General features: G+C 62.1%; 50 protein-coding genes and 1 pseudogene. 22 read left to right on the top strand and 29 right to left on the bottom strand.

Annotated elements, in window-relative coordinates:
• Nucleotides 1-34 precede the first annotated feature (34 nt).
• From ACU688_RS22025 to leuS, 5 genes are all read right to left on the bottom strand, one after another.
• Nucleotides 35-1,360 (bottom strand): lytic murein transglycosylase, encoded by a 1,326-nt coding sequence (locus ACU688_RS22025; protein WP_448186392.1) that lies wholly within the window; start codon nucleotides 1,358-1,360, stop codon nucleotides 35-37.
• A 61-nt stretch (nucleotides 1,361-1,421) separates the two neighbouring features.
• A complete protein-coding gene (arfA, locus tag ACU688_RS22020; RefSeq protein WP_003176285.1) occupies nucleotides 1,422-1,586 on the bottom strand; it encodes an alternative ribosome rescue factor ArfA in 165 nt (54 codons plus the stop codon).
• Between the two features lie 215 nt (nucleotides 1,587-1,801).
• Nucleotides 1,802-2,839, bottom strand: coding sequence for a DNA polymerase III subunit delta (holA, locus tag ACU688_RS22015; protein ID WP_448186391.1), 1,038 nt, complete (start codon nucleotides 2,837-2,839; stop codon nucleotides 1,802-1,804).
• Nucleotides 2,840-2,878: 39 nt separating this feature from the next.
• On the bottom strand, nucleotides 2,879-3,484 hold the full coding sequence (locus ACU688_RS22010) for an LPS-assembly lipoprotein LptE (RefSeq protein WP_448186390.1): 606 nt from the start codon (nucleotides 3,482-3,484) through the stop codon (nucleotides 2,879-2,881).
• Nucleotides 3,485-3,573: 89 nt separating this feature from the next.
• Nucleotides 3,574-6,180: a leucine--tRNA ligase gene (gene leuS / locus ACU688_RS22005; protein ID WP_448186389.1), complete on the bottom strand. Its 2,607-nt coding sequence runs from the start codon at nucleotides 6,178-6,180 to the stop codon at nucleotides 3,574-3,576.
• A 262-nt stretch (nucleotides 6,181-6,442) separates the two neighbouring features.
• Here leuS and ACU688_RS22000 point away from each other — a divergent pair, with 262 nt between their 5' ends.
• Together ACU688_RS22000 and ACU688_RS21995 are read left to right on the top strand one after the other, a co-directional pair.
• Entirely contained in the window at nucleotides 6,443-6,760 is a 318-nt protein-coding gene (locus ACU688_RS22000) for a hypothetical protein (RefSeq protein WP_448186388.1), read from the top strand.
• Between the two features lie 97 nt (nucleotides 6,761-6,857).
• Nucleotides 6,858-7,619, top strand: coding sequence for a YdcF family protein (locus tag ACU688_RS21995; RefSeq protein WP_448186387.1), 762 nt, complete (start codon nucleotides 6,858-6,860; stop codon nucleotides 7,617-7,619).
• 143 nt (nucleotides 7,620-7,762) lie between these two features.
• Here ACU688_RS21995 and lnt read toward each other — a convergent pair whose 3' ends face one another.
• From lnt to miaB, 5 genes are all read right to left on the bottom strand, one after another.
• Nucleotides 7,763-9,286 carry an apolipoprotein N-acyltransferase gene (gene lnt / locus ACU688_RS21990; protein WP_448186447.1) on the bottom strand — a complete coding sequence of 508 codons (1,524 nt, stop codon included), beginning with the start codon at nucleotides 9,284-9,286 and terminating at the stop codon, nucleotides 7,763-7,765.
• Nucleotides 9,287-9,559: 273 nt separating this feature from the next.
• Nucleotides 9,560-10,399, bottom strand: coding sequence for a CorC family transporter (locus ACU688_RS21985; RefSeq protein ID WP_017735641.1), 840 nt, complete (start codon nucleotides 10,397-10,399; stop codon nucleotides 9,560-9,562).
• Nucleotides 10,400-10,439: 40 nt separating this feature from the next.
• Entirely contained in the window at nucleotides 10,440-10,898 is a 459-nt protein-coding gene (ybeY, locus tag ACU688_RS21980) for an rRNA maturation RNase YbeY (protein ID WP_017735642.1), read from the bottom strand.
• The gene (locus tag ACU688_RS21975) at nucleotides 10,891-11,895 is read right to left on the bottom strand and encodes a PhoH family protein (RefSeq protein WP_207043173.1); all 1,005 of its coding nucleotides are present in this window, start codon (nucleotides 11,893-11,895) and stop codon (nucleotides 10,891-10,893) included. Before ACU688_RS21975 ends, ybeY begins: the two co-directional genes overlap by 8 nt.
• A gap of 237 nt (nucleotides 11,896-12,132) precedes the next feature.
• Nucleotides 12,133-13,461, bottom strand: coding sequence for a tRNA (N6-isopentenyl adenosine(37)-C2)-methylthiotransferase MiaB (gene miaB / locus ACU688_RS21970; protein WP_448186386.1), 1,329 nt, complete (start codon nucleotides 13,459-13,461; stop codon nucleotides 12,133-12,135).
• Between the two features lie 131 nt (nucleotides 13,462-13,592).
• Between miaB and ACU688_RS21965 the strand changes: the two genes are divergently transcribed.
• Entirely contained in the window at nucleotides 13,593-13,919 is a 327-nt protein-coding gene (locus ACU688_RS21965) for a DUF1820 family protein (protein ID WP_017735645.1), read from the top strand.
• Nucleotides 13,920-14,065: 146 nt separating this feature from the next.
• Here the strand turns inward: ACU688_RS21965 and ACU688_RS21960 are convergent, their stop codons facing one another.
• From ACU688_RS21960 to ACU688_RS21945, 4 genes are all read right to left on the bottom strand, one after another.
• A complete protein-coding gene (locus tag ACU688_RS21960; RefSeq protein ID WP_017735646.1) occupies nucleotides 14,066-14,620 on the bottom strand; it encodes a tetratricopeptide repeat protein in 555 nt (184 codons plus the stop codon).
• Between the two features lie 225 nt (nucleotides 14,621-14,845).
• Complete coding sequence (gene hemL, locus ACU688_RS21955) at nucleotides 14,846-16,129, bottom strand: glutamate-1-semialdehyde 2,1-aminomutase (protein ID WP_159955966.1); 1,284 nt, start codon at nucleotides 16,127-16,129, stop codon at nucleotides 14,846-14,848.
• Between the two features lie 17 nt (nucleotides 16,130-16,146).
• Complete coding sequence (thiE, locus tag ACU688_RS21950) at nucleotides 16,147-16,770, bottom strand: thiamine phosphate synthase (protein WP_448186385.1); 624 nt, start codon at nucleotides 16,768-16,770, stop codon at nucleotides 16,147-16,149.
• Nucleotides 16,771-16,788: 18 nt separating this feature from the next.
• Nucleotides 16,789-17,586 carry a hydroxymethylpyrimidine/phosphomethylpyrimidine kinase gene (locus ACU688_RS21945; protein ID WP_448186384.1) on the bottom strand — a complete coding sequence of 266 codons (798 nt, stop codon included), beginning with the start codon at nucleotides 17,584-17,586 and terminating at the stop codon, nucleotides 16,789-16,791.
• A gap of 276 nt (nucleotides 17,587-17,862) precedes the next feature.
• Here ACU688_RS21945 and ACU688_RS21940 point away from each other — a divergent pair, with 276 nt between their 5' ends.
• The 4 genes from ACU688_RS21940 to ACU688_RS21925 all read left to right on the top strand — a co-directional run bounded on the left by ACU688_RS21940 (nucleotide 17,863) and on the right by ACU688_RS21925 (nucleotide 24,343).
• The gene (locus ACU688_RS21940; RefSeq protein WP_448186383.1) at nucleotides 17,863-20,235 is read left to right on the top strand and encodes a hybrid sensor histidine kinase/response regulator; all 2,373 of its coding nucleotides are present in this window, start codon (nucleotides 17,863-17,865) and stop codon (nucleotides 20,233-20,235) included.
• Between the two features lie 90 nt (nucleotides 20,236-20,325).
• Entirely contained in the window at nucleotides 20,326-21,978 is a 1,653-nt protein-coding gene (locus ACU688_RS21935; protein ID WP_448186382.1) for an acyl-CoA dehydrogenase family protein, read from the top strand.
• Nucleotides 21,979-22,163: 185 nt separating this feature from the next.
• Nucleotides 22,164-23,636 (top strand): AMP nucleosidase, encoded by a 1,473-nt coding sequence (gene amn / locus ACU688_RS21930; protein ID WP_448186381.1) that lies wholly within the window; start codon nucleotides 22,164-22,166, stop codon nucleotides 23,634-23,636.
• A gap of 71 nt (nucleotides 23,637-23,707) precedes the next feature.
• Entirely contained in the window at nucleotides 23,708-24,343 is a 636-nt protein-coding gene (locus ACU688_RS21925; protein ID WP_448186380.1) for a pseudouridine synthase, read from the top strand.
• On the opposite strand, the gene ACU688_RS21920 is transcribed toward ACU688_RS21925, so the two are convergent.
• Both ACU688_RS21920 and ACU688_RS21915 read right to left on the bottom strand, forming a co-directional pair.
• Nucleotides 24,338-24,547 carry a DUF2788 domain-containing protein gene (locus tag ACU688_RS21920; protein ID WP_025999909.1) on the bottom strand — a complete coding sequence of 70 codons (210 nt, stop codon included), beginning with the start codon at nucleotides 24,545-24,547 and terminating at the stop codon, nucleotides 24,338-24,340. The genes ACU688_RS21925 and ACU688_RS21920 overlap by 6 nt on opposite strands.
• A 210-nt stretch (nucleotides 24,548-24,757) precedes the next feature.
• The gene (locus ACU688_RS21915; protein WP_017735654.1) at nucleotides 24,758-25,237 is read right to left on the bottom strand and encodes an Lrp/AsnC family transcriptional regulator; all 480 of its coding nucleotides are present in this window, start codon (nucleotides 25,235-25,237) and stop codon (nucleotides 24,758-24,760) included.
• A gap of 415 nt (nucleotides 25,238-25,652) precedes the next feature.
• On the opposite strand from ACU688_RS21915, the gene ACU688_RS21910 reads away from it, so the two are divergent.
• Complete coding sequence (locus ACU688_RS21910; RefSeq protein ID WP_448186379.1) at nucleotides 25,653-26,729, top strand: DUF6515 family protein; 1,077 nt, start codon at nucleotides 25,653-25,655, stop codon at nucleotides 26,727-26,729.
• Between the two features lie 27 nt (nucleotides 26,730-26,756).
• On the opposite strand, the gene ACU688_RS21905 is transcribed toward ACU688_RS21910, so the two are convergent.
• On the bottom strand, nucleotides 26,757-27,662 hold the full coding sequence (locus ACU688_RS21905) for a cation diffusion facilitator family transporter (RefSeq protein WP_448186378.1): 906 nt from the start codon (nucleotides 27,660-27,662) through the stop codon (nucleotides 26,757-26,759).
• A 15-nt stretch (nucleotides 27,663-27,677) separates the two neighbouring features.
• A complete protein-coding gene (locus ACU688_RS21900) occupies nucleotides 27,678-28,097 on the bottom strand; it encodes a polyribonucleotide nucleotidyltransferase (protein ID WP_257783960.1) in 420 nt (139 codons plus the stop codon).
• A gap of 178 nt (nucleotides 28,098-28,275) precedes the next feature.
• Here ACU688_RS21900 and hrpB point away from each other — a divergent pair, with 178 nt between their 5' ends.
• Entirely contained in the window at nucleotides 28,276-30,786 is a 2,511-nt protein-coding gene (gene hrpB / locus ACU688_RS21895) for an ATP-dependent helicase HrpB (protein ID WP_448186377.1), read from the top strand.
• Between the two features lie 123 nt (nucleotides 30,787-30,909).
• Here hrpB and ACU688_RS21890 read toward each other — a convergent pair whose 3' ends face one another.
• Both ACU688_RS21890 and ACU688_RS21885 read right to left on the bottom strand, forming a co-directional pair.
• Nucleotides 30,910-31,998 (bottom strand): endonuclease/exonuclease/phosphatase family protein, encoded by a 1,089-nt coding sequence (locus ACU688_RS21890; RefSeq protein WP_448186376.1) that lies wholly within the window; start codon nucleotides 31,996-31,998, stop codon nucleotides 30,910-30,912.
• A gap of 40 nt (nucleotides 31,999-32,038) precedes the next feature.
• Nucleotides 32,039-32,698 carry a DUF7847 domain-containing protein gene (locus tag ACU688_RS21885; protein ID WP_124527832.1) on the bottom strand — a complete coding sequence of 220 codons (660 nt, stop codon included), beginning with the start codon at nucleotides 32,696-32,698 and terminating at the stop codon, nucleotides 32,039-32,041.
• 180 nt (nucleotides 32,699-32,878) lie between these two features.
• Here ACU688_RS21885 and ACU688_RS21880 point away from each other — a divergent pair, with 180 nt between their 5' ends.
• The 3 genes from ACU688_RS21880 to ACU688_RS21870 all read left to right on the top strand — a co-directional run bounded on the left by ACU688_RS21880 (nucleotide 32,879) and on the right by ACU688_RS21870 (nucleotide 34,858).
• Nucleotides 32,879-33,616: a DUF2076 domain-containing protein gene (locus ACU688_RS21880; protein ID WP_448186375.1), complete on the top strand. Its 738-nt coding sequence runs from the start codon at nucleotides 32,879-32,881 to the stop codon at nucleotides 33,614-33,616.
• Between the two features lie 128 nt (nucleotides 33,617-33,744).
• A complete protein-coding gene (locus ACU688_RS21875; RefSeq protein WP_448186374.1) occupies nucleotides 33,745-34,221 on the top strand; it encodes a LabA-like NYN domain-containing protein in 477 nt (158 codons plus the stop codon).
• 25 nt (nucleotides 34,222-34,246) lie between these two features.
• Nucleotides 34,247-34,858: a 3'-5' exonuclease gene (locus tag ACU688_RS21870; RefSeq protein ID WP_448186373.1), complete on the top strand. Its 612-nt coding sequence runs from the start codon at nucleotides 34,247-34,249 to the stop codon at nucleotides 34,856-34,858.
• Nucleotides 34,859-35,031: 173 nt separating this feature from the next.
• Here the strand turns inward: ACU688_RS21870 and ACU688_RS21865 are convergent, their stop codons facing one another.
• Nucleotides 35,032-35,493: an Lrp/AsnC family transcriptional regulator gene (locus ACU688_RS21865; RefSeq protein WP_448186372.1), complete on the bottom strand. Its 462-nt coding sequence runs from the start codon at nucleotides 35,491-35,493 to the stop codon at nucleotides 35,032-35,034.
• Nucleotides 35,494-35,653: 160 nt separating this feature from the next.
• On the opposite strand from ACU688_RS21865, the gene yedA reads away from it, so the two are divergent.
• Together yedA and rhlE1 are read left to right on the top strand one after the other, a co-directional pair.
• Nucleotides 35,654-36,550, top strand: a complete 897-nt coding sequence (gene yedA / locus ACU688_RS21860) for a drug/metabolite exporter YedA (protein ID WP_448186371.1) — start codon at nucleotides 35,654-35,656, stop codon at nucleotides 36,548-36,550.
• 47 nt (nucleotides 36,551-36,597) lie between these two features.
• Nucleotides 36,598-37,932 (top strand): RNA helicase RhlE1, encoded by a 1,335-nt coding sequence (gene rhlE1 / locus ACU688_RS21855; protein ID WP_448186370.1) that lies wholly within the window; start codon nucleotides 36,598-36,600, stop codon nucleotides 37,930-37,932.
• 121 nt (nucleotides 37,933-38,053) lie between these two features.
• Here rhlE1 and ACU688_RS21850 read toward each other — a convergent pair whose 3' ends face one another.
• Both ACU688_RS21850 and ACU688_RS21845 read right to left on the bottom strand, forming a co-directional pair.
• Complete coding sequence (locus ACU688_RS21850; protein ID WP_448186369.1) at nucleotides 38,054-39,280, bottom strand: TIGR03862 family flavoprotein; 1,227 nt, start codon at nucleotides 39,278-39,280, stop codon at nucleotides 38,054-38,056.
• Between the two features lie 171 nt (nucleotides 39,281-39,451).
• Complete coding sequence (locus ACU688_RS21845; protein WP_448186368.1) at nucleotides 39,452-40,372, bottom strand: histone deacetylase family protein; 921 nt, start codon at nucleotides 40,370-40,372, stop codon at nucleotides 39,452-39,454.
• 75 nt (nucleotides 40,373-40,447) lie between these two features.
• On the opposite strand from ACU688_RS21845, the gene ACU688_RS21840 reads away from it, so the two are divergent.
• Genes ACU688_RS21840 through ACU688_RS21830 form a run of 3 tightly spaced genes read left to right on the top strand, consistent with a single transcriptional unit; the run spans nucleotide 40,448 to nucleotide 42,509 of the window.
• Entirely contained in the window at nucleotides 40,448-41,017 is a 570-nt protein-coding gene (locus ACU688_RS21840) for a GNAT family N-acetyltransferase (protein WP_448186367.1), read from the top strand.
• Nucleotides 41,018-41,055: 38 nt separating this feature from the next.
• A complete protein-coding gene (gene tesB, locus ACU688_RS21835; RefSeq protein WP_017737391.1) occupies nucleotides 41,056-41,925 on the top strand; it encodes an acyl-CoA thioesterase II in 870 nt (289 codons plus the stop codon).
• Nucleotides 41,922-42,509, top strand: coding sequence for an HAD family hydrolase (locus ACU688_RS21830; RefSeq protein WP_448186366.1), 588 nt, complete (start codon nucleotides 41,922-41,924; stop codon nucleotides 42,507-42,509). The genes tesB and ACU688_RS21830 overlap by 4 nt, the downstream gene beginning before the upstream one ends.
• Nucleotides 42,510-42,655: 146 nt before the next feature.
• On the opposite strand, the gene ACU688_RS21825 is transcribed toward ACU688_RS21830, so the two are convergent.
• The 3 genes from ACU688_RS21825 to ACU688_RS21815 all read right to left on the bottom strand — a co-directional run bounded on the left by ACU688_RS21825 (nucleotide 42,656) and on the right by ACU688_RS21815 (nucleotide 45,115).
• Nucleotides 42,656-43,630, bottom strand: coding sequence for an alpha/beta hydrolase (locus tag ACU688_RS21825; protein WP_448186365.1), 975 nt, complete (start codon nucleotides 43,628-43,630; stop codon nucleotides 42,656-42,658).
• Nucleotides 43,631-44,518 carry a KPN_02809 family neutral zinc metallopeptidase gene (gene ypfJ / locus ACU688_RS21820; RefSeq protein ID WP_448186364.1) on the bottom strand — a complete coding sequence of 296 codons (888 nt, stop codon included), beginning with the start codon at nucleotides 44,516-44,518 and terminating at the stop codon, nucleotides 43,631-43,633.
• Between the two features lie 183 nt (nucleotides 44,519-44,701).
• Nucleotides 44,702-45,115 (bottom strand): membrane lipoprotein lipid attachment site-containing protein, encoded by a 414-nt coding sequence (locus ACU688_RS21815; protein ID WP_448186363.1) that lies wholly within the window; start codon nucleotides 45,113-45,115, stop codon nucleotides 44,702-44,704.
• Between the two features lie 183 nt (nucleotides 45,116-45,298).
• On the opposite strand from ACU688_RS21815, the gene ACU688_RS21810 reads away from it, so the two are divergent.
• Complete coding sequence (locus tag ACU688_RS21810) at nucleotides 45,299-46,177, top strand: DMT family transporter (RefSeq protein WP_017737396.1); 879 nt, start codon at nucleotides 45,299-45,301, stop codon at nucleotides 46,175-46,177.
• Between the two features lie 2 nt (nucleotides 46,178-46,179).
• On the opposite strand, the gene ACU688_RS21805 is transcribed toward ACU688_RS21810, so the two are convergent.
• The gene (locus ACU688_RS21805) at nucleotides 46,180-47,514 is read right to left on the bottom strand and encodes an MFS transporter (protein ID WP_448186362.1); all 1,335 of its coding nucleotides are present in this window, start codon (nucleotides 47,512-47,514) and stop codon (nucleotides 46,180-46,182) included.
• 212 nt (nucleotides 47,515-47,726) lie between these two features.
• On the opposite strand from ACU688_RS21805, the gene quiC reads away from it, so the two are divergent.
• Together quiC and ACU688_RS21795 are read left to right on the top strand one after the other, a co-directional pair.
• The gene (gene quiC / locus ACU688_RS21800) at nucleotides 47,727-49,628 is read left to right on the top strand and encodes a 3-dehydroshikimate dehydratase QuiC (protein ID WP_448186361.1); all 1,902 of its coding nucleotides are present in this window, start codon (nucleotides 47,727-47,729) and stop codon (nucleotides 49,626-49,628) included.
• Nucleotides 49,629-49,708: 80 nt separating this feature from the next.
• On the top strand, nucleotides 49,709-50,374 hold the full coding sequence (locus tag ACU688_RS21795; protein WP_017737399.1) for a TetR/AcrR family transcriptional regulator: 666 nt from the start codon (nucleotides 49,709-49,711) through the stop codon (nucleotides 50,372-50,374).
• A gap of 148 nt (nucleotides 50,375-50,522) precedes the next feature.
• Here the strand turns inward: ACU688_RS21795 and ACU688_RS21790 are convergent, their stop codons facing one another.
• Both ACU688_RS21790 and aroQ read right to left on the bottom strand, forming a co-directional pair.
• Nucleotides 50,523-51,371 (bottom strand): shikimate dehydrogenase, encoded by an 849-nt coding sequence (locus tag ACU688_RS21790; RefSeq protein WP_448186360.1) that lies wholly within the window; start codon nucleotides 51,369-51,371, stop codon nucleotides 50,523-50,525.
• Nucleotides 51,368-51,808 carry a type II 3-dehydroquinate dehydratase gene (gene aroQ / locus ACU688_RS21785; protein ID WP_448186359.1) on the bottom strand — a complete coding sequence of 147 codons (441 nt, stop codon included), beginning with the start codon at nucleotides 51,806-51,808 and terminating at the stop codon, nucleotides 51,368-51,370. The genes ACU688_RS21790 and aroQ overlap by 4 nt, the downstream gene beginning before the upstream one ends.
• A gap of 240 nt (nucleotides 51,809-52,048) precedes the next feature.
• Between aroQ and ACU688_RS21780 the strand changes: the two are divergent.
• Both ACU688_RS21780 and ACU688_RS21775 read left to right on the top strand, forming a co-directional pair.
• A pseudogene (locus tag ACU688_RS21780) lies at nucleotides 52,049-52,478 on the top strand (DUF4160 domain-containing protein).
• On the top strand, nucleotides 52,457-52,939 hold the full coding sequence (locus ACU688_RS21775) for a DUF2442 domain-containing protein (RefSeq protein ID WP_448186358.1): 483 nt from the start codon (nucleotides 52,457-52,459) through the stop codon (nucleotides 52,937-52,939). Before ACU688_RS21780 ends, ACU688_RS21775 begins: the two are co-directional and overlap by 22 nt.
• The last annotated feature ends 14 nt before the right edge of the window (nucleotides 52,940-52,953 follow it).

Here is a 52,953-nt window from a genome sequence, read left to right as displayed (position 1 = left end):
TTGCCTGCGATAGCGGCAGTAGCCATCAGCAGATCTAGCGGTTCTGCAAAGATTCCAGCAACTTCACCGTCGGATACCCATCCGCCGGCCACCCCAACGACTGCTGCGCCGCTCGAATCGCCTTGCGTGTATTGGCGCCGATAATCCCGTCCGGGTTGCCCGCGTCATACCCTTTGGCGTTCAGTACGGTCTGCAAATCAATACGCTGGGAACGACTCAGCGGCAGTTCATCCTTCGGCCAATCGCCACGAATCTCACCACCGCCACCAAACCGCTCCGACAGCAGGCCGACCGCCAGCGCGTAGGACGACGAGTTGTTGTACTTGAGGATCGCGCGGAAGTTATCCAACACCAGGAACGCCGGCCCACGGTAACCCGCCGGCAGTAGCAGGGCGGCGGACAACTGGTCGACGTTCGGCGGCATGCTCGCGCCAGGTGGCAGTTGGATGCCCAGTTTCAGCCAGTCGGCGACGGTCTTGCGCACACCGCCATCGGCCAGGGCGTAATCGAAGCCCGTCGGCAGTCGATTGACCTCAAACCCCCACGGCTGGCCTTTCTGCCAGCCGGAGCTTTGCAGGTAGTGCGCGGTGGAGGCGAGGGCGTCGGCCGGGCTGTTCCAGATGTCGCGGCGACCGTCGCCATCGAAATCCACGGCGTGGGTGTTGTAGGTGGTCGGGATGAACTGGGTCTGGCCCATGGCGCCGGCCCAGGAGCCTTTCATCTGGTCGGCCTGGATATCGCCGTGCTGGATGATTTGCAGCGCCGCCAGCAATTGCGCCTGGGCAAACGCCGGGCGACGGCCTTCATAGGCCAGGGTCGCCAGGGAGCGGATCACCGAATTGTTGCCCTGGAACTGGCCGAAGTTGCTTTCCATGCCCCACACCGAGACCAAGGCCTGGCGATCCACGCCATAACGTTCTTCGATGCGTTGCAGGATGTCGGCGTACTTGATCAGCAGCGCTTGGCCATTGCGCACACGCAGCGGCGACAGGGCGCCGTTGAGGTATTCCCACACCGGCCGGGAAAATTCCGGCTGGCTGCGGTCGGCACGGATGACGGCCATGTCTGGAGTGACGTTGGCAAAGGCATTGTCAAAAACGGCAGGGGTGATCCCGGCTTTCAAGGCTTGTTCACGAAACCCGGCCTGCCATTCGGCGAAGGTCTGGGTCGGCTGGATATCCAGATTGTCCACGGCCAGGGGCGCCACGACAGCGGGGGCCGCGACTGGAGCGGTCTGGAGTTTGGGCAGGGGTTGAGCGTCGGCGGCGGTAGGTTTCTCCGCACAGGCGACGAGCAGAATGAGGCTGGAGGCAGCGATCAATTGGCGAAGGTGCCAACGACGGGAGAGACAAGAGGGCATGCACAGGTCCAGGGATTACAAATCAGGTGCAGACCTTATCATGCCAAAGGGGCGCTTGCCTTCAGGCAGCCAGAAAGTAAGAAGCCTCCCAGCTATTAGACTGGAAGGCTTCGCGGCGGTAGCTGCCTTTGCCCTTGCCGGCGCGTTCTTGGCGGCTGCGGAACAGTGGCTGGGCGATGATGGATTTGGCCTTGTTGGGGCCATGCTTGGATGGCTTTTTGCTCATGGTGGGTACTCTCTGGGTGGGTTGGAGCGGTGCAAATCATCTGCCGAAGTTGTGCGGCTGTAAAGACTGGCACCTATCAGAAATTGTAAATGCGATCAAAAGTGTGGGAGCTGGCTTGCCTGCGATAGCGGTGAGTCAGCTTGCATCTCTGCCACTGCTATACCGCTATCGCAGGCAAGCCAGCTCCCACAGGGGAATGCAGTGCCTGGGAGGGATTATTCGGCAGGAAGTGTCAGGCGCTGGCCGGCCATCAACAGCGACAAGCGGCTCAAACTCATCCACGGCGAACCCGCCGCCTGGCCCTTGATCTGCGCATCAATACGCTGTGCTTCCAACAACAACTGCGCCCAGCGTTGCGCCGAGTGCCGTTGCAGGGCTTTGCTCATCAGGGGTTTGCGCTTGTCCCACACCGGTGGCCGGGCCTGGCTGAAGCATTTGTCCAGCGGCGTGCCCTGGCTGTATTGCAAGGCAATATTGGCCAGCACCCGCAACTCACGGGCCAGGGCCCAGAGAATCACCGGTGGCTCCACGCCTTCGCCGCGCAGGCCTTCGAGCATGCGCAAGGCGTGGGCGGGTTCGCCGTTGAGAATGGCATCCACCAGCCCGAACACGTCAAAGCGCGCACTATCAGCCACCGCGCCTTGCACGGTTTCGACGGTGATCTGCCCGTCTTCGGCCATCAGCTTGAGCTTTTCGATCTCTTGGGCGGCGGCCAGCAAGTTGCCTTCAACCCGCGCGGCGATCAGTTCCACAGCATCTTGCGTCGCCGACAGCCCCGACTGGGACAGGCGCTGACGAATCCATTGCGGCAACTGGCTGCTGTCCACCGGCCAGATCTGGATGAACTGGGTCTGCGGACCCTCCACCAACGCCTTGCCCCATTTGGTTTTCTGCGCACTGCCGTCGAGCTTGGGCAGGCTGATCAACAGCACCGTGTCTTCAGCCGGGCGTGAGCAGTATTCCATCAAGGCGGCCGCGCCCTTGTCACCGGGCTTGCCGGACGGCAGGCGCAGTTCCAGCAGGCGTTTTTCGGCGAACAGCGACATGCTCGCCCCAGCTTGCAGCAACGTGCCCCAGTCGAAACTGGCGTCGGCGCTGAACACTTGGCGTTCATCGAAGCCTTGCTGGCGTGCGGCGGTGCGGATGGCGTCGGCGGCTTCCTGGCACAGCAGCGGGTCATCACCGCTGACGATATAGACAGGCGCAAGGCCACCTTGCAGGTGTTTGGCGAGTTGGGCGGGGGCGAGTTTCATAGGCGGGGCGAACGGGGCGCTTGGGGCGCCCCGTCTGGCTTACTCGACTGGGACTTCAACAGGCGATTGTTTCGGCGTGTTGTTTTCGTACTCTTGCGCGGCTTTCAGGGCGTCGGCGTCAGCCTTGGCTTTGTTGTCGGCAGCTTGCTGCAAGGTTTCGAGTTTTTCCGGGGTCAGCATTTGCAGGCGCAGCATCATGCGCTGTACCAGTTCGCGACGGATTTCCTTGCGCACCTGGATGGTCTCGGAGTCCGAACCGACCAGGTTGTTGCCGTCGTGGCTGACGATTTTCTGGACGACGATCTTGTCACCCATCAGCGGCAAGCTATCACGGCCACGGACTTCGAAGGTCAGCTCGGTGGCCAGTTCGATGTCGGACGCGCGGCCAGCACTGGCGTAGCTCAGGTTACGCTGGGTATCTTTTTCGCTGGCCAGGAACAGCTTGTAGGTCGCGCCGGTATAAACCTTGACGCCGCTGTTTTCCAGGACTTGACGCAGCTGGGTCACGGTGTCGCCGTAGGCGTCGCGTGCGCTGAGGTCCAGTTCCTTGATCGTCAGGTCATTGGTGCCGGTGCCGCGCAGCTGGAAGCCGCAAGCGCTCAGCAGTACGGCAAGGCCCATCACCAGCAGATTGCGTTTGATCATTGTGTTGCTCCCCTTGAAACCAGGTGGGCCTTATCGAGGCCCTGAAGGTTTTGTTCGGCGCGGGGTTCGAACCCCGCGCCCGATCCGATTTAGCTGGCGACGATATTGACCAGTTTGCCAGGCACGACGATTACTTTGCGGATCGTCAGGCCTTCGGTGAAGCGCAGCACGTTCTCGTTGACGCGTGCGGCGGCTTCGACGTCTTCACGGCTGGCGCTGGCCGGCATGTCGATCTGGCCACGCAGCTTGCCGTTGACCTGAATCACCAGTTGCAGCGTGTCCTGGACCAGGGCGCTGTCGTCCTGTTTCGGCCAGGCCGCATCAATGACGGCGCCGTCGTGGCCCAGTCGGTTCCACAGGTCGTGGCTGATGTGCGGTGTGATTGGCGCCAGCAGCAGGGTGACCGTTTCCAGGCCTTCCTGAATCAGCGCGCGGTCCTGTTCGGTCGCTTGCGGGGCTTTTTCCAGCACGTTCATCAGCGTCATCACCTGGGCGATGGCGGTGTTGAACTTGTGGTTCTGGCCCACGTCCTGGCTCGCTTGGCGGATCGCCAGGTGCGTGCTGCGGCGAATGACTTTCTGCTCATCGCTCAGGCCCGCAACGTCCAGTTTGCCCGGCAGGCCCTGGCTGATATGGGCGTGCGCCAGGCGCCAGACGCGTTTGAGGAAGCGGTGCGAACCTTCGACGCCGGAGTCGGACCATTCGGCGCTCATGTCCGGCGGCGAGGCAAACATCATGAACAGGCGGCAGGTGTCGGCGCCGAACTGGTCGATCATCGACTGTGGGTCGACGCCGTTGTTCTTCGACTTGGCCATCTTCTCGGTGCCACCGATTTCCACCGGCAGGCCGTCGGAGATCAGCTTGGCGCTGATGACCTTGGCTTTGCTGTCACGCACCAGCTCGACGTCCGCCGGGTTGAACCAGGTGTAGGCACCATTGGCTTCACGACGGTAGTAGGTCTCGGCGATCACCATGCCTTGGGTCAGCAGGTTCTTGAACGGCTCATCGGAGCTCACCAGGCCTTCGTCACGCATCAGCTTGTGGAAGAAGCGCGCGTACAGCAGGTGAAGGATGGCGTGTTCGATACCGCCGATGTACTGGTCCACCGGCAACCAATGGTCGGCTGCGGATTTCTCCACCAGGCCACCCTCGTAGTGCGGCGAGGCGTAGCGGGCGTAGTACCACGAGGACTCGACGAAGGTGTCCATGGTGTCGGTTTCACGCTTGGCAGGCTGGCCGCATTTCGGGCAGCTGCACTCGTAGAACTCAGGCATGCGCGCCAACGGCGAGCCGGCGCCGTCCGGCACCACGTCTTCCGGCAGCACGACCGGCAGTTGGTCTTCCGGCACCGGCACGTCACCACAGGTTTCGCAGTGGATGATCGGGATCGGGCAGCCCCAGTAGCGCTGGCGGCTGATGCCCCAGTCACGCAGGCGGAACTGGGTGCGCGAGGCGCCCAGGTTCTTCTTGATCAGTGCCACTTCCATGGCGTCGAACGCGCCCTGGAAGTCCAGGCCGTCGAACTCGCCGGAATTGATCAGGGTGCCGTGCTCGCCGTAGGCGTCTTGCCACGGGGCCGGGTTGGTCTCGCCGGAGCTGGTGCGCACCACGGACTTGATCGGCAGGGCGTACTTGGTGGCGAACTCGAAATCACGCTCGTCGTGGGCCGGCACAGCCATTACTGCGCCATCGCCGTAGTGCATCAGCACGTAGTTGGCGACCCACACCGGCAGTTTTTCGCCGGTCAGTGGGTGCTCGACGAACAGCCCGGTCGGCAGGCCTTTTTTCTCTTGGGTAGCGACGTCGGCTTCGGCCACGCTGCCGCCTTTGCATTCGGCGATGAACGCCTGCAGCTCAGGGTTGTTCTGTGCGGCTTGAGTGGCCAGCGTATGCTCGGCGGCCACGGCGACGTAGGTCGCGCCCATCAAGGTGTCTGGACGGGTGGTGAAGACTTTCAGTGCGCCCGCTTCGCCGATCGAGTCGACGTTGTACGGGAACTGCACTTCCATGCCCTTGGACTTGCCGATCCAGTTGCGCTGCATGGTCTTGACCTGTTCAGGCCAGCCCGGCAGGTCGTCGAGGCTCGACAAGAGTTCATCCGCGTAGGCGGTGATCTTGAAGTAGTACATCGGGATTTCGCGCTTTTCGATCAGCGCGCCGGAACGCCAGCCGCGACCGTCGATCACCTGTTCGTTGGCGAGTACGGTCTGGTCGATCGGGTCCCAGTTAACGGTGCCGCTCTTTTTGTAGATCACACCTTTTTCGAACAGGCGAGTGAACAGCCATTGTTCCCAGCGGTAGTAATCCGGCTTGCAGGTGGTCACTTCGCGGGACCAATCCACCGCCAGGCCCAGGCTGCGCAGCTGGGTCTTCATGTAGGCGATGTTTTCGTAGGTCCACTTGGCGGGCGCTACGTTGTTTTTCATCGCGGCGTTTTCCGCCGGCATGCCGAAGGCGTCCCAACCCATGGGTTGCAGGACGTTCTTGCCGAGCATGCGCTGGTAGCGCGAGATGACGTCGCCGATGGTGTAGTTGCGCACGTGCCCCATGTGTAGCTTGCCGCTGGGGTAAGGGAACATCGATAGGCAGTAGTAAGTCTCCTTGCCTGGCTGTTCACTGACTTCAAAGGACTTTTGCTCGTCCCAGAAGGTTTGGGCGGCATTTTCGATTTCACGGGGCTGATATTGTTCGTGCATGGCTACTTTTGAACTGAATAGGGGTGGCCTAATCCTCTTCGGTGCAACGTTCAGGATGATCGACACCAAAAAGCGGCGCGTCCGTGCCCAAACCCTGCGGGAAGTGGAGTTACAGGAAGCGCCGTAGCATACATGACCCCACTCTATCGAGGGAAACCCTGATTGCGCAGCCAGGGCCGTCTGTCGCGGCACCAGGCAGGTGCAGCCACGGGGGCTACGCTGTTTATTGGGGAGCAAGACTTTTCTTCAATGAGGTGAGGGGATGGCTGAATCGCAGCGAACTTTAACGAAACCGCAGTTGTACGAAGGACTGATCGACCGTTTGGGTCGTGCATTGGATGCAGCAAAAACAGCAGGCCGATTGTGTGATGAACGGCCTGATGAGCTGGAGTTGCGTGGCTTGATCCAGGCAGAGCTTGAACTGATCAAGGTTTTCCTGGAGTCCAATCACCACCGCGCATCGTTTGGGCAAGCCTCCCCGCTCGCCCAAGAGTCCTTGCGCTCGGCCAAGGTGGTTTGGCTGAAAGACTTGCCTGCCGCTCGCGGCCCGGAAAAGCTATGGGCCGTACGGTGCAAGTGATGCACAGCGTTATCTGTAAACCTTCTCAAATTGTGCTGGTAAAGATTGTCGCTAAATCCCGTTGCATCTAGGCTTCGGGCATCTTTGGAGATGCCCGATGCCTTTTCGTTATTTCATCAAACAATTGTTGTTGCCCCCCGGCCTTTTCTTGCTGCTGCTGGCGCTTGCCTGGTGGTTTCGTCGCAGCCGTCCGCGCTTGGCCGATTTGTGCTTTGCCTTGGGGCTAGGTGGGATGTGGCTGATCAGCCTGCCGGTAATGGTGGAGTGGGGCGCCCACGCCCTTGAGACAGAGCCGCCATTGGCGCGGGAAGAATGGGCGACCCTGGCGCAACGCGCCGACGCCATTGTGGTGCTGGGTTCGGGGCGCGAGCGCGGCGATCCGGCGTGGGGCACCGACCAGCCCACCGGCATCGGGCTTGAGCGCGAGCGTTATGCGGCGCGCCTGGCCAAGGCGTCGGGGTTGCCGGTGTTGACCAGCGGCGGATTGCACTACGGCACGCCGCCCAGCGAGGCCGAGTTGATGGCCGTGTCGATGAAGGATGACTTCGACGTCACGGTGCGCTGGAAAGAAGAGCGCAGCCGTACCACTTGGGAAAATGCGCAGATGAGTGCCGAAATTCTGCTGCCCGAAGGCATCAAGCGCGTGGTGGTGGTCACCCAGGCCTGGCACATGCCGCGTTCGGTGTGGAGCTTTGAACAGGCGGGTTTCACTGTGGTGCCAGGGCCGGTCGGTTTTCTGGGTGTGGACAACGCACGGCCGTTGGGTGGTTGGATGCCGGAGTTCAAGTCGATCTGGCAGAGCGGGCAGTTGATCAATGAGGCGGTGGGGCAGATAGGTTACCGGCTTTTTTACCGATAACCCGCAACACAGTGGATCAACTGTGGGAGCTGGCTTGCCTGCGATGGCATCACCTCAGTACAACTGGTACACCGAGGTGCCTGCATCGCAGGCAAGCCAGCTCCCACATAAGCCAGTACACATATGGGTTCTGTGTTTGCCTGTCAGACCGTCTTGGCCATTCGCCCGGCCAGCAGCGCCCAGCCAAACAACATCAGGCACACAACGATCAACGGCCACGACCGCCATTGCAGGTACGGCGTGAGGTTATGCATCGGCACCACTTCGCCATACAAAATCCCCCGCTCAAACTGCGGGATCTGCACCGTGATCTGCCCATACGGATTGATCAGGCCGGTCACGCCGTTGTTGGTGGCGCGGATCATCCAGCGGCCGGCTTCCAGTGCGCGCATCTGTGCCATTTGCAGGTGCTGCAAGGGGCCGATGGACGTGCCGAACCAGGTGTCGTTGCTGATGGTCAGCAACAAGTCGCTGCGGGCTGAAAGGCCGGCGGCGAACTCCGGGTACACCACTTCGTAGCAAATGAACGGCGCAATCTGATAGCCCTTGGCCTGCAACATCGGCTGATCTTCCGGGCCGCGGGCGAAGTCCGACATCGGCAGGTCGAAGAAGGCAATCAGCCCGCGCAGCATGTCCTGCAACGGCACGTATTCGCCAAACGGCACCAGTTTCTGCTTGAGGTAAGTGCCTTCGCCTTCGCCGACCACGGTGATGCCGTTGAAGTAACGCTTCTGGTGATGCACTTCCTGGCGGATCGGCACGCCGGTGATCAGCGCGCTGTGCCGGTCGGCGGCGAACTTGCCCATCATCCCCAGGTAGCCTTCAACCGATTCCTTGAGTACCGGCACGGCGGTTTCCGGCCAGATCAGCAAGTCCACCGGCTTGGAGGCGAAGCTCATGTCGCGGTACAGCGCCAGCTGCGCATTGAGCTGCTCGGGGTCCCACTTCATGCTTTGTTCGACGTTGCCCTGGATCGCAGCGACGGTCAGTGGTGCGCCGGACGGCGTGGTCCAGGCGTGATGCTTGAGTGCCAGGCCGATGGCCCATGGCGCCACCAACAACACCAGGCCCGCGCCGATAAAGGCGTTGCGCTTGCTCGCCAACAGGCGTGGCAGGTTGCACAGCACGGCAGCCGTCAGCGCCAGGGCGAAGGAAATCAGCCACATCCCACCCAGCGGCGCGAGGCCGGTCAGTGGGCCGTCGAGCTGGCTGTAACCGGAATAAAGCCACGGGAAACCGGTGAGGAACCAGCCGCGAAACGCTTCCTGGCCGACCCACAACGCGGCAAAGGTCAGCGCGTCGGCCAGCGGCGCTTCATTGCGGCGCAGCCAGCGCACCCACAGCCAGGCGGGCAGGGCGAAGAACAGGGCGATGGCGGCGGTAAACGCCAGCATCAGCAAACCCGCCAGCAGCACCGAAGCGCCGCCGAAGTGGTGGATGCTGTAGTAGATCCAGCTGGTGCCGGCGCCAAACAGGCCGAAACCAAAGCACCAGCCACGGCCCAGGGCCTGGCGTGGGCTCAGTTCCCGCAGGCCGATATAGAACAATCCGACGGCGATCAGCGCAAACGGCCACAGATCGAACGGCGCCAGCGCCAGGGTGGTGATGGCGCCGGCCACCACGGCCAGCAAATTACCGGGCCAGCCGGGTGCGATCAAACGGCGCATGTAGGGGTGGGTCATCAGCTATTTCCTGTGTCGCGCCGGGCCTGCTGCGGCACAGGGCAAAGCGCGAGGAGTGTGGTTTGGTTTTTCCAAATGAACGACGAGTAACGCAGCCCTGTGCCGCAGCAGGCCCGGCCCTTCGGGTTGCCCCTGAGAGCGGGCCATGCTGCGTTGCAGGCCTTGAAAAGGGAATGCCATTCCCTGCGGCCTGCGCCTTGCCTGGCCCGCTCTCAGGGGCAACGCGACACAGGAAATAGCTGATGACCCACCCCTTCCTTAACGGGCAATAGGTGTCAGGCGGATCAAGTGGATGCGACGGCTGTCCGCATTGAGGATGCGGAAGCGGTAGGCGCCGATCTCGGTGGTTTCGTTGCGTTTTGGCAGATGGCCAAACGCGTTCATCACCAGGCCGCCCACGGTGTCGAACTCGTCGTCGGAGAATTCGCTGTCGAAGAACTCGTTGAAGTTCTCGATCGGCGTCAGCGCCTTGATCAGGAAATCACCGCTGGGCAGCGGCTTGATGTAGCTGTCTTCTTCGACGTCGTGCTCGTCTTCGATGTCGCCGACGATCTGTTCCAGCACGTCTTCAATGGTCACCAGGCCGGCCACGCCGCCGTATTCATCGATCACGATGGCCATGTGGTTGTGGTTGGCGCGGAACTCGCGCAGCAGCACATTCAGGCGCTTGGACTCGGGCACGAAGGTGGCCGGACGCAGCAGGTCCTTGATGTTGAAGTTGTCGCCGTTCTCCTTGAGGATCAGCGGCAACAGGTCCTTGGCCAGCAGGACGCCCATGACGTCGTCGTGGCTTTCACCGATCACCGGGTAGCGCGAGTGCGCCGAGTCGATCACGGCCGGGAGGAATTCCCGTGGCGTCTGGGTCGCCTTGATGCTGATCATCTGCGAGCGCGGGACCATGATGTCACGTACTTGCAGGTCAGCGACCTGGATGGCGCCCTCGACGATGGCCAGCGCTTCGCTGTCCAGCAATTTGTTCTGGTGGGCCTCGCGCAGCAGCTCCAGCAGCTCCTGGCGGTTTTTCGGCTCGTGGGCAAAAGCCTGGGTCAGTTTACCCAGCCATGACTTCTGCCCGTTGCTCGATCGGTCTTCGCTCATAGCGATTACTCTAAATCCTTTGTTGTTTCAGTTGAGTGTCTTAGTTTTCGTCATCTGCGTAAGGGTCTGGATGACCCAGTTCAGCAAGCAACGTTTGTTCCAGTGTTTCCATTTCCTCGGCTTCGTCATCGTCTATATGGTCGTAACCCAAGAGATGCAAGCAGCCGTGGATGACAAGGTGCGCCCAATGGGCTTCCAGTGCCTTGCCTTGTTCCTTGGCCTCGCGCTCGACGACTTCGACGCAGATCACCAGGTCACCCAGCAGTGGGATGTCCAGTAACTCATCGGGCACGTCGGCGGGGAAGGACAGTACGTTGGTCGCGTAATCCTTCTGGCGCCAGGTATGGTTCAGTTCACGGCCTTCAGGCTCGTCCACCAGGCGGATGGTCAGTTCCGAGTCGGCGGTGCGTTGGCGCAGGGCCAGGGCGCACCATTGACGGAACTGCTCTTCACTGGGGGCGGGCGCTTCGGTGGCCAGCTGCAGGTCTAGCTCAAGCATCGCGGCGAGCGTCCTTGGACAAACCATCGTCACGGTGTTCGAAGCGCTCGTAGGCTTCGACGATGCGCTGCACCAGCGGGTGGCGCACGACGTCCTTGGGCGAGAAATGCGTGAAGCTGATGCCCGGCACGTCTTTGAGCACTTCAATCACATGGCTCAAGCCCGACTTGGTGCCCTTGGGCAGGTCAACCTGGGTGATGTCGCCGGTGATAATGGCCGTGGAGCCGAACCCGATGCGGGTCAGGAACATCTTCATCTGCTCGACCGTGGTGTTCTGGCTTTCGTCGAGGATGATGAAGCTGTTGCTCAAGGTGCGGCCGCGCATGTAGGCCAGCGGAGCGATTTCGATTACCTGGCGTTCGATCAGCTTGGCCACGTATTCAAAGCCAAGCATTTCGTACAGCGCGTCGTAGAGCGGACGCAGGTACGGGTCGATCTTCTGCGCGAGGTCGCCGGGCAGGAAACCGAGCTTTTCGCCGGCCTCGACCGCTGGGCGCACCAGCAGGATGCGGCGCACTTGCTCGCGCTCAAGGGCATCCACGGCACAGGCCACGGCCAGGTAGGTCTTGCCGGTACCGGCGGGGCCGATGCCGAAATTGATGTCGTTACCCAGGATCGCCTTGACGTACTTCTGCTGATTCAAGCCTTTTGGGCGAATCATGCCTTTCTTGGTACGCAGGGCCACGCTGGCTTCGGCTACAGGGTTATTAGCCAAGTCTTCCACAGCCGATTCCTGCAAATACAGGTGCACGGTTTCCGGCGACAGCTCACTACCCTTGGTTTCGCGGTAGAGACGGCGCAGCAGGTTTTCCGCAGATTTGGTGTATTGGGCTTCACCAATGAGCTCGAACTGATTGCCGCGGTTGCGGATCTCGATGCTCAGGCGTTGTTCGATCAGGCGCAGGTGCTCGTCGAACTGTCCGCACAGGTTGGCGAAACGGCGAGCCTCAAACGGCTCGAGGAGAAAACGATGGGGTTCTACGATGGGTGCGTTCAAGGTCGCTTTTAGCCGCCCTTTGGCTGTTGAGGTGAAATAGAGAATAACGCCAGTGGCCGGTGTGCGAAAGCACTTAAATGGGCTGGCTTCACTCTCCAGACCAATGAAGAACCCCTGTGGGAGCTGGCTTGCCTGCGATAGGGCCGGCACATCCAAAATAGATGCGGCCTGTTACACCGCTATCGCAGGCAAGCCAGCTCCCACATTTGGTCTTCATTTGTCTTCAGGTTTTTGCGATCAGTTGATCAGCGAGCCCCGCAACGAGTGCGGTTGCGCCGCGTCGATGTGCACGTCGGCAAACTGCCCGATCAGGGTCGGATTGTCGCAACGGAAGTTGACGATTCGGTTGTTCTCGGTGCGCCCTTGCAGCTCGCCCGGGTCCTTTTTCGAATAGTCGGTCACCAGGATGCGCTGGGTGGAACCGACCATTTGTCGGCTGATCTCAAACCCTTGCTGATTCAAGCGATGTTGCAATGCGTTCAAGCGCTCTTTTTTCAGTTCTTCCGGGGTTTCGTCCACCAGGTCGGCGGCCGGTGTGCCGGGGCGCTGGCTGTAGACGAACGAGTAGGAAAAGTCGAAACCGACGTCTTCGATGAGCTTCATGGTCTGCTGGAAGTCTTTCTCGGTCTCGCCGGGGAAACCGACGATAAAGTCCGAACTGATGCAGATGCCCGGCACGGCCGCGCGCAATTTGCGCAGTTTGGATTTGTATTCCAGGGCGGTGTGGTTGCGCTTCATCGCCGACAGGATGCGGTCCGAGCCCGATTGCACCGGCAGGTGCAGGTGTTTGACCAGTTCCGGCACTTCGGCGTGGGCCTGGATCAAGCTGTCGGAAAATTCCAGCGGGTGCGAGGTGGTGTAGCGGATGCGCTCGATGCCATCGACGGCGGCGACCACGCGGATCAGCTCTGCCAGGTCGGCCAGGCGGCCGTCATGGGTCAGGCCGCGATAGCCGTTGACGTTCTGGCCCAACAGGGTCACTTCACGCACGCCGTTTTCGGCGAGGTGGATGATTTCTGACATGACATCGTCAAACGGCCGGCTGACTTCTTCGCCACGGGTGTAGGGCACCACACAGAAGGTGCAGTACTTGCTGCAACCTTCCATCACCGACACGTAGGCACTCGGCCCATCGATGCGCGGTTCAGGCAAATGGTCGAACTTTTCTATTTCAGGAAATGACACATCGACCTGCGGCAGCTTGGTGATGCGCGCGGCGTCGATCATTTCCGGCAGGCGGTGCAGGGTTTGCGGGCCGAAGACCACGTCGACATAGGGCGCGCGGTCGCGGATCGCGGCGCCCTCCTGGCTGGCCACGCAACCGCCGACGGCGATCACCATTTCCGGGTTGGCCAGTTTCAATTCACGCCAGCGGCCCAGCTGCGAATACACACGGTCCTGGGCCCGCTCGCGGATCGAGCAGGTATTGAGCAGGATCACGTCGGCATCTTCGGCGCGGGCGGTGACTTCCAGGGCCTGGTGTTCGCCCAGCAGATCGACCATGCGCGAGCTGTCGTACTCGTTCATCTGGCAACCGTGGGTTTCGATGTAAAGCTTCTTGGCCATGGGAATCGTCAACTGGTGGTAAAGAACCGCGCATTATAGGGGGCATGCCCATTGGTTCCTAGCGTTGTGCATCGGGTGCCATGCTATAGTTCGCGCCCTCTTTTATATCCCCGATGTGTTGCTCGCCCACCATGACCAAACGTGAAGCTCCAATCTATAAGGTGATTTTCCTCAACCAGGGCCAGGTGTTCGAAATGTACGCCAAGCAGATCTATCAGAGCGATCTGTGGGGTTTCCTGGAGGTGGAGGAATTCGTCTTTGGCGAGCGCACCCAGTTGGTCGTCGACCCGGGCGAAGAGAAGCTCAAGGCCCAGTTCGAGGGCGTGGTGCGCAGTTTTGTGCCGATGCATTCGATTGTGCGCATTGATGAAGTCGAGCGCTTGGGCACGCCGAAGATCAGCGAGGCACGGGGCATGGGCAATGTGATGCCATTTCCGATGCCGATGCCTGAGAAGTAGGGCGTTTGTGGCGAGGGAGCTTGCTCCCGCTGGGCTGCGAAGCGGCCCCCAAACCATTCACTGATGTTTTTCTGATATGCCGCTGAAATGCATTGGGGCCGCTTCGCGCCCCAGCGGGAGCAAGCTCCCTCGCCAAAAAGGGTGGCTCAGGGGAGGGGTGAGAAGGGCGAACGCCCATCCGCACTCTGCAATTCCTGCAAATAATTACGGAAGATCTGCCCCAGCACCTGGGTCGCCACTTCCAACTCATCACGCTGCATGTGCTCGGCCACTTCGTCGGCCGTATCCAGCGCATCCTCGGCACCGTTGACCGCCGCCATTTTCAGCACGATATAGGCCTGGACGTTGTTCGCCGGCACGCCTTCGCCATGAAAGAACATGGTGCCCAGCTTGAATTGGGCTTCAGCATGGCCCTGCAACGAGGCTTTCTCGAAGTAGCTCAAGGCTTTGTTGAGGTCGCGGGCGGGGTTCTTGCTGTCGTGGAAGTACTCACCCAACTCGTATTGCGCCTGCGCATCCCCGCCGTCGGCCTGTTTCTGGCACGCGCTCAGGGCTTCGGCCTGGCTGTCTGGCTGGGTATTGAGGGTGCAACGACCCATCGCTGGGATTAACAACGAGTTGCCGCCTGCTTGTGCATGTGCCAGCAGCGGCTGAAGGAGCAACAGGCAGCCCAGAACCAGGGTGCGGCCGGTGCGTTTCATGGGAATCGACTTACCTCTGACGGGGCACGCGGACCCTCGCGGGATCCAATAAGCGCGCATTATGAAATAAGCAGGCCTCTGCTTACAAAGTCTTTACTCGTTTTTCTGCTGGTTGGGCAAGTTATCTGCCGGATTGCAGGTGAATTCTCGAAAAATGCAGGAAAAGTCTGTAAGCAAAGTAGCAAATCTGACGCAGCCCAAGGCCACGTCAGACTGTGCTGGGGCTTACTTCAAGGCAGCAAAGGCGCGTTCGGCGGCATCCAGGGTCAGTTTCAGCTCGGCTTCGCCATGGGCGATCGAGGTGAAGCCGGCTTCAAACGCACTTGGCGCCAGGTATACACCACCTTCCAGCATCAGGTGGAAGAAGCGTTTGAACAGGTCGGCATCGCTGCCCATCACGTCATCAAAGGTGACGATATCGTCGGCACCGCTGAAGTACAGGCCGAACATGCCGCCTGCCTGCGTGGTGACAAACGGGATACCCGCAGCGTCGGCGCGCTGTTGCAGGCCGTCGAGCAGGCGCGTGGTGTAGTCGGTCAGCTCGGCGTGGAAACCCGGGCGGCTGATCAGGCGCAGGGTGGTCAGGCCAGCGGCCATGGCCAGTGGGTTGCCGGACAAGGTGCCCGCCTGGTACACCGGGCCCAGCGGCGCGATGTGGTGCATGATCTCGCGCTTGCCGCCGAAGCAGCCGACGGGCATGCCGCCACCGATGATCTTGCCGAAGGTGCTCAGGTCTGGCGTTACGCCGTAGTGTGCCTGCGCGCCGCCGAGGGCCACGCGGAAACCGGTCATCACTTCGTCGAAAATCAGCACCACGCCATGCTTGTCGCACTGTTCGCGCAGGCCTTCGAGGAAGCCCGGCGCCGGCGGTACGCAGTTCATGTTGCCGGCCACTGGCTCGACGATGATGCACGCCACGTCCTGGCCCACTTCATTGAGCATCTGCTCGACGGCGGCGATGTCGTTGAATGGCAGGGTCAGGGTGTGTTTGGCAAACGCCGCCGGTACGCCGGCCGAGCTTGGCACGCCTTGGGTCAGCAGGCCGGAACCGGCTTTCACCAGCAGGCTGTCAGAGTGGCCGTGGTAGCAGCCTTCGAACTTGATGATGCTGTCGCGGCCGGTGAAACCACGGGCCAGGCGGATCGCGCTCATGGTGGCTTCGGTGCCGGAGCTGACCATGCGCACCATTTCCATCGACGGCACGATCGAGCAGACCAGGTCGGCCATCTCGGTTTCCATCGCCGTCGGCGCGCCGTAGGACAAACCGTGTTCCAGCTGCTTGCGCACGGCGTCGAGTACGTCCGGGTGGCTGTGGCCGAGGATCATCGGGCCCCACGAGCCAACGTAATCCACATAACGTTTGTCGTCTTCGTCGGTGACGTAGGCGCCTTCGGCATGCTTGAAGAACAACGGCGTACCGCCCACGCTCTTGAACGCACGCACGGGGGAGTTCACACCGCCGGGGATGTGTTTCTGGGCATTGGCAAACAGCGTTTCGGAACGGGACATGATGGGGCTCTCTGAAATCAAATCTTAAGAAGGGCGTTGAAGGCGCGGGCGCGGCGCGTGACTTCCTGGGTGCTGTCGGCACCGAACAGGCCGTGGACCACCGCCAGCAGGTCGGCCCCGTGGGCCACCAGCGGTTCGGCATTCTCCAGGGTGATGCCGCCGATCACGCAGATCGGCAGCTGCAAGCGCGCGCGGGCCTGGGCCAGCATCTCGACGGTGGCCGTCGGGGCGCCGGGTTTGGTGCTGGAATTGAAGAAGCGACCGAAGGCGACGTAACTCGCGCCCTCGTTCGCAGCCTGCTCGGCCAGTTCGATCTGGCTGTGGCAGGTGCTGCCGATGATTGCCTTGGGGCCGAGCAGTGCGCGGGCTGGCGTCAGCGGGCCGTCGGTCTGGCCCAGGTGCACGCCGACGCCCAGGCGCGCGGCCAGTTCGGCGTCGTCGTTGATGATCAACTGGGTCTTGTAGCGCGAGCACAGCTCCCGTAGCTTTTCCGCTTCGCGCAGGCGCCGGGCTTCGTCGCTGCTTTTGTCGCGGTACTGCAACAGGGTCACGCCACCGTCCAACGCCGCTTCGACGTAGGCGAGGAATTTGCCGGCCAGCAGTTGGCTGTCGGTAATGGCGTAAAGGCCACGTAGTTTCATCGGGCAAGCCCCTTGGTCTTACGAGCAGAAATCCAGCGGCAGACGGCGCGGTACGAATTGGCCCTGGCCGAGTTGTTCGGCGTCACGCAGGGTGCGCCAAGTGTAGTTGAGGGCCGATTGCACGGCGCTGACCAAGCCTTCGCCTTGGGCGATCCGCCCCGCCAGCGCACTGGCCAGCGTGCAGCCCGAACCGTGATAGCTGCCCGGCAGGCGCTGGCAGGTGAAGGTCTGTTGCGTGCCGTCGCGGCTATATAGACGGTTGTGCACTTCATGCTCATCGCCATGCCCGCCGGTGATCAGCAGGTGCTTGATATACGGCAGCAGCTTCGCGGCGCATTCGTCCGCCGTGCCGTCAGGCAGTTCGGCGAGGATGCGCGCTTCGGGCAGGTTCGGCGTGGCAATCAGCGACAGCGGCAACAATCGCTCGCGCATCGCATAGCCGACTTCATCCTTGCCCAGGCTGCCTCCGCCGCCGGCGCGCAGTACCGGGTCGCACACCACCGGCAGGTGCGGGTACGCCTGCAGCAGTTCAACCACGGTATCGACCATGGCGGTGGAGCCGAGCATGCCCAGCTTGACCGCCGCGACCTCGGAGTCGCCCAGCACGGCGTTGGCCTGGGCCAGCACCCACTCGCGGTCGAGCACGCGGAAATCGCTGACATTGACGGTGTTCTGCACGGTCAGGGCGGTGACGGCCGGAGCCGCATGGCAACCCTGGGCGAGCAGGGCTTCGATATCTGCCTGCAGGCCGGCGCCACCACTGGGGTCATGGCCGGAGAGACAGAGGACAACGGGGCGAGAGCTGTAGATATTCATGGTGCGCGAGCTTACCACCAAACGCTTTTTGCGTGGCTGTCTGGCGATGGTTGAATTTCGCCCCGCGTGTGGCACTTTTTTGGCGCTTGCCAAGTACATGGAATCGCTCTGAAAGCACCGTCCTAGAGCCTTCGTAAAATTTATTTACATGGCTTCTAGTGGCCTTTAGCAGCTATGCTAGAGTGGATCCAAATTACTAACAGTATTGCCGGTATACGTCTTCTCAAAAGGAATGGGGACTTTTTGACATAACCGGACAGGCCACGCTGGGGCTCTATGCGCTATTTTTTGATTTTTCTGTTGTGCGGGCTGCCGCTGCTCGCCAACGCCGTCGAGTTCAACCAGGACACGCGAAGCCTGCCCCTGGGCCGAGTGATGCAAGTGCTCGAAGACCCCACCGACGCCCTCACCATCGCCGAAGTCAGTTCCCCCGCCTACGCCGCCCAGTTCAAGCCCCATGACAAAGCCACCCTCAATGCCGGTTATTCGCGTTCGGTGTTCTGGCTCAAGATCGACCTGCATTACCGGGCCAAAGACCCTCGCGCGCCACGCACCTGGTTCCTGGAGCTGGCCTACCCGCCGCTCAATCACCTGGACCTGTACCAGAGCGACAGCACCGGCACCTACCGCCTGAGTACCCGCACCGGCAGCGCGCTGCCGTTTTCCAGCCGGGAAGTGCGCCAGAGCAACTACCTGTTCAAGCTCAATTTCGTGCCCGACCAGCAGGAGACGATCTACCTGCGCCTGCAAAGTGAAGGTTCGATCCAGGCGCCACTGACCCTGTGGGCCGGCACCGCCTACCTGGAACAGCAGCCGCTGCGCCTCTATGTGTTGGGCGCGATCTACGGCGTCTTGCTAGGGATGTTGATCTACAACCTGTTCATCTACCTGAGCGTGCGCGACACCAGCTACCTCTATTACATCCTCTATATCGCCTCGTTCGGTTTGTACCAGTTGTCGGTGAACGGCGTGGCCGTGGAGTACTTCTGGCCGAACAACCCGTGGTGGACGAATGCTGCGGTGCCGTTCCTGATCGGCTCGGCGGCGCTGTTCGGCAGCCTGTTCGCGCGCAGCTTCCTGCATACCGCGCAGCACAGCCGTTGGCTCGACCGCATCTTGCTGGCGCTGGCTGCCTGCGGCGCCTTGGTGATGGCGCTGGCACTGCTGACCAGCTACGCCGTGGCCCTGCGCCTGGCGACCGGCCTGGCGCTGGTGTTCACCGTGACCATCTTTATTGCGGCGATCAAAGCCTGGCTGTGCGGCCAGCGCATGGCGCGGTATTTCATCATTGCCTGGTCGGCGTTCCTGCTCGGTGGGGTGGTGAACACCATGATGGTATTGGGCTACCTGCCCAACGTGTTTCTCACCATGTACGCCAGCCAGATCGGCTCGGCCATCGAGGTGGCGCTGCTGTCCCTGGCCCTGGCGGATCGCATCAACGGCATGCGCGAGCAACAGGCGCAGATTCTGTTCGATGCCAGCCAGAAACTCGAAGTGCTCAACCAGCAACTGGCCCGCAGCAACCGGCTCAAGGACGAGTTTCTCGCCACCCTGACCCACGAACTGCGCACGCCGATGAACGGCGTGATCGGCTCCCTCGAACTGATGCAAACCGTTCCCCTGGACGATGACCTCGCGCAGTACCAGCGGACCGCCGCCGGCTCGGCACGGGACATGATGCGCATGGTCAACGGCATCCTCACCCTCACCGAGCTGCAAGCTGGCCGCCTCACCGCGCAGCCGCAGGTGTTCAGCCTGCGCGGCGTGCTCGACACCTTGCGCCAGCAGTTCAGCGCCAGCGCGCAAAGCAAGGGCCTGGAGTTTTCCATCGATGTCGCGGATGAACTGCCGGACCGGGTGATCGGCGACGCGGACAAGCTGACCCAGTGCCTGGATTGCCTGTTGGACAACGCCTTCAAGTTCACCCATCAGGGCGCGGTGCGCGTGCGTGTGGTCGGTGTGCCCGACGGCGCAGGGGCGCTGCACCTGAGCTTTATCGTCACCGACAGCGGCATCGGTTTTGCCTTTCTTGACGAGGCCACGCTGTACCAGCGTTTCTTCCAGCTCGACGGTTCGACCACCCGTGAATACGGTGGTCTGGGTATTGGCCTGGCGATCTGCCGGCAGTTGATCGAGTTGTTGGGCGGGCGCCTGACCCATCACTCCGAACCGCGCAAGGGCAGCCGCTTCCAGCTGGAAGTCGAGGTCAATCCAGCACCGTCCGAACCGAAAGCTGCCCGGCCTGGCCCGCAGCGCGCGCCGCAGGATTGCGCGGTGCTGTTGGTGGATGACAACAGCGTCGGCCAGTTGGCGGTGCGCGGCATGCTGCTCAAGCTCGGTTACCGGGTTAAAACCGTGGACAGCGGCCCCGCGGCACTGGCGGCCTTGCAGGGGGAGACCTTCGAGGCGGTATTGCTGGATGTGCCGGAGGGCGGTTTCTCGTTGTGCTGTCAGATCCGTGCCTTGCCGGGCTGCGGTGAGCTGCCGGTGATCGCCTTGAGTTCATCGCTGAATACCTCAGACCGTGAGCGCTGCCATGGTATTGGCATCACCGAGCGGCTGGCCAAGCCCGTGCGTTTCGAGGCGTTGCAAGCGGTGCTGGAGCGCTGTGTGCTGTGCCAGGTCGAGGGCGAAAGCGCCGGACATTAGGCGGCTATGCCACTTTTTTAAGCGCAGTGCCGGTGCTTAACTGAAATCCAGGCCGCCAATGACCGTGGCCTTTTTTCCAGGAGGCCCGTCATGAACCTGCATCAGTTCGCCGAAACCCACGACGTCACCAACCAGCCGCCGTCCCTGGATGGCACCAACCTGTATCGCATCGACGTACCCTTGCAAGAGTGGTCGCGGCGCTTGGGTGCCGGCTGGGCCGAGGCGCGCCTGGATGCCTACGGTGCGCTGGCCGGTGGCCCGCTGATGGCGGCCGGGTTCCTGGCGAATCAGAACAAGCCGCTGTTCAGCAGCCATGACCGTTATGGTCATCGCATCGACCTGGTGGAGTTCCACCCGGCGTACCACGAGTTGATGCGCACGGCGGTGGAGCACGGCCTGCCATCGCTGCCCTGGGCGCATCCACAGGCGGGCGCCCACGTGGCCCGCGCCGGCTTGACCTACCTGCACAGCCAGGCCGAAGCCGGCACCGGTTGCCCGCTGACCATGACCTTCGCCTGTGTGCCGGCCCTGCGCTTGCAGGCGGATTTGGCTGATATCTGGCTGCCGAAAATTCTCAACACCGAATACGACCCCCGCAACGTCGGCATCGCCCATAAAACCGGGGCCACCATCGGCATGGCCATGACCGAGAAACAGGGCGGCACCGACGTGCGCGCCAACACCACCCGCGCCTATCCGGTGGGCGCCGGCGGCCCCGGCCAGGCCTATGAACTGGTGGGGCACAAGTGGTTCTGCTCGGCGCCGATGTGCGATGCCTTCCTGACCCTGGCCCAGACCGACAAGGGCCTCACCTGTTTCCTGCTGCCCCGGCACCGCCCGGATGACACGCGCAACGAGTTTTACATCCAGCGGCTGAAGAACAAACTCGGCAACTGCTCCAACGCCTCCAGCGAAGTGGAGTTCCGTGGCGCCCTGGCGTGGATGATCGGCGAAGAAGGCCGGGGCGTACCGACCATTATCGAGATGGTCGCCATGACCCGCTTCGATTGCATGGTCGGCTCCAGTGCTTTGATGCGCCAGGCACTGACCCAGGCCAGCCATCATTGCGCCCATCGTTTGGTGGGCGGCCGCGTACTTAGCGAGCAGCCGCTGATGCAGAACGTGTTGGCCGACCTGGCGCTGGAGAGTGAAGCGGCGCTGGCGTTGAGCATGCGCATGGGCCGCGCGCTGGATCACCTCGGGGATGAACAGGAAGCCAAGTTCGCCCGGCTGGTGACGGCGGTGGGCAAGTACTGGATCTGCAAACGCGCGCCGGCAATGATCAACGAGGCCGCCGAGTGCATGGGCGGTGCAGGGTATGTCGAAGACAGCATCCTGCCGCGCCTGTACCGTGAGGCGCCGGTGAATTCGACGTGGGAAGGTTCCGGCAATGTGCAGTGTCTGGATGTGCTGCGCGCGTTGTCGAAAGAGCCGGGGGTGTTGGAGGCGTTGTTTGTCGAACTGGGGGACGGGCACGGTGACAAGTCGCTGGCGCGGCATATCGAACAGTTGAAATCGGCGTTTATGGACACCCAGGACATCCAGTACCGCGCGCGGCAATTGACCGAGGATATCGCTGTGGCGTTGCAGGCCAAGTTGTTGCTGGAGGCGGGGAATGGGGCGGTCAGCGATGGGTTTATTGCCAGTCGCCTCGGCGAATCGTCCGGGCGGGTGTACGGCACGTTGCCGCGTGGTGTCGATGTAGCAACTATCGTCGCCCGGTCCACCCCCCAACCCCTCTGACTGTATTGGGTCAAAATGTGGGAGCGGGCTTGCTCGCGAATGCGGTGGGTCAGTTGCTGAATAGGTGGCTGATACACCGCATTCGCGAGCAAGCCCGCTCCCACATTATTAATCGCATTCCAATTGCACTGTTTCAGTGAGCCCGGGTTACAGGCAAGATAAAGGCCTGCACGTCAGAACACAGGATGCTTACCGTGACCGAAGCTTTTGTTGTCGTTCAATCCGCCGAAGAAGCCGTGGACCGGCTGGCGGCTCTGCATGAGCGTGCTACCGGCGCACTCAACCAAGCCCTCAAGCAATACCTCAAGGACCGCGTCGAACCCGACGCCGAACAACGCGCGCTGTTTCGCTACCCGGAACTGCGCCTGACTTACCACTGCCACGGCGAAGTCCCACAGACTACCCGGGCGTACGCCAAGGTCCAGTTGCCGGGGACCTACAGTGTCACCGTCACCCATCCCGCCGCGTTCCGTAAGTATTTGCTGGAGCAACTGGTGCCGCTGATGCACGACTTCACCGTGACGGTGGAAGTGGGCGTCAGCCAGCAGAACATCCCGTACCCGTACGTGGTGGAGCAGGGCGACGAACTGGCCGGCTCCGGCGTGACCGCCGCGACCCTGGCCCGCGTGTTCCCGAGCACCGACCTGTCGGCCGCCACCGATGGCATCGCCGACGGCCTCTACGATTGGGAAAACACCGACCCGCTGCCCCTGGCGCTGTTCGATGCGGCCCGCGTGGACTTTTCCCTGCGCCGCCTGGTGCACTACACCGGCAGCGACTGGCGCCATGTGCAGCCGTGGATCCTGCTGACCAACTACCACCGCTACGTTGACCAGTTCATCGTGCATGGCCTGGAACAACTGCGCAGCGACCCGCGTTTTATCCGCATGGTGCTGCCGGGCAATGTGGTGATCGACAAGAGCATGGACCACGGCGAAGCGTCGGCAATTGCCGCGGGCGTGGTCTGGCACCGTTATCAGATGCCGGCCTATCACTTGCAGGCCAGCGACGGCCACGGCGTGACCCTGGTGAACATCGGCGTCGGCCCGTCCAACGCCAAGAACATCACCGATCACTTGGCTGTGCTGCGTCCGCATTGCTGGCTGATGATCGGCCACTGCGGCGGCCTGCGCCAATCCCAGACCATCGGCGACTACGTACTGGCCCACGCCTATATGCGCCGCGACGGGATTCTCGACCGGGTGGTGCCGCCGAACATCCCGATCCCGGCCCTGGCCGAAGTGCAGATGGCCTTGCAGCAAGCGGCCGCCAACGTCACCGGCGAAAAAGGCGAAGAGCTGAAAAAACGCCTGCGTACCGGCACCGTGCTGACTTACGACGACCGCAACTGGGAACTGCGCTGGGCCCAGGAACGGCCGCTGATCAACCTGTCCCGCGCCGTCGCAGTGGACATGGAAAGCGGCACCATCGCCGCCCAGGGTTATCGCTTGCGGGTGCCGTACGGCACGTTGTTGTGTGTCTCGGACAAGCCGCTGCACAGCGAGATCAAGCTGCCGGGTTCGGCCAACGCGTTCTATGAGCGTGCGGTGAGCCAGCACTTGAAGATCGGCATCGAGGCGGTGGATCTGCTGCGCACCGAACTCAACTCGCTGCACTCGCGCAAACTGCGCAGCTTCGACGAGCCGCCGTTCCGCTAAGCGGTTGGGATGGTCATTTAACGGTCAGGCCACTAGCATTGTCGGTCCTGATCGTTAGATGTACCGAAGCCATGTCCCGTCCCACCCGTCCCGATTCGCGCCGCCCTGGCGTGAAACCCCCGTATTCCGCCGCGCGCCGCGTTGCCAAGGCACCGCCGGCCGAGCCGAAGCTGATCCTGTTCAATAAGCCATTCGACGTGCTGACCCAGTTCAGCGACGAAGGCGGGCGCGCGACCCTCAAGGATTTTATCGACATCCCCGGCATCTACCCGGCGGGCCGCCTCGACCGTGACAGCGAAGGTTTGCTGCTGCTGACCAACGATGGCCAGTTGCAGGCGCGGATTGCCGACCCCAAGCACAAGCTGGCGAAAACCTATTGGGTGCAGGTGGAAGGCGAACCGAGTGAAGAACAGCTGCAATGCCTGCGTGCCGGTGTGGAACTCAACGACGGCATGACCTTGCCCGCCGAAGCCCGGCAGTTGGCTGAGCCGGAGTTATGGCCGCGCAACCCGCCGGTACGCTTTCGCAAAAGCGTGCCCACGTCGTGGCTGGAATTGGTGATTCGGGAAGGGCGCAACCGCCAGGTTCGGCGTATGACGGCAGCGGTGGGCTTGCCCACTTTGCGCCTGGTGCGTGTGCGAATTGGCGACTGGACGATCGACGGCCTGGACCAGGGCCAGTGGAAGGAAGTGCCGGCGCGCCTATAGGGCGCCGGACTCGATCAGGCCGATCACCACGCTCTTGATGATGAACGCGGCCACGCCCAGGCCCAGTACGAAGAACAGGATAAACGAGCCAAAGCGCCCGGCCTTGGACTTCTTCGCCAGGTCCCAGACGATAAAGCCCATGAAAATGATCAGGATGGTGACCAGGCCGGTCATCATCCATTCTTCGAAGAGGGCGGGGTCGATGTTGTTCATGGGGTATTTTTCCGACAATACAGGCGGGAAGTATACGGCAGCGCTAAAGACACAACATTGACCTGAGTCGGTCGCGGTCAATGTGGGAGCTGGCTTGTGTGGGAGCTGGCTTGCCTGCGATAGCATCACCTCGGTGCAACTGAAAGACCGAGTCGCCTGCATCGCAGGCAAGCCAGCTCCCACATTTGATCTCTATTGATCTTAAGTGCGCAGGTGGGTCAGGGGGAGTTCGGTGCTGTTGAGTACCTGGTTCAGTACAAAACTCGACCGCACACTGGTCACACCATCGATACGCGTCAGATGCCCCAGCAGCAATTTCTGATAGTGATCCATATCCGGCACCACCACCTTCAACTGATAGTCAGCATCCATCCCGGTGACCAAGCTGCATTCCAGCACCTGGGGCAGGGTGCGAATCGCCGCCTCGAAGTTCTCGAAACGCTCCGGTGTATGTCGGTCCATGCCGATCAGCACATAGGCGGTGAGGCTCAGGCCCAGCATCTTGCGGTCGAGCAGGGCGACCTGGCGCGCGATGTAGCCGTCGTCTTCCAACTGCTTGACCCGGCGCGAGCACGGCGATGGCGACAAGCCGATGCGTTCGGCCAACTCCTGGTTGGAGATCCGCGCGTCACGCTGCAATTCCGCCAAAATACTCAGGTCGTATCGGTCAAGCTTGCTCATTGGGTTGGCCTTTGTCGTAACTATTGCGGCGAATTATCTATGAAGGGTTAAAAATTGCGCAAGCACTGTTTATTGACGCAATCTTCGCAATCATCTGCCGGGCGCTGGCGGGTATCTTTATCAACAGAATCACCGCCTGGACAACAGTCCACAGCAGCGCGCCCAATCAGGCCCGCTGCGGCCGCCGCCCCAGTAGGGTTGAGCCGGCCTCCAGGCTGCACACTGTCCACAAGACGGCGTGAGGTGAGCCAACGTCAAAAGCGTTGAGCACGGACGAAGTTCTCAAGGGGTGGCCGACGGGTCACCCCTTTCTTTTTGCCTGCGAAAATGTTTCTCGTGACTGATAACCTGTCCGAGAACCGGGCCATGCTTTTCCAGTCTCATGGATAGGCCCTAATCCGCAGTGAGGAATAGCATGAAGCGCATCTGGCGTTTGACAGGTGTAGGTTTGCTGATGGCCGCCGTTGGCGCGCAAGCATTGGCCGACGAGCGTGATAACACACCACGCCCTGAAGGCGCGGGTCAGCATGAGCGCGGCCAGGGCGGGGGTCGACAGCAGGGCAATGAACAACCACGCCCGCAGAACAACGCGCCACGGCCGGAAAACAACCAGCCACGGCCAGAGAACAATCAGCCTCGCCCGCAGAATCAGCATTTCGAACAGCGCGGTGGCCAGAACGACCATTGGCAAGGTCGCCAGCCGGGCAATGAGCCGAGTCGGCCCGTGCAACCGCAGCCGTCGAACAACCTGCCGATCCAGAGCCGCCCCGACACCGTGCGCCAGACCCAGGAACCGCGCCAGGGTTACTACCGCGACATCCCCCGCCGCAACGACGGCAACCAACATTGGGAAGCCGGCGGCCCCGGCTCGCGCCCAGGCAACAATGGCGGCGGCTACAACAATAACCGCCCTGGCGACAACCGCTGGCCAGGCCGCCCCGACGGGCACGGCAATGGCTGGGGCCCCGGCCCGCAGCATCGCCCTGGGTACGTGATCGACCGCTTTCCCGACCGCAACTACCGCGTGCCTTACCGTGGCCAGGACTACTTCTTCTCCGGTGGCTACTGGTATCGCCCGCAGGGCCCGCGTTATGTGGTGGTGACGCCACCGTACGGCATCCGCGTGCAATACCTGCCGGACTACGCGCGGGAAGTGTGGATGGGCAGCGCGCTGTTCTTCCTCGCCGCCGGTGCCTATTACACCTACGAAAGCAGCTCCCAGCAGTACGTGGTGGTGCAACCGCCCACGCAAGTGCCCGCGCCACAGCCGGCGCCGCAGGGTAATGGCTATGACGTGGTGGCCTATCCCGCCAACGGCCAGTCACCGGCCCAGGTGCAGCAGGACGGTTATGACTGTTATCGCTGGGCTGTGCAGCAAAGCGGCTTCGACCCGCAACAAGTCACCTACGCCCCCGACCCGGCGGTGGTGCAAACCTACCGCCAGGCCCAGGGCAACTGCCTGAGCAGCCGTGGGTATCAGGTGGAATATTAAGCAGCAGCAAGCGGCAAGTTTTTAGCTTCAAGCTTGAGGCTTGTAACTTGCCGCTTGTGGCTGATCCACAGGATCCGCATGCACCAGCACTTCGGCACGCGGGTAGGCGTTATGGATCGCGTCGGCGGCCTGGTCGCTGATGGCGTGGGCCACGGATAACGTCAATTCCCCCGGCAGTTCCAGGTGCAACTGCACAAACCAGTGGTTGCCCGAGATGCGCGTGCGCAAATCATGGGCGCCGAGCACGCCCGGTACGCTGCGGGCCAGTTCCAGCATGTGCTGGCTGACGTCTGCTGGCAGCTCTTCATCCATCAACACCGCAAAGCTTTCCCGGGCGATTTGGATCGCACTCCACAAAATGTAGGCGGCAATGCCCAGGCCGAACCACGCGTCCACCTGATGAAAACCCAGGCCTGCAATTACCAGCGCCACCAGAATGCTGCCGTTGAGCAGCAAGTCCGAGCGGTAGTGCAGCGAGTCGGCCCGCACCGCATTCGAGCCGGTTTCGCGCACCACCCGGTGTTGCAGCATCAGCAACGCCACCGTCAGCACCAGCGAAAAAATGATCACGCCAATGCTCAGCCACGGCGCGCCGACCGGCTCCGGGTGTTGCAAGCGTTCATAAGCTTGCAGCGCGATCAACACCGCACTCCCGCCGATAAACAGGGCCTGGGCCATGCCCGCCAGTGACTCCGCCTTGCCGTGGCCATAACGGTGATCGTCATCGGCCGGGCGCAGGGCGTAATGCACGGCGATTAGATTCAGCAGCGAGGTGACGCCGTCCAGCAGCGAGTCGGTCAACCCGGCGAGCATGCTCACCGAGCCGCTGAGCCACCAGGCGATGGCCTTGGTGATAATCAGCGCACAGGCCACTCCGACCGACGCGCGGGTGGCCAGGCGCAGGAGCCTGGCGTGTTCAGGGCTGCTGGTCATAGGCGGGTCGAATCCTTAGGCGGCGGGTTGCAGGCCGAGGGAGGCGAGTTGTTGCACGCTGCCCTTGAACTGGATCATGCGCGGGTCGTCCAGCGGCAGGGTGTGGCCGGTTTCTTTCTGGATGATGGTTTGCAGCTTGGCGTTATCAACCTTGCCGTCGGCGCCGATGGCTTCGTGGAGTTTCTCGGGCGCGACTTGCGCGGTCTTGCCCGGTTCGAAGTAGATCGCGCCGGTGGCGAAGTCCACGCCGAAGGCAATCAGGCCAGGGATTACGTAGAACAGCAGGCCCACGGCGTCGAGCACGGCAATCGTCGGGTCGATCTTGCCGTCGATCTGGCCACGGCGATCCGGGTAGAAGATCGAACCGCAGGCCGTCAATTGGCTCAGCAGGGTGACGGCGAGGACACCGCCGATGACACGGGAAGCGATACGCATGGGGAATCTCCTGAAAACGATTGATACGGGACTATAAGCGACGAAGATCCAATGTGGGAGCAGGCAAGCCAGCTCCCACCTTTGATTGCATTCACAATCGAAGTGGGCGGCGCTTCTGAGACCAGCACCGGCACTCGGCCGTTCGCCGTTATACTCGCCGCTCTGCTTTGGAGCCAGTATGAATTCGTTGCCGATCGATGATGTTTTACCCGCCCTGCGTGACGCCTTGGCGAATCGCCATGAAGCCGTGCTGGAAGCGCCGCCCGGCGCCGGTAAAACCACCCGCGTGCCGTTGGCGTTGTTGAATGAGCCGTGGCTGGCCGGGCAAACCATCCTGATGCTCGAACCCCGCCGCCTCGCCGCCCGCGCCGCCGCGGAACGGCTGGCCAGTGAGCTGGGGGAAAAGGTCGGCGAAACCGTCGGCTATCGCATCCGTCTCGACAGCAAGGTCGGGCCGAATACGCGCATTGAAGTAGTCACCGAAGGCATCCTCACCCGCCGCTTGCAGGACGACCCGGCGCTGGACGGCGTGGGCTTGCTGATCTTCGACGAGTTCCACGAACGCAGCCTCGACGCCGACCTCGCGCTGGCCCTGAGCCTCAACGGCCGCGACCTGTTTCGCGATGAGCAACCGCTGAAAATCCTGCTGATGTCCGCCACCCTTGAGGGCGAGCGCCTGTCCGGCTTGCTCGACGACGCGCCGATCCTGCGCAGTGAAGGGCGCATGTTCCCGGTGCAGATGCGTTGGGGGCGGCCGTACCAGGCGGGGGAATTTATCGAGCCGCGCCTGGTGCAGACCATCCTTGAAGCCTTGCACGATGAGACGGGCAGCGTGCTGGTTTTCCTACCCGGCCAGGCGGAGATTCGCCGGGTCAACCAGCAACTGGCTGACGCCCTCGGTGAACGCACCGATGTGCTGCTCTGCCCGCTGCACGGCGAGCTCGACCTCAACGCCCAACGCGCCGCCATCGACCCCGCGCCCGCCGGCAAACGCAAAGTGGTGCTGGCCACCAACATCGCCGAGACCAGCCTGACCATCAACGGCGTGCGCGTAGTGATCGATGCCGGGCTGGCGCGGGTGCCGCGTTTCGACCCCGGCAGCGGCATGACCCGCCTCGACACCCAGCGCATCTCCCGCGCCAGCGCGACCCAGCGTGCCGGCCGGGCCGGGCGCTTGGAGCCGGGGGTGTGTTACCGGTTGTGGTCCGAAGACCAACATGAAGGCCTCGCTGCGTATGGCAGCGCGGAAATCCTCGCCGCCGACCTTGCCGGCCTGGCCTTGCAACTGGCGCGCTGGGGCGTCACGCCCTCGCAACTGGTGTGGCTGGATGTGCCGCCCACCGCCGCGTATGCCCAGGCGCAGGATTTGCTGGTGCGGCTTGGCGCCTTGAGTGACGACAAGCTCATCGCCCACGGCCAGAAAATGGCCGAGCTGCCGGCCCATCCACGCATCGCTCATTTGCTGTTGCGCGGGCAGGATCTGGGGCTGGCGACCACCGCATGTGATGTCGCGGCGCTGTTGGGTGAGCGCGACATCTTGCGCGGCGGCGGGGCGGATTTGCACAGTCGCCTGGCGCTGCTGTCCGGCGAAGAGCGCGCCCGTGGAACCCAAGGCGGCGTGCAGCGGGCCAAGCAATTGGCGCGGCAATACCGTGGCTATCTACGAGGCAAGGCCACGCAACCGGTGGCCGACCCCGATCACCCGCGCTGGCTCGGCGCCTTGCTGGCGTTGGCCTACCCGGATCGCGTCGCCCAGCAACGTCGCCCCGGTGGCGCCGAGTATCGCCTGGCCAATGGCCGTGCGGCGTTGTTCGCCGAAGCCGACAGCCTGATGAAACAAGCGTGGCTGGTGATTGCCGACCTCGGCAGCCGCCAGGGCCAGCGTGAGGAACGCATCTACCTCGCGGCGGACTTTGATCCGGCGCTGTTCGACACGGTGCTTGCCGAGCAGGTGCGCAACGTCGATCAACTCGACTGGGACGAGCGCGAAGGCGTGCTGCGCGCCGAACGCCAGCGCAAGGTCGGCGAACTGGTACTGAGCCGCGAACCGCTCACCGGCCTCGACGAAGCCGCGCGCAGTCAGGCGCTGGTCAACCTGGTGCGGCGCAAAGGCCTGGAATTGCTGCCGTGGACACCCGAGCTGCGCCAATGGCAGGCCCGCGTCATGCTGCTGCGCCACCTCGACGCCGGCAAAACCAGCGAATGGCCCGACATCAGCGACACCGCCTTGCTCGCCGGTCTCGAACACTGGCTGATGCCTTACCTGGGCAAAGTCTCGCGTCTGAGCCATTTCGCCAACCTGGATATCTCCAGCTTCCTGCACAACCTGTTGCCCTGGCCGCTGCCCCAGCGCCTCGACGAACTGGCGCCGCAGAATGTGAAAGTGCCATCGGGCTCATCGGTGCGTTTGGACTACAGCGAACAGCCGCCGATCCTGGCGGTGCGCCTGCAGGAATTATTCGGGCTGGCGGATACGCCGCGTATTGCCGGCGGGCGCCAGGTGGTCAAGTTGCACTTGCTGTCCCCCGCGCGGCGGCCGGTGCAGGTGACGCAGGATCTGGCGAACTTCTGGCGCAGTACCTACGCCGAGGTGAAGAAGGATCTGAAGGGGCGGTACCCGAAGCATTATTGGCCGGATGATCCGCTGGTGGCCGAAGCGACGGCCAGGATCAAACCCCGAAAGCCGTAACGATGAAGATCAAATGTGGGAGCTGGCTTGCCTGCGATAGCGGTGTATCAGTGACATAGTTTCAGCTGACCCACCGCTATCGCAGGCAAGCCAGCTCCCACACAAGCCAGCTCCGACTGCACGTTATTGCGCGGCAGGTAGCAGAAACCGCGCAATCACCGGTAAATGGTTGGAAATACGCAACGTATCCTCCTGCCGCACCTTGGCCTCCACCCGTTTGATCCTAGGGCTGTAGAACAGATAATCCAGGGTACGATCCGGGCCATCGATGCTCGGATCATTGGGAAAATTCGTCAGCCATTTCTCCCGGTCAATGCCACTGGATTGGCTGTTGCTCGGGATCATCGGGTATTTGTCCCACAGCAGATGCAGTTCGCTGTCCGGCGAATACTGCCCGCGTTTAGCCGCATCCAGGCGTAGGAATTGCCCCAGGGGTAGCAGGTTGAAATCCCCGCCGATCAACCAGGGTGTGCCCCGGCCTTCGAATTTATCCAGCAGCTTGAGCGTGGCTTGCACTTGCGCCTGCACCGCACTGCGCCCAGGCGCGTTGCCGTCCAGGCGGGTGTTGAGCACGGCCAGTTGACCGCCGTCGCTCAGCGGCAGGTAAGTCAGCAGCAGGGCCGGCTTGGGTTGGAACTGGCGGCTGAGGATATTGGCCTCGGGCGCAGGCAATTGCAGGCGCTCGGCGTGTTCGATCTGGTAGCGGCTGAGGGTCGCCAGCTTGCGGCCGACGCTGCCGAAAATGTGGCGGTCGGGAACGAAGTCGGCTTTCCAGTCGAAGGCCTGGGCGCTGCACGGGTAGAGGTCGACCAGGCGCTCTTGCAACAAGGCAAGCTGGTCTTGGTAGTGGGAGGTTTTGGCGTTTTCGTCGAGTTCCTGCAACAGCAGGAGGTCGGGCTGTTCGTCGCGGATCACCCGGGCCACTTCGTCGAGGCTGAAGGCCATGTCTTCGACGGTGGGGCGTTCGTCGGGGCCGCTGCCGTCGGCGGTGTCGTACCAGAACACGTAGTTCTTGCCGGCGAGGTACTGCACGTTCCAGGTCATGACCTTGAGCGCCTGCCCCGGCAGCAGGGTCGGCGCACGCGGTGCGACGCAGCTGACGGGCAGGGTTTCCTTGGGTTCGGGGCGCCAGGTCAGGCTGTAGATCAGGGCGGTGAGCAGGCCTGCGCTGATCAGCAGGCCCAGCAGGGTGATGCGCAATAAACGGGTCATCGGCTCGGCTTATGGCGTTTCAGAGGTGGCACGGAGCATATCACCGCGCGTCGGCATCGCCACCGATCAACATGAATAAACGGAACAGCACCACGCTGGTGAACAGTTGCAGGAAGCTGTGGGCGCTGTCCATCACCAAACCCAGCAGCGGCGCGGGCGTCGGGTAGGCCGCGACACTGGCGCCCTTGAGCAGCCACAGCGGCGCCATCACGCTCAGCAGGCACACGAGAATGCGCCAGAAATGCCCACGGGTCAGGCGCAAGCTTTCCTTCATTGCCTCCAGCGCCGACATGCCGCGCAGCACCAGCAGGTATTCGGCAAACGCCAACACCACCATCAGCCACAGCCCTGGCAGGAAATACAGCGACAGCCCCAGCAGGATCAACAGCGTGCTCATGGCCGTCAGCAGGGCGAAGCGCGGCCACAGGGTCAGGGCCATGGCCCACACATCCTTGGTGCGCGGCGACTCGCCCCTTGTGCGGGCGTCGAGAAACAGGATCAGGGCGCCGGTGTACAGCGGGTACACCAGCAACCCCACCACCACGCTGTAGCCGGGGAACGCATCCGCGCCCAGCGTGTGGTCGAGTACCTGTTGCAGCAGGGCTTCGAGGATCACCAGCGGCAGGCACAACTGGACGATGGCGCCCAGGTTGCCGAGGGTGAAACGAAAGGAGTCGCGCAGCACGTCTAACGGATTCATCAAGTTCTTCGCAGGCCTGAAAGCAAGGGCAACACTTTAACCGATCGTGACCTTTGGGACGCAAACGTAAACCTTGCGTAAAGACCATTGAAACAACTCGTAACACCCCCATAACTAGATCGCACTCAGCCTGACGTCAGGCGAGGCCACGATTTTTACCGGCAATCTAACGAGGTCGCCATGAACAGCGAAGAGCAAACCCTGATCGATGGACTGTTTTCACGGTTGCAGCAAGCCGAAACGGACTCAGCCCCCCGCGACGCCCAGGCCGAAGCGCGGATCAAGGAGCACATGACGCGCCAACCGGCGGCCGGGTACTACATGACCCAGTCGATCCTGGTGCAGGAACATGCGCTCAAGAGCCTCGACGCGCAGAACAAGCAGCAGGCGCAACAGATCGAGCAGTTGCAGGAAGAGTTACAGCGCGCCAAAGCCCAAGCGGCCCCCGCCGCAGCGCCGAGCAGCGGTGGCTTCCTGTCGAGCATCTTTGGTGGCGGCGGTTCCCGTGAGCAGCAACCGGCCCAGACCGCTGCGCCATCGTCGGGTGGCTGGCGTGAGCCGGCACGCCCGTCGTTCAGCCAGCCGCCTGCGCCGCAACAAAGTTATCAACAGCCTCCAGCTGCCGCGCCGGTGGGCAGTGGCTTCCTCGGCGGCGCAATGAAAACTGCGGCCGGTGTGGCCGGTGGTGTGTTGCTGGCCGAAGGCATCAGCAGCCTGTTCCATCACAACCAGCAGCCGCAGGTGGTGGAGGAAATCATCGAACAACCGGCACCGGCCAGCGATCAAGGCGGCTGGGGCAATGACGACCAGAAGTTTGCCGGCAATGACAACTGGGGCAGCAACAACTCGGACAGCTTTGCCGACAGCGATTATTCCGACGATTCTTTCACCGATGGCGACGACGATTCCTTCGTCTGACCCTCCCAAGCCCGGCGCGCTTCGTCGCGCCGGGCTGATTTTTCTCGGAAACGCCCCCATGGCTGGCATACTGGCGCCTTTGCGGGCGTGCGCGCCCGGCATCCAAGTGGCTGTCATGGGGAAGTGCGGTGAAGAAAATTGCAGTGTTCGCCGATGTACAAAACCTCTACTACACCGTGCGCCAAGCGTATGGCTGCCACTTTAACTACGCCGCCCTGTGGGCTGACATCAGCTCGCGCGGGCAGATCGTCGAGGCGTACGCCTATGCCATCGACCGGGGCGACAGCAAGCAGCAGCAATTCCAGCAGATCCTGCGCAACCTGGGCTTCACGGTAAAACTCAAGCCGTACATCCAGCGCAGCGACGGCTCGGCCAAGGGCGACTGGGACGTGGGCATCACCCTCGACATCATGGACGCCGCCGACCACGTCGATGAAATCGTCCTGGCCTCCGGTGACGGTGATTTCGACATGCTGCTCGAACGCATCATCACCAAGCACGGCGTCGAAGCCGTGGCCTATGGTGTACCGGGGCTGACGGCCAATTCGCTGATACGCGCTGCCAGCCGCTACGTGCCGATCGAAGGCGCGCTGCTGCTCAAATAAATAGTTAGACGGAGTTGGAACAGGTTTGGAACGTATAGCGGTCATCGACTTTGAAACCACCGGCATCAGCCCCAGCAGCCAGTGCCGCGCCACGGAAATCGCCGTGGTCATCCTGGAGCGCGGCCAGATCGTGGACCGCTACCAGAGCCTGATGAAAACCGGCGTGCACGTGCCCGCGTTCATCGAACAACTCACCGGCATCAGCAACGCCATGCTGCGCAGCGCGCCACCGGCGGAGCGGGTGATGAACGAGGTCAATGAGTTCGTTGGCACTACGCCGTTGCTGGCGCATAACGCCGCCTTCGACCAGAAGTTCTGGGACTTTGAGCTGGGCTTGATCCGCCGCGCGCGGTTGCAGAAATTCGCCTGTTCGTTGCTGCTGGCGCGACGGCTGATGCCTTCGGCACCGAATCACAAGCTCGGCACGCTGAATGATTTTGCGCGGTTGCCTCATACCGGCAAGGCTCACCGGGCGATGGCGGATGCGGAGATGGCGGCGAACCTGACGGCGCATTTGGCGCAAGAGCTGCGCGGGACGCATGGCTTGCGCGAACTGTCCCACGACCTGCTGTGTAGCTTGCAGAAAGTCCCGGCGGCAAAGATCACCGAACACCTCAAGAAACATCGCGGGTTCTGACCCCACCACAGCCCCAAGAACACCACAGATCCAAATGTGGGAGCGGGTCGTTCATCGAGACTAACAGCGCTCAAGTCCGCTGTGAGGCAACTGACGCCATCGCGGGCAAGCCCGGCTCCCACAGTTGAATGCATTCCAACTGTGGGAGCTTGCTTGCCTGCGATGGCGGTGGTTCAACCACCACTTTTCCCATTGCCCTCCAACTGCGCCAACGGCACCCGCCGCTCTATCGCACTCGACAAGATGATCGAGGTCTTGCTGAACCCGAACTTCGCCACCCGGTTGATCAGGTTCTCCAGCTCCGGCATCGAACCCACCGCCGCTTGCATGATCACGCACGGATCACCCGTCACCCGATGGCATTCCGTCAGCTCGGGAATTTCCGCCAGGGCGTCGTAAACCTTCTGGCTGCCGTGGTTGGTCAACCGCAGTTCAATCACACACTGGATCGGCAAACCGACTTTGGACAGATCGACCTTGGCCTGATACCCCGTGATCACCCCGCTGGCCTCCAATTTGGCCACCCGTTCAGCCACGGCCGGTGCCGAGAGGTTCACCGTGCGTGCCAGTTGTGCGTAGGACGCACGGCCGTCTTCGAGCAGGGCGCTGAGGAGCATGCGGTCGTATTTGTCCATGATAAGGCTCCAGTCGCGCGTGGCTTTCGAAAGCATGGGTTATAGCCTTCATAACCATGCTTTGAAAAGTGTATGGGCGGTTTAAACAGGTTTTGTAACTTATGTTTAACGGCCTGCCTTTTTAGAATAAGCATCCGTTCTCCTGCCATAGAGCCACCCAATGCCTGGCCCAAGTCGCTTTCCCTTACCGTTGATCGCCGCCTTTTTTGCGTTGTATGTGATTTGGGGTTCCACCTACCTGGTGATCCGCATCGGCGTGGAGTACTGGCCGCCGCTGATGCTCGGCGGGATTCGCTTTTTTGCGGCGGGGGCGGTGATGTATGGCTATCTGCGCTGGCGCGGGGTGCCGGCGCCGACTTGGGAGCAGTGGAAGGCGTGCGCGAAGATCGGCATTTTGCTGCTGACCTTCGGCAACGGCGCGGTGACGCTGGCCGAGCATTCCGGCGTGTCGTCCGGGGTGGCCGCGCTGGCGGTGGCGACGGTGCCGTTGTTTACCTTGCTCTGTGGATATTTCTGGGGGGCACGTAATACCCGTCTGGAATGGGCGGGCGTGATTCTGGGGATCGCCGGCATTGCCATGCTCAACATGGGCAGCACCTTGCAATCGAGCCCGATGGGCGCCGCGTTGCTGCTGTTTGCCGCAGCGTCGTGGGCGTTCGGTTCGGTGTGGAGCCGACGCTTGCCGTTGCCCCAGGGCGCGATGGCCAGTGCGGCGGAGATGCTGGTGGCGGGCGTTACGCTGTTGATCGGCAGTGCGCTGACGGGTGAGCGCTTGCAAGCCATGCCGCCGCTGGAAGGCTGGCTGGCCCTGGCGTACCTCGCCGTGTTCGGTTCGATCATCGCCTTCAACGCCTATATGTACCTGCTCAAACACGTACGTCCGGCAGCGGCGACCAGTTACGCCTATGTGAACCCGGCGGTGGCGGTATTGCTCGGGATCGTATTCGTCGGCGAAACCATCGGCATGGAAGAAGCCCTGGCGATGCTGGTGATCATCAGTGCCGTCCTGCTGATCAGCCTGCCCCAGTGGCGCAAGCCCAAGCCCGAAATAAGGTAAACTGCGGCGCATTGCGTGCTTGCGCTGAATTTTCCTACGGTAACTACATGACTTTCGCCTCCCTTGGCCTGATCGAACCCTTGCTGCGCGCCCTTGAGACGCTTGGCTACCAGACCCCGACGCCGGTGCAGGCGCAAGCCATTCCGGCGGTGTTGGCTGGTCGCGACCTGATGGCCGCGGCCCAGACCGGCACCGGCAAGACCGCCGGTTTCGCCTTGCCGTTGCTGCAACTGCTGACCATGGAAGGGCCGAAAGTCGCCGCCAACTCGGCGCGTGCGCTGATCCTGTGCCCGACCCGCGAGCTGGCCGAGCAGGTCCACGCCAGCGTCGCTGAATACGCGCAAAACCTGCCGCTGACCACTTACGCGGTGTACGGCGGCGTGAGCATCAACCCGCAGATGATGAAGCTGCGCAAGGGCGTCGACATCCTGGTCGCCACCCCTGGCCGCCTGATCGACCTGTTCCGCCAGAACGCGCTGAAGCTTAATCAGCTGCAAACCCTGGTGCTGGACGAAGCCGACCGCATGCTCGACCTGGGCTTCTCCGAAGAGCTGGCGAACATCTACCGCATGCTGCCGAAAAAGCGCCAGACCTTGCTGTTCTCCGCGACCTTCTCCGATGACATCCGCCTGCTCGCCGGGCAGATGCTCAACGACCCGCTGAGCATCGAAGTCAGCCCGCGCAACGTCGCCGCCAACACCGTGAAGCAATGGGTGGTGCCGGTGGACAAGAAGCGCAAGCCGGAACTGTTTGTGCACCTGATGCGCAAGGGCCGTTGGAAGCAGGTGCTGGTGTTCGCCAAGACCCGTAACGGCGTGGACGCGCTGGTGGACAAGTTGCAGGGCCTGGGCATCAACGCCGACGGCATCCATGGCGACAAACCCCAAGCCACACGCCAACGTGCGCTGGACCGCTTCAAGTCGAGTGACGTGCAGATCCTCGTGGCCACCGACGTGGCGGCCCGTGGCCTGGATATCGAAGACCTGCCACTGGTGGTCAACTTCGACCTGCCGATCGTGGCGGAAGACTACATCCACCGCATTGGCCGTACCGGTCGTGCGGGCAACACCGGTGAGGCGATTTCCCTGGTGTGTGCCGATGAAGTAAACATGCTGTCGGCCATCGAGATGCTCACGCGTCAGACGTTGACCCGCAAGATGGAGCCGGACTTCGAACCGGAACACCGTGTGCCGGACACCGATGCCAGTGGGCAGGTGGTGAAGAAACCGAAAAAGCCGAAGAAACCTAAAACGTCCGGTGGTGGCGGCAAGCGCAACCTGGGCAAATGGGTGGACAGCGGGGAAGTGGCGCCGGCCGAGCCTTCGATCAAGCCGGTGCGCAAGGTGCCGGTGTTTAATACCGGGCCGCGTAAGAAGAAGTGATTTTGCGCTGTGGCTGATGGCCTCATCGCAGGCAAGCCAGCTCCCACATTTGACGGTGTTCACACATCAACATGTGGGGGCTGGCTTGCCTGCGATAGCGGTGCTGAATCCACCACAAATCTCAGCGCTTAAGCCACTCCACCATCCCCCGCCCAGCCGCTCGCCCGCTGGCAAAACACCCCGTCAACAAATACCCGCCCGTCGGCGCTTCCCAGTCCAGCATCTCCCCCGCACAAAACACCCCGGGCAATTGCTTGAGCATCAAGCGCTCATCCAGCGCTTCGAACGGCACGCCGCCCGCAGTGCTGATCGCTTCGTCCATCGGCCGGGCTTTTACCAGGGTCAGCGGCAGGGCTTTGATGGCGGCGGCCAGTTGCGCCGGGTCATTGAAGTGTTCAGCAGGCGCCAGCTCGCGCAACAACGCAGCCTTCACGCCATCCAGCCCCAACTGGCTGTGCAAGTGTTTGCTCATTGAGCGCGAACCACGGGGTTTGGCCAGTGCGGCTTGAATCTTGTCCACAGGCTTGCTCGGCAACAGGTCGATATGCACGGTGGCCGAACCGGTTTGGTTGATCGCCTCGCGTATCTGTGCCGACAGCGCGTAGATCAGGCTGCCCTCGATACCGGTGGCGGTAACCACGCACTCGCCGAGCCGAGGTTTGTCGTCACCCAAGCCGATGGCGACATTCTTCAACGGCGCGCCGGCGAATTTGCTGACCATCAATTCACTCCAGGCCGACACCTCGAAGCCACAGTTGCTGGGCTGCAGCGGCGCATTGCGCACGCCTTTGTCTTCCAGCAACTTGAGCCAGGTGCCGTCAGAGCCCAGGCGCGACCAACTGCCGCCGCCGAGGGCCAGCAGCACCGCATCGCTGTGGACAGTTTTTTCGCCGTCGGGACTGTGGATAAGTAAGTCACCGTCGGCGTTCCAGCCCGTCCAACGATGCCGGGTGTGGATAACCACGCCCTGATCCCGTAGACGCTTGAGCCAGGCGCGCAACAGGGGGGCGGCTTTCATGTCGGTAGGAAATACCCGGCCGGAGGTGCCGACGAAGGTTTCGATGCCCAGGCCATGTATCCATTCGCACAACGCTTCGGCACCAAACCCACGCAGCAACGGCGCCATCTGCGGTGCGCGTTCGGCATAGCGCGACAGGAACGCCGGGTAAGCCTCGGAATGGGTGATGTTCATGCCGCCCACACCGGCCAGCAGGAATTTTCGCCCCACCGACGGCATGCCGTCGTACAGGTCCACGCGCAGCCCCGCCTGGCTCAAGACTTCGGCGGCCATCAGCCCGGCAGGGCCGCCGCCGATGATGGTGACGTGTTGAGGTGGGGTCTGGGGCATGGCAAGGGCTACGGTCGAATAAACAGGGCGAGCATTCTACCCGACGAGAACGCAAACGACTGATCAAAAAGTGTACAGCTTCCTACAAGCCATACAGATACTGGCTCTCAGACCCTTACGCTCAACTTATCCACAGGCCGTTCCACAGGCATTGTGGGTAACGCTCACAGTTCAATGACAGCCTGATGACGTCCATACCCGTTGTGCGCTGTGGTGCAGGATGCCGTGGCGCCGGGCCAGGGCAGGGCGGTCTTTGCTGTAGCCGCCGCCGATCACGCCCATCACCGGGATGTCGCGGCCCAGGCAGTGGCGCATCACGCTTTCATCACGGGCGGCGACGCCTTGGTCTGTCAGCTTGAGGTAACCGAGGGCGTCGTCCTTGTGCACATCGACGCCGGCGTCGTACAGCACCAGGTCCGGCTGGTAGAGCGGCAGCAGGTAGTTGAGGGCGTCGTCCACCACCTTGAGGTAATCGGCGTCGCCCATGCCCATGGGCAGTGGGATGTCCCAGTCGCTTTGGGCCTTGCGTGCGGGGAAGTTTTTTTCACAGTGCAGCGACACGGTGATGGCGTCCGGCGTGTCGTGGAGGATGCGTGCGGTGCCATCGCCCTGGTGCACGTCGCAGTCGAAAATCAGCACGCGGTTGACCCGGCCGCTGGCCAGCAGGTAATGGCTGATCACCGCGAGGTCATTGAAGATGCAGAAGCCGGCCGGGTAATCGTAGTGGGCGTGGTGGGTACCGCCGGCGAGGTGGCAGGCCAGGCCATGTTCCAGCGCCTGTTCGGCGGCGAGGATGGAGCCGCCGACCGCGCGCACGGTGCGCCGGGCCAGGGCTTCGTTCCACGGCAGGCCGAGGCGGCGCTGGTCTTCGCGGGACAATTCGCCGCCCATGTAGCGTTCGATGTAGCCGGGATCATGGGCCAGGGCGAGGATCTCGGGTGGGCATAGTGGCGGGCGCAGCAGTTGGCTGTCCTCGGTCAACCCGCTGGACACGAGGTGGTCACGCAACAGGCGGAACTTGTCCATGGGGAAGCGGTGGTCCGCCGGGAACTCGGGGCTGTAGTCATCGTGGTAGATCAGTGGCAAAGGCATGGGATTTTCTGATGGGAACCTGCGACGGATCTTACCCGCGTTGTACACTCACGCACATGGCAAGGGAGGGGACCCATGGAGCCGATACTCGAACTGGAAAGCGCAAGGCTGGTGCTGCGCCAATGGCGCGACAGCGACCTGCCGGAGTTTGCGCGCATGTGCGCCGACGACCAGGTGATGCGCTACTTCCCGGCCAAGTTGAGCCACCTGGAAAGCGCCGCGCTGATCGGGCGGATTCGCGGCCACTTCGCCGAATACGGCTTTGGCCTGTGGGCCTTGCAGCGCAAGGATACAGGCGAATTCATCGGCCTTACCGGGCTGCTGAATGTCGGCTTTGACGCGGCGTTCGCCCCGGCGGTCGAGATCGGCTGGCGCCTGGCCCGCGAGCATTGGGGCCTGGGTTACGCGAGCGAGGCGGCCTGGACCGCATTACGCGCGGGATTTGATCGCTTGCAACTGGATGAAATCGTCGCCTTCACCACCGAAGCCAACATGCCATCACAAAAAGTCATGCAGGCCATCGGTATGCATTACGATCCCCAGGCAGATTTTGCACACCCCAAGGTCGCAGCCGATGACCCGCTGCGCCATCATGTGTTGTACCGCATCACCCGCGCCCAATGGTTGGACACGCTGCACGGATAAGCAGCCCGGAATGCCCTATAGATTTTAGGAGTTGCTCTATGAGCCAAGTATTGGAAGATCTGGTGGACCTGCTGACCCTGGAGCCGATCGAGGAAAACCTCTTTCGCGGCCGCAGCCAGGACCTGGGTTTTCGCCAACTGTTCGGCGGCCAAGTGCTCGGCCAGTCGCTGTCGGCCGCCAGCCAGACCGTAGAAGAAGCGCGGCACGTGCATTCCCTGCATGGTTATTTCCTGCGCCCCGGCGATGCAAAATTGCCGGTGGTGTATTCGGTGGACCGCGTGCGTGATGGCGGCAGCTTCAGCACGCGCCGCGTCACCGCGATCCAGAAGGGCCACCCGATCTTCACCTGCAGCGCCTCGTTCCAGTACGACGAAGAAGGCTTTTCGCACCAGAGCACCATGCCCGTGGTGGTCGGCCCCGAAAACCTGCCGTCGGAGCTGGAGCTGACCCAGCAGCGCGCGCACCTGATCCCCGAGCACATGCGCGACAAGCTGCTGTGCCCCAAGCCCATCGAAGTGCGCCCGGTCACCGAAAAAGACCCGTTCAACCCGCAGCCCTCCGACCCGGTCAAGTACGTGTGGTTTCGTGCCGATGGCGCCTTGGCCGACACGCCTGCGCTGCATAAATACCTGCTGGCCTACGCGTCGGATTTCGGCCTGCTGACCACCTCGCTGCTGCCCCACGGCAAGACCGTATGGCAGAAAGACATGCAGGTCGCCAGCCTCGACCACGCGCTGTGGTTCCACGCTGACCTGCGCGCGGACGACTGGTTGCTCTACGCCATGGACAGCCCATGGGCCGGCAATTCCCGTGGGTTCTCCCGGGGCAGCGTGTACAACCGCGCCGGGCAACTGGTGGCTTCGGTGACCCAGGAAGGCTTGATCCGCCATCGCAAGGATTGGGCATGAGCCTGTCAGACGTTAAACATTGGGTGTTCGACATGGACGGCACCCTCACGGTGGCCGTGCATGACTTTGCGGCGATTCGCGAGGCGCTGGAGATTCCACCCGAGGATGACATCCTGTCCCACCTGGCGGCGTTGCCCAAGGATGTCGCGGCGGCCAAGCATGCGTGGTTACTGGAGCATGAGCGCGAGCTGGCGTTGGGGTCGGTGGCCGCCGCAGGCGCCGTGGAGTTGGTGCGCGAGCTTGCCGGGCGCGGTTATCGCCTGGGCATCCTGACCCGCAACGCGCGGGAATTGGCACACATCACCCTGCAGGCGATTGGCCTGGCGGACTGCTTTGCCGTCGATGATGTGCTGGGGCGTGATGATGCCAAGCCGAAGCCGGACCCGGATGGGTTGTTGAAGCTGGCGGCGGCGTGGGATGTGGCGCCGGGCGAGATGGTGATGGTGGGGGATTACCGCTTTGACCTGGATTGCGGCCGGGCGGCGGGGACGCGCACGGTGTTGGTCAATTTGCCGGAGAACCCGTGGCCGGCGTTGGTGGATTGGCATGCTGAGGATTGCTCGGTGTTGCGTCGGATGATCTAACCCTAACAATGGAGATCAACTGTGGAAGCTGGCTTGTGTGGGAGCTGGCTTGCCTGCGATGCGGGCGACTCGGTCTTTCAGTTACACCGAGGTGATGCTATCGCAGGCAAGCCAGCTCCCACAGGGTGAACCGGTTTCTCCAGTGGTTATTGAGCAAACAGGACTTTCTGCCCTTCTGGCGACGTAAACATCCCATCCCCGTTATGCCCCACCCCCGGCACCTCAACCAACCGATGCCCCAACTGCGGATGCCGCTGCTTGAGGTAGTCAAAATAGTTATGCCCACGAACCAACCGATACGCCCCCTGGGTCTCGGCCTCGCAGCCTTTATCCAGCGCGTGATGATTCGGGTCGGTGTCCTGCTGGCCCAGCAGGTAAGTGATATCGCGTGACACGTAAGCCTGTTCAAGCTGCGCCGGGCTCTGGCCTTTGGCGTAGGCCGGCAAGTTCTGCATGCCGTATTTCCAGTCGTTGAACCCCGGGCAACTGGCCGCATCGAACTTCACCGGGCGCTGCGGGGTGAAGTAGGCGTAGGACGAAGGGTTCGCCACCACATACCGTAGGCTGATGCCTTCGGTTTGCAGCTTCGGATGGTCGTGGCTGGTGAGGGCAAAACGCTGCACCACCTGGCCGCCGCCGGAATGCCCGGCCACCACGATTTCCTTCAGCGCGGGGAACAGCTTGCGGTTGCCCAGGTGCTTGATGATTTGGTCGAGTGCGCCGTAGGAGCTGATGTGACCGGGGCCGGTGGATGGTTCGCCGGCCATCCAGCCGTTGTCGGTCCAGCGCAGGATCTGGTCGTCCAGGTGCTCGTGCTGCGCATCCGCCTCGATCAGAAATCGCGGGGCGATGACCAAGGTGTTGGCACCTTGGCCTGCATTTTCGGCAGCCTTTTCGCCACTTTCCAGGTAGGTCTGCGCATCACGCAGGCGACCGTGCACGATGATCAACGCACGGGTCACGTCTGGTAGCGGCTGGCGCCAATCCTGGCTTAGGCCGACGCTGAGGTCGCCGGCCTCCAGGGGGAATCGATCAAGACTGGCTTCCTTGGCACCGTGTCCGGCCGCCCAGGTTGAACAACTGACTAACAGGCCCAGCAGCAATCCCAATCGTTTATTCATTTAAAGACTCTTGGCGGAAAAGGTATCACATTGAGTGATCTGGCCCTGGGCGAAGCCGGTCTTGAACCACCGTACGCGCTGCGCCGAGGTGCCGTGGGTGAACGAGTCCGGCACCACACGGCCCTGACCCTGTTGCTGCAAACGGTCATCGCCGATGGCGTTGGCCGCGTTCAGTGCTTCTTCGATGTCGCCGGGTTCCAGCCAGTTCAGGCGCTTTTGCGCGCGGTTGGCCCACACACCGGCGAAGCAGTCGGCTTGCAGTTCCTGGCGCACCAGCAGGCCGCCGTCGCCTTGCATCTGCCGGCCCTGCTGGCGTGCGGCCTGGATCTTGGCTGAGATACCCAGCAACGTCTGCACATGGTGCCCGACTTCGTGGGCGATCACGTAGGCCTGGGCGAAGTCGCCAGCGGCTTTAAAGCGTTGGGACATTTCGCGGAAGAAATCCAGGTCCAGGTACACCTGCTGGTCTGCCGGGCAATAGAACGGGCCGCTGGCCGACGTGGCGCCACCGCAGGCGGAATTCACCCGGCCACGGAACAGGATCAGTTTCGGGTTCTTGTAGGCCAGGCCGTTTTCCTGGAACACCTGGGCCCAGGTGTCTTCGGTATCGCCGAGTACCGCGCGGACAAAATCCGCCTGCTCATCGTTGGCCGGCGGCGCCTGGCGCGTCTGGGTGCTGACCGACGGCGCCTGTTCCATCTGGCCGGTGAGCTGGCCGAGGATCTGCAACGGGTCCTGGCCAGTCAGCCAGCCAATGCCGACGATCAGCACGATGGCGGTCAGGCTCAGGCCCTTGCCGCCGCCAAAGCGCATGCCGCCACCGCCGCCGCCACTGTCATCGCGGGCATCCACCACGTTGTCGCTGCGTCGGCCTTTTTTCCATAGCATGGGGGCGGTCCTCTTGTGTCGATGCATCTATAGGAGTGAGCTTATTGTGGCGAGGGAGCTTGCTCCCGCTGGGCTGCGTAGCAGCCCCAAAAGCCTGGGAGCGCTACGCACTCCAGCGGGAGCAAGCTCCCTCGCCACAACTGCAGCCTGTTCCAGCAGTGTAGGGGTTCAGTATGGACGTTATTAGCGGCAGTAGCCTTCGCCGGTTGCCACGATCAGGCAGTCCTTTTTATCCGCCAGCCACTTCAGGCCGGTGGCTTCGCCGTCACCGGCGCGCAGCAGTTGCGGGCCGTCCGGGCGAGTGAAGGCGATGCCGTCTTCGGCGGCTTCACCTTTGAAGGTGCCCGAGTCATCGGCGTCGAGGCCGTATTGCATAGTGAGGATGTAGTGACCACGGCCGATGCTGTCGTCCTTGACGATGGTCAGGTTCAGGCCCTCGACGCCAACCCACTTGCCGACCCACTGGTCGGTGGGCGGGGTTGCCGGCACCAGCGTCGCTTGCACGGAGGCGGGCGCGGGCTTGGGGGCTTCCTTGGCTTCCTGGTTGCAAGCGGCAAGCAGGGCAACGGCAGACAGAACGAACAGGGTCTTTTTCATAGCGGCAGGCCTTGGTTAAAAAGTGTGCAACGTACGGGCAAACGTGGGACGTTGGACTCGAATCCGGTGATTTAGTGCGCTGTTCGCACAGTGTTTGGTTATGCTCTTGGGGCAGACGCAGGCCCGGCTGCTAGATTACCGGGTTGAGCAGCCCGCGTTCAGCCCGTCATGCAAGAGAACTCAATGACCGTCAGCACTCCTCTCTCCGGCGTCAACCACCCCTTCAAAGGCATTTTGCTGATTGTGGTGGCCACTTTCCTGTTCTCCAGCCACGACGCCTTGTCCAAATACCTCGCCGGGTTCTACCCGATCGTGATGGTGGTGTGGGCGCGCTACCTGGTGCACACCTTGTTGATGGCCGGGATTTTCCTGCCGCAGTCTGGCCTGCGCGTGCTGCGCAGCAAACGGCCGGGCATGCAGGTGGTGCGGGCGTTGTGCCTGTTGGGCACCAGCCTGTTCTTTACGGCGGCGCTGCATTACATCCCGTTGGCGGAAGCCACGGCGGTGAACTTCCTCGCGCCGATCCTGGTGACAGCCCTCTCGGTGCCGCTGCTCGGCGAGCACGTCACACGTGGCCAGTGGCTGGCGGTGATCTGCGGGTTTGTCGGCGTGTTGATCATCATCCACCCCGGCGGCGAGCTGTTCACCCCGGCGGTGCTGCTGCCGCTGTGTTCGGCGCTGTTCTTCTGCTTCTACCAGTTGCTCACGCGCATCCTCAGCCAGTACGACACGCCAACCACCAGCAACTTCTTCGCTGGCCTGTGCAATACCTTGGTGATGAGTGCGCTGGTGCCGTTCTTCTGGCAGATCCCGACGCTGTGGCACGGTGTGTTGATGCTGGCGCTGGGCACCTGCGGGATGACCGCGCACTTGCTGTTGACCCAGGCGTTCCGCTTCGCGGCGCCGGCCTTGCTGGCGCCGTTTGGCTATTGCCAGATCGTGTTTGCGGGGTTGTTGGGCTGGCTGGTGTTCAACCATACCCCCGACGTGACCACGGTGGTCGGCATCGGGGTGATCTGCATGAGCGGATTGGCCGCTGCCTGGCAGCAGCGGCGTAGGTAGAGTTAGACGTCTACGGTAGGAATCTTGCGCGGGGCCATGAAGTACATCCAGGTCAGCGCAATGAAGTACATCGCCGGGATCAGGGTGAACAACACGGTGTAGTTGTTGTTGGTCACGGTGAGGATGTGGCCGACGATCTGGGTCATGAACATGCCGCCGATGGCCGCGCACATGCCGCCGAAACCGAACACCGTGCTCATCATGTGCTTGGGCGTGTAGTCCATCACCAGGCTCCAGATGTTGGCGGTCCAGGCCTGGTGCGCACCGATGGCCAGGGAGATGGCAAACACCGCGACCCACAGTTGGCTGGAACCGGCGGCCATGATCACGCCGACGATGCAGCAGGCGAACAGCAGCATCGACAGCAAGCGCGCCTTGATCGAGTTCATGCCACGGCCGATCAGGAACGACGACAGAATCCCCCCACCCACACTGCCGAAGTCGGCTGTCAGATAGATGATGATCAGCGGGATGCCCATCTGTGTCACGTTGATGCCCAGGTTGTATTGCTGGTTCAGGAACGGCGGCAACCAGTACAGGTAGAACCAGAACACCGGCGCAGTCAGCGCGTAGGCAATGGCGAAGGCCCAGGTGCCGCGCATGCGTAGGATACGGCTGAACGGCACGCCCGGTTGTTCTGGTTCGACTTCCCGTTGCACGTAGTCCAGTTCCGATTGCTTAACGCTCGGATGGTCTTCCGGGTTGTAGTACTTCAAACCCCAGAACACCAGCCAGATCGCGCCCAGCGAAGCCATGCACAGGAACGCGGCTTGCCAGCCCCACACGTGCAGGATCAGCGGCAGCAGCATTGGCGTCATCATCGCGCCGACGTTGGTGCCGGCGTTGAAGATACCGGTGGCCACCGCACGCTCGCCGGCGGGGAACCACAGGCGCGTGGTCTTGACGCAGGCCGGGTAGTTGGCGGCCTCGGTCAGCCCGAGGATAAAGCGGCAGACCATAAAGCCCACTGCCGAAGTCGCCAGGCCGTGGGCGCCGGTGGCCAGGCTCCACAACAGCACGGCGCAGAAGAACACGCGTTTGACGCCGACACGGTCGATCAAGCGGCCTTGCAGCACAAAGCCGATGGCGTAGCCGACCTGGAACCAGAAGTTGATGTTGGCGTAGTCCATCGCCGTCCAGCTCATTTCCTTGGCTAGGATCGGTTGCATCACGCCCAGGGCGGCGCGGTCGATGTAGTTGAGGGTGGTGGCGAAGAACACCAGGGCCAACATGCCCCAGCGAGTTTTACCCACGGCCAGGGCGCCGCGGATCTTGTCGCCGATGCCGGCGTGCGGTGTGCCGGGGCGCGCGGCCAGGGCGGAATTTTGCAGAGGCATGAGGTCGTACCCGTTTTTTGAAATTTTTATGGTGTGTTCTGGGTCAGGTTGCGGAGTCGATGGTGCGCAGCGGCTAAAAAATCGTCAATTCGCCAAAGCGGCTTAGTGTTCGATAATCGCACCAAAAACTAACCGGTTCGTACATTTTAATTGCTGTGGGTAGACTGGGGGCGAATAATTTGGCGCAAACAATAATTGCCGGGAGTCGCCCCATGCAACGTTCCATTGCCACCGTTTCCTTGAGCGGCACCCTGCCGGAAAAACTCGAAGCCATCGCCGCCGCCGGGTTTGATGGCGTAGAGATTTTCGAAAACGACCTGTTGTATTACGACGGCAGCCCCCGCGAAGTTAGGCAGATGTGTGCCGACCTGGGGATTGCCATCACCTTGTTCCAGCCGTTTCGCGACTTTGAAGGCTGCCGCCGCGACCGCCTGGCGCGCAACCTGGAGCGGGCCGAGCGCAAGTTCGATTTGATGCAGGAACTGGGCACCGACCTGGTGCTGGTGTGCAGTAACGCCTCCGCCGATTGCGTCGGTGATGAGCGCATATTGCTCGACGATCTCAGCCTGTTGGCCGAACATGCCGGCCGCCGTGGCTTGCGCATCGGTTACGAGGCGCTGGCCTGGGGCAAGCATGTGAACACCTGGCAGCAGGTGTGGAACCTGGTGCGCCAGGTCGATCACCCAGCCCTTGGCGTGCTGCTCGACAGCTTCCATACCTTGTCCCTCAAGGGCGACCCGAGCGGCATCGCGCAGATCCCCGGCGACAAGATTTTCTTTGTGCAAATGGCCGACGCGCCGATCCTGGCCATGGATGTGCTGGAGTGGAGCCGGCATTTCCGCTGCTTCCCGGGGCAAGGCGAATTCGACTTGGCGGGTTTTCTCGCTCCGATCATCCAGAGTGGTTACACCGGGCCCTTGTCCCTGGAGATTTTCAACGACGGTTTCCGCGCTGCGCCGACCCGGGCGAATGCGGCGGACGGCCTGCGCTCCTTGCTGTACCTGGAGGAGAAAACCCGCGAGCGCCTGCAACAGCAAGCCCCGGCGCAACCGGTGGAGATTCTGTTCGATACCCCGGCCGCCAGCGAATACGACGGCATCGAGTTCCTCGAATTCGCCGTGGACGAAAGCCTCGGCGCCAAACTGACCCATTGGCTGGAACGCCTCGGCTTCGTCAAGGCTGGCCAGCATCGCTCCAAGAGCGTGAGCCTGTTGCGCCAGGGTGATATCAACCTGATCCTCAATTGCGAGCCTTATTCCTTCGCCCACAACTTTTTCGAGGCCCACGGCCCGTCGTTGTGCGCCACGGCGCTGCGGGTCAAGGACAGCGCCAAGGCCCTGGAGCGGGCGGTGGCCTACAAGGGCCAGCCCTATCGTGGCTTGGTCGGCCCCAACGAGCTGGAACTGGCCGCCGTGCGTGCGCCGGACGGCAGCCTGATTTACCTGGTGGACCCCAGCGAAGGCACGCTGTACGACACCGACTTCAACCTGCAAGCCGCGCCGGCGGCCGGTGGTGGCTTGCTGCGCATCGACCATATGGCCATGGCGCTGCCGGCCGACAGCCTCGACAGTTGGGTGCTGTTCTACAAGAGCCTGCTGGATTTCGAGGCCGACGACGAAGTGGTGTTGCCCGACCCCTACGGTTTGGTGAAAAGCCGCGCGCTGCGCAGCCGTTGCAGTTCCGTTCGTCTGCCGCTGAACATTTCCGAGAACCGCAACACGGCGATTTCCCACGCGCTATCGAGCTATCGCGGCTCGGGTGTGCACCACATTGCCTTCGACTGCGCGGACATTTTCGCCGAAGTACGCCGGGCCAAAGACGCGGGCGTGCCGCTGCTGGACATCCCGCTCAACTACTACGATGACCTCGCGGCGCGGTTTGATTTCGACGACGAGTTCCTCAGCGAACTGGCGTACTACAACGTGTTGTACGACCGTGATGCCAATGGTGGTGAGCTGTTTCACGTGTACACCGAGCCGTTCGAAGGGCGGTTCTTCTTCGAGATCATCCAGCGCAAGAACGGTTATGCCGGTTACGGCGCGGCCAACGTGGCGGTGCGCCTGGCGGCCATGGCCAAATCCCGCAGCGGTGCGGTGCGCCAAGCGCGGTTGTGAGCGGTGGCGCGGTGCTTCCTTCGGGGAGCGCCGCAGCCCATAATCGGCGCCTGCACAATAAAAACGGCCGTGAGCGCACCATGACCCTGACTCCCGACCTCTCCGCTGCGTCCGAAACGCCGCGCAAGAGTCGTAAGAACAACCCGGAAAAGACCCGCGAAAACATCCTGCAGGAAGCAATCGTCGAGTTTGTCCAACAAGGCCTGTCCGGCGCGCGCGTGGACGCCATCGCCGAGCGCATCCACACCTCCAAACGCATGATCTATTACTACTTCGGCAGCAAGGAGCAGTTGTACGTCGAGGTGCTGGAGAAGCTTTACGGCGACATCCGCAACACTGAAACCCGCATGAATCTGACTGCCTTGGAACCGCGTGAAGCGATTCGCCGGCTGGTGGAGTTCACCTTTGATCACCACGACCAGAACGTGGATTTTGTGCGCATCGTCAGCATCGAAAATATCCACAACGCCGAGTACGTGAAGCGTTCGGAGTCGATCAAGGCGATGAACAGCAACATCCTCGAAGCCCTCGGCGCGACGTTGCGGCGTGGGGCGGAGATGGGCGTATTTCGTGCGGGGCTGGAGCCGTTGGATGTGCACCTGCTGATCAACTCGTTCAGCTTTTACCGGGTCTCAAACCGCCATACCTTCAGTGAGATTTTTCAGATCGAGCTGTCGGATGAGGCCATCAAGCAACGGCACCGGGACATGATTTGTGAGTCGGTGATGCGGTACCTGCAGGCCTGAATCTTCAGATTGGCATACAACCCCTGTGGGAGCGGGCTAGCCCGCGATAGCGGTCTGTCAGATACACATTTTTGGCTGACTCACCGCTATCGCAGCGATGCGGCGACCCGACAAGCCAGCTCCCACAGATTGGATTGGGTTTGCACCCTTAGTTATTCATGGCCTGAAAGTGCGCCAGCATCCGCTGCGCATCAGGCGCTTCGCCACTGAACAGCTCAAACGCCTTCACCGCTTGAAACACCGCCATATTGCCGCCATCCAGCGTGCGGCAACCCAGGGCCCGGGCATCACGCAGCAGCTCTGTTTCCAGCGGGAAATACACAATTTCGGCCACCCACAGTTCGGCCCTCAGCAAGGCTGCGGGAACCGGCGTGCCCGGCAGCTTGGCCATGCCCATCGGCGTGGTGTTGACCACACCATCGGCCTCAGCCATGGCATTTTCCAAGTGGCCGCCGACCTGGGCGCGGCCCGGGCCGAAACGCTGGCTGAGGTTATCCACCAGGTCCTGGGCGCGGGTGTTGTCCAGGTCGAAAATGCTCAAGTGTTCGACACCTTCGGCCATTAGCGCGTGGGCCACCGCCGCACCTGCGCCGCCAGCGCCCATCTGGACTACCCGCCGCCGCACGACATCACACAAGTTACGCCGAAAACCTTCCGCGAATCCCAGGCAGTCGGTGTTGTGGCCGATGCGCTTGCCATCCTTGAACACCACGGTATTCACCGCGCCAATGCCGCGCGCCTCGTCGGACAATTCATCGAGCAACGGCAGGATCGCCTGCTTGCACGGGTAGGTAATGTTCAGCCCGGTGAACTGCATCAACTCGGCGGCGTCCAGCAGGTCGGGCAGGGCATCGACGTTCAGGTGCAGCGGGTCCAGGTCGATCAGGCGATACAGGTAGCGCAAGCCTTGGGCATCGCCTTCCTGTTCATGCAGGGCGGGGGTGCGCGAAGCCTGGATGCCGGAACCGATCAGGCCGGCGAGAATGCGCGGCTTCATGCGTTCAACACCTGGCTGAAGTGTTCAAGGGCCAAGTGGTAGCCATGGCTGCCAAACCCGGCCAGCACGGCCTTGGCGATGGGCGACACAAAGGAGTGATGACGGAACGCTTCACGGGCGTGCACGTTGGATAAATGCACTTCGATTACCGGCACTTCACTGGCCACCAAAGCGTCGCGGATGGCGACGGAGGTGTGCGTCCACGCGGCCGGGTTGATCACGATACCGGCGCAACGGGTGTGCGCACCGTGGATCCAGTCGAGCAGTTCGCCTTCGTGGTTGGTCTGGCGGAATTCGATTTTGAGTCCGAGTTTGTCGGCGCTGCGTCCGCACAGCGCGGCGATGTCGGCCAGGGTTTCATGGCCGTAGGTTGCAGGCTCACGGGTGCCGAGCAGGTTGAGGTTGGGGCCGTTGAGCACCAGTACGATAGGCGGCATGGGAGGGTCTCCACAGTTATTGTTAGTTGTGGAAGTAAAATGTACTGAATGGTTAATTTGGTCAATCGACGGCAGAGGATATGTTCGATTACCGAACGGTTATGCGCGGTAACAACACGGCGTTCGACGCTTGGTTCCCGGTTACTAGTCTGTGAAAAGCTCCAGGATTTTGGAGCCGGTTGTCGGGTGACAAAGGCGAAATTGTTACCGGGCGGAAAATAACCTAACGGATGGGTTACGATGCGAATAGGCACTTACAAAGGATTTGTGATTTCAGTGTTGCTCAGGGATGAACATTGCCCGCCGCATGTTCATGTCAGAGGCGCGGGTTGGGAATGCGCGCTTTCGTTTCAGCTTTCTGGATGACAGCGTGGAGTTGTGGGATGTGGACCCTGAACGGCGGCGGCCGCCCGGTGCGGTTCTGCTGGGTATTCGCGCTGCGTTGATGCAGCGGCATTATCTGGCGCGGGCGCGAAGGATTTGGTGGGAGAAAATTCAGACGGTTTGCCTGGAGAACCATTCCTGGGACTTGGGGGCGGATGAAGTGGTGCCGGGACTGGTCATCCGGCCGGGTGTTCATGTAATTGCACGGGCTTGGCACGATGCTGTGGGGCAGCAGACAATTTTGAATCTGGTGAGGATTCCAGTATGGGTGAAGATAAATTTGTAAAAGTCGTAAAAGCCAAAGTCCGGCCCTACGTGCCGCTCACCGAGGCCGATATCGATAAAGCGATAGCCCGGGGCCGCAAGACACGGAATTTGTACGCCCGCGCCAGCTCGGTCAGCTATGAAGACAAGCGTATTTCCATCGGCTTCAGCGACGGCAGCCAGGTGTCGCTGCCCGTGGCGGGCCTTCCCGAGTTCGAGGGGTTTTCCTTGGAGGACTTCCAGCAGTTGGAGGTCGGTTTTGGCGGCAAGGCCCTGTGCTGTGAACCCCGCGACCTGGACGTTTCCATCACTGGCCTGATTGCCACGAGCCAGCCCCTGATGGACCTGGCTGTGAGCCTGGTGGCCGCGCGCAACGGTCGCAAGCGCAGCGCCGCCAAGGCTGCCGCTGCCCGTGCCAATGGCAAGAAGGGCGGGCGGCCACGCAAGGACACGACGAAACCCGACGATTCAACTGACGCATGAAGATCCAATGTGGG

Source organism: Pseudomonas acericola (SeqCode) (assembly GCF_053456465.1).
This window is presented reverse-complemented; position numbering and strand designations above follow the sequence as displayed.

Coding starts and splice junctions, on each gene's coding strand:
- ACU688_RS21805 (WP_448186362.1), bottom strand. CDS start 47,514: ATGCCTCTGCAAAATTCCGCCCTGGCCGCGCGCCCCGGCACACCGCAC.
- quiC (WP_448186361.1), top strand. CDS start 47,727: ATGCAACGTTCCATTGCCACCGTTTCCTTGAGCGGCACCCTGCCGGAA.
- ACU688_RS21850 (WP_448186369.1), bottom strand. CDS start 39,280: ATGCCCCAGACCCCACCTCAACACGTCACCATCATCGGCGGCGGCCCT.
- ACU688_RS21810 (WP_017737396.1), top strand. CDS start 45,299: ATGACCGTCAGCACTCCTCTCTCCGGCGTCAACCACCCCTTCAAAGGC.
- ACU688_RS21985 (WP_017735641.1), bottom strand. CDS start 10,399: ATGAGCGAAGACCGATCGAGCAACGGGCAGAAGTCATGGCTGGGTAAA.
- aroQ (WP_448186359.1), bottom strand. CDS start 51,808: ATGCCGCCTATCGTACTGGTGCTCAACGGCCCCAACCTCAACCTGCTC.
- ACU688_RS21840 (WP_448186367.1), top strand. CDS start 40,448: ATGGAGCCGATACTCGAACTGGAAAGCGCAAGGCTGGTGCTGCGCCAA.
- ACU688_RS21905 (WP_448186378.1), bottom strand. CDS start 27,662: ATGACCAGCAGCCCTGAACACGCCAGGCTCCTGCGCCTGGCCACCCGC.
- leuS (WP_448186389.1), bottom strand. CDS start 6,180: ATGCACGAACAATATCAGCCCCGTGAAATCGAAAATGCCGCCCAAACC.
- ACU688_RS21910 (WP_448186379.1), top strand. CDS start 25,653: ATGAAGCGCATCTGGCGTTTGACAGGTGTAGGTTTGCTGATGGCCGCC.
- ACU688_RS21865 (WP_448186372.1), bottom strand. CDS start 35,493: ATGGACAAATACGACCGCATGCTCCTCAGCGCCCTGCTCGAAGACGGC.
- ACU688_RS21795 (WP_017737399.1), top strand. CDS start 49,709: ATGACCCTGACTCCCGACCTCTCCGCTGCGTCCGAAACGCCGCGCAAG.
- ybeY (WP_017735642.1), bottom strand. CDS start 10,898: ATGCTTGAGCTAGACCTGCAGCTGGCCACCGAAGCGCCCGCCCCCAGT.
- ypfJ (WP_448186364.1), bottom strand. CDS start 44,518: ATGCTATGGAAAAAAGGCCGACGCAGCGACAACGTGGTGGATGCCCGC.
- ACU688_RS21775 (WP_448186358.1), top strand. CDS start 52,457: ATGGGTGAAGATAAATTTGTAAAAGTCGTAAAAGCCAAAGTCCGGCCC.
- miaB (WP_448186386.1), bottom strand. CDS start 13,461: ATGGCCAAGAAGCTTTACATCGAAACCCACGGTTGCCAGATGAACGAG.
- ACU688_RS21830 (WP_448186366.1), top strand. CDS start 41,922: ATGAGCCTGTCAGACGTTAAACATTGGGTGTTCGACATGGACGGCACC.
- rhlE1 (WP_448186370.1), top strand. CDS start 36,598: ATGACTTTCGCCTCCCTTGGCCTGATCGAACCCTTGCTGCGCGCCCTT.
- ACU688_RS21825 (WP_448186365.1), bottom strand. CDS start 43,630: ATGAATAAACGATTGGGATTGCTGCTGGGCCTGTTAGTCAGTTGTTCA.
- hemL (WP_159955966.1), bottom strand. CDS start 16,129: ATGTCCCGTTCCGAAACGCTGTTTGCCAATGCCCAGAAACACATCCCC.
- ACU688_RS21965 (WP_017735645.1), top strand. CDS start 13,593: ATGACCAAACGTGAAGCTCCAATCTATAAGGTGATTTTCCTCAACCAG.
- amn (WP_448186381.1), top strand. CDS start 22,164: ATGCTTACCGTGACCGAAGCTTTTGTTGTCGTTCAATCCGCCGAAGAA.
- ACU688_RS21845 (WP_448186368.1), bottom strand. CDS start 40,372: ATGCCTTTGCCACTGATCTACCACGATGACTACAGCCCCGAGTTCCCG.
- ACU688_RS21995 (WP_448186387.1), top strand. CDS start 6,858: ATGCCTTTTCGTTATTTCATCAAACAATTGTTGTTGCCCCCCGGCCTT.
- ACU688_RS21935 (WP_448186382.1), top strand. CDS start 20,326: ATGAACCTGCATCAGTTCGCCGAAACCCACGACGTCACCAACCAGCCG.
- yedA (WP_448186371.1), top strand. CDS start 35,654: ATGCCTGGCCCAAGTCGCTTTCCCTTACCGTTGATCGCCGCCTTTTTT.
- ACU688_RS21925 (WP_448186380.1), top strand. CDS start 23,708: ATGTCCCGTCCCACCCGTCCCGATTCGCGCCGCCCTGGCGTGAAACCC.
- ACU688_RS22010 (WP_448186390.1), bottom strand. CDS start 3,484: ATGATCAAACGCAATCTGCTGGTGATGGGCCTTGCCGTACTGCTGAGC.
- ACU688_RS21815 (WP_448186363.1), bottom strand. CDS start 45,115: ATGAAAAAGACCCTGTTCGTTCTGTCTGCCGTTGCCCTGCTTGCCGCT.
- ACU688_RS21960 (WP_017735646.1), bottom strand. CDS start 14,620: ATGAAACGCACCGGCCGCACCCTGGTTCTGGGCTGCCTGTTGCTCCTT.
- thiE (WP_448186385.1), bottom strand. CDS start 16,770: ATGAAACTACGTGGCCTTTACGCCATTACCGACAGCCAACTGCTGGCC.
- ACU688_RS21880 (WP_448186375.1), top strand. CDS start 32,879: ATGAACAGCGAAGAGCAAACCCTGATCGATGGACTGTTTTCACGGTTG.
- ACU688_RS21945 (WP_448186384.1), bottom strand. CDS start 17,586: ATGAATATCTACAGCTCTCGCCCCGTTGTCCTCTGTCTCTCCGGCCAT.
- hrpB (WP_448186377.1), top strand. CDS start 28,276: ATGAATTCGTTGCCGATCGATGATGTTTTACCCGCCCTGCGTGACGCC.
- tesB (WP_017737391.1), top strand. CDS start 41,056: ATGAGCCAAGTATTGGAAGATCTGGTGGACCTGCTGACCCTGGAGCCG.
- ACU688_RS21900 (WP_257783960.1), bottom strand. CDS start 28,097: ATGCGTATCGCTTCCCGTGTCATCGGCGGTGTCCTCGCCGTCACCCTG.
- ACU688_RS21890 (WP_448186376.1), bottom strand. CDS start 31,998: ATGACCCGTTTATTGCGCATCACCCTGCTGGGCCTGCTGATCAGCGCA.
- ACU688_RS21790 (WP_448186360.1), bottom strand. CDS start 51,371: ATGAAGCCGCGCATTCTCGCCGGCCTGATCGGTTCCGGCATCCAGGCT.
- ACU688_RS21885 (WP_124527832.1), bottom strand. CDS start 32,698: ATGAATCCGTTAGACGTGCTGCGCGACTCCTTTCGTTTCACCCTCGGC.
- lnt (WP_448186447.1), bottom strand. CDS start 9,286: ATGCGCCGTTTGATCGCACCCGGCTGGCCCGGTAATTTGCTGGCCGTG.
- ACU688_RS21940 (WP_448186383.1), top strand. CDS start 17,863: ATGCGCTATTTTTTGATTTTTCTGTTGTGCGGGCTGCCGCTGCTCGCC.
- arfA (WP_003176285.1), bottom strand. CDS start 1,586: ATGAGCAAAAAGCCATCCAAGCATGGCCCCAACAAGGCCAAATCCATC.
- ACU688_RS21915 (WP_017735654.1), bottom strand. CDS start 25,237: ATGAGCAAGCTTGACCGATACGACCTGAGTATTTTGGCGGAATTGCAG.
- ACU688_RS22000 (WP_448186388.1), top strand. CDS start 6,443: ATGGCTGAATCGCAGCGAACTTTAACGAAACCGCAGTTGTACGAAGGA.
- holA (WP_448186391.1), bottom strand. CDS start 2,839: ATGAAACTCGCCCCCGCCCAACTCGCCAAACACCTGCAAGGTGGCCTT.
- ACU688_RS22025 (WP_448186392.1), bottom strand. CDS start 1,360: ATGCCCTCTTGTCTCTCCCGTCGTTGGCACCTTCGCCAATTGATCGCT.